The following is a 56112-nucleotide window of genomic DNA, read 5'->3' as shown; positions in this document are numbered from 1 at the left end:
GTAAAAGCGAGTTTTGTCCTCTCAAACATCCTTATGAGTGTGCTTATTGTGCTGATCGTCGTCTCTGTGCTCGTTGCCGGCACCTTCCTCACTTTTTTCGTGCTGAGCGTGAAGAAAGGGCAGTTCGATGATGACTATACACCCTCGGTGCGTATGCTGTTCGACGACCTCCCCGAGCCTGCCAAAACCACCCAAAGCCTTTCAAAACCTAACTAATCCTCATTCCGGGCCACCGTCCCGGGACCTTCCTCACTAAACTTTCTAAACCCCGATTAATGGAAACGATCCGACAGGAACAAGCGGTGCATATCGAGACCGCGTCGCAAGCGGTGAAGCGGGAGCAGTTTTTCTACGACAACAAGATCGTGCGCAATTTTGCCTACGCCACGGCCCTCTGGGGCGTGGTGGGTATGCTGGCCGGTCTCTTCGTGGCGCTGCAGCTCGTATTCCCCAAAGCCCTCACCTTCGGGCCCTGGTTCAGCTTCGGCCGCCTGCGCCCCCTGCACACCAACGCCGTCATCTTCGCCTTCGTAGGCAACGGCATCTTCATGGGCTACTACTACTCCCTCCAGCGCCTGCTCAAGACGCGGATGTGGAGCGACAAGCTCTCCAAAATTCACTTCTGGGGCTGGCAGGCCATCATCGTGATGGCGGCCATCACGCTGCCCCTCGGCTATACCACCGGTAAGGAGTATGCCGAGCTCGAATGGCCCATCGACATCGCCATCACCGTCATCTGGGTTGTGTTCGGCCTCAACATGTTCATCACGATCCTGAAGCGCCGCGAGCGCCACCTCTATGTAGCGATCTGGTTCTACATCGCCACCTTCATCACGGTGGCCGTGCTCCACATCGTCAACTCCGTAGAACTACCGGTATCGATCCTCAAAAGCTACCCGGTGTATGCCGGTGTGCAGGACGCGCTGGTGCAGTGGTGGTACGGGCACAACGCCGTGGCCTTCTTCCTCACCACGCCCTACCTGGGCCTCATGTACTACTTCCTTCCGAAGGCGGCCAACCGCCCGGTGTTCTCCTACAAGCTTTCGATCATCCACTTCTGGGCGCTCATCTTCCTCTATATCTGGGCCGGACCGCACCACCTGCTCTACTCGGCGCTGCCCAACTGGGCACAGTCGCTTGGCGTGGTGTTCTCCTTCACGCTCCTCTTCCCGAGCTGGGGCGGCATGATCAATGGCCTCCTCACGCTCCGCGGCGCCTGGGACAAGGTGCGTGAAGACGTGGTGCTGAAGTTCATGGTCGTTGCGATCACGGCTTACGGCATGGCCACCTTCGAAGGACCGATGCTGTCGCTGAAGTCGGTGAATGCCATCTCGCACTTCACCGATTGGACGGTAGCCCACGTGCACGTCGGCGGCCTTGGCTGGAACGGCATGCTCACCTTCGGTGTCCTGTACTGGCTGCTGCCGCGGATCTTCCGCACCGAGCTGTACTCGAAGAAGCTCGCCAACGCCCACTTCTGGCTCGGCACGCTCGGCATCCTTTTCTGGGCGGTACCGATGTACTGGGCCGGCTTCATGCAGGCCTCGATGTGGAAGCAGTTCACGCCAAGTGGCCAGCTCAAATACACCTTCCTCGAAACCGTAACCTACATGCGGCCCTTCTACGCCGTGCGCGGTCTCGGTGGCGCCCTCTTTATCTCCGGCGCGCTGCTGATGGTGTACAACCTCATTAAGACGGTGAAGCAGGGTTCGCTGCTGGCCAACGAAGCCGCCGAAGCACCTGCGCTCGAGAAGACCTACCACAAGCACGAAGGCGAGCACTGGCACCGCTGGATCGAGCGCCGCCCCACGCCGCTGCTCGTGTTCACGCTCATCACCATTCTCATTGGTGGCGCCGTGGAGATGATCCCGACCTTCCTCATCAAAAGCAACATCCCCACCATCGCCTCGGTGAAGCCCTACACGCCGCTCGAGCTCCAGGGCCGTGATATCTACATCCGCGAAGGCTGCTACGTATGCCACTCGCAGATGGTGCGCCCCTTCCGCTCCGAAACCGAGCGCTACGGCGAATACTCGAAGGCCGGTGAGTTCGTGTACGACCACCCCTTCCAGTGGGGCTCCAAGCGCATCGGTCCCGACCTTGCCCGCGAAGGCTCCGGCAACAACAAGAAGAGCGACACCTGGCACTTCAACCACCTCGACGATCCGCAGTCGATCTCGACCGGCTCGGTGATGCCCTCGTACTCGTTCCTCGTAGACCATACGCTCGACATCACGACCACGCCGACGAAGATCAGGGCGATGCGCAAGCTGGGCGTGCCCTATGCTGAAGGCTACGAGCGGCAGGCCAACGCCGACCTCGCGAAGCAGGCCGAAGGCATCGCCGCCAACCTGCGCAAGGACAGCATCAACGTTCCCGCCGGCCGCGAGATCATTGCCGTCATCGCCTACCTGCAACGCCTCGGCACCGATATCAGCAAAGAACCCAAGGCTGCCAGCAGCGGCACCGTAGCCCAAAACAAATAAGCCATGTTCAAATTCATCAAGCAATACGCGGAGACGATGTCGAACGTCGACATCTACCCGATCATCTCGCTGGTCATCTTCGTCCTGTTCTTCTGCGGCGTGCTCTGGTTTGTAAAACGCATGCGCAGCGAAAGCGTCGCCGCCATCAACAACCTCCCGCTGGAAGACGCCACGGAAAACGTTTCGCATCACTCCTAAATCCCGAACTGACAATGAAACGCAACTCTCTCTTTCGATACGGGGCACTGTCGCTGCTGGCGCTGACGGCGCAGGGAGCCGCCTTTGCCCAGGACGCAGCCACCGATGCCGCAGCCGCCGCCAAGCCGGCCGGTACCGATTGGTTCTCCTCCGACAAGATCCTGGTTTATATCTTTCTCCTGTTCTTCCTCCTCGTTGGCATCATGGTGGTGCACATCCTGTGGCGCGTCAACCAGATGGTGCTGGAGCGATTGGGCAAGTCGAAGCCCGCAAAGGCGCCGAAGCCAGCTACAACCTCCAGCTTCCGGGCCTGGTGGGCCCGCGTCGACGCGAAGTACCTCACGCGCGCCATCCCCGTGGAGCAGGAGGAAGACCGCATCCTCGATCACGAGTACGACGGCATCCGCGAGCTCGACAACGCGCTGCCGCCCTGGTGGAAATGGGGCTTCTACATCAGCGTCGTTCTCAGCTTCGTGTACCTGTGGCACTATCAGTTTGGTGATGGCCCCAACCCCGAGCAGGAGTATACCGCCGAAATGAAGCAGGCCTCCGCCGACATCGAAGCGTACCGCCTCGCCGCGAAAGACAAGGTCGATGAGAAATCCGTTACGATGGCCGACGCCGCCGGTGTTGAAGCCGGGAAGGCCATCTTCCAGAAGAACTGCTTCATGTGCCACGGCGCGGCCGGTGAAGGCGGCGTAGGCCCCAACCTCACCGACGACTACTGGCTCCACGGAGGCACGATCAACGACGTGTTCCATACCATCAAGTACGGCTACCCCGACAAGGGCATGCAGTCCTGGGAGAAGATGTTCTCGCCCGTCCAGATCCGCGAGCTGGCCTCCTTCGTGAAGTCGCTCCACGGCAGCAAGCCCGCCAACGCCAAGGCTCCGCAGGGCGACCTGTTCGTGGATAATGCCGCGCCGAAGAAAGATTCCTCCGCGCCCATGGCGGTGAAGTAGGCACACCCGAAACGTCATTGCGAGGAGGACGGCGTGGAGCGCCGGCTGACGAAGCAATCTCTCGGGGCGCACTCCGAGGCTCTGGCAGCAGCAGCGCCAGCCTGCAAGCGATTGCTTCGCTTCGCTCGCAATGACGTTTTTGCTTGGATCTGCGTTAATCGTAACAATCATAACCAATCTGCGTTCTTTCGCTCGCGGCCGCAGGCCGCCTGACGAATGTTAGTTTTTGTTGGACCAAAGGTCAGGGCCTCCCGCAACGAGGTTCCTGACCTTTGTCTTTCTAACGAACCGCCCACTGTTACCCTGAGCTTGCCGAAGGGTGCCGCGGGCCGACTTCTTAACTTATGGAAACTGTAGCCCCCAAGAAATCATCCGCCGCTCCCGACCAGTCGTTCCGCGACTCGATCGCCACCGTCGACAAGCAGGGGCACCGCCGGTTTATCTTTCCGAAAAAGCCGAAGGGCCGCCTGTACAACAAGCGCACGCTGGCCACGATCATCTTCCTGGTCGTGTTCTTCACGCTCCCGCTGCTCAAAGTGGGCGGCGAGCCGCTCTTCCTCTTCAACGTGGTGGAGCGGAAGTTCATCTTCTTCGGGCAGATCTTCTGGCCGCAGGACTTCTTCATCTTCGCCGTCGGCTTCCTCACCTTCATGGTGTTCGTGATCCTGTTTACGGTGGTGTTCGGCCGCGTGTTCTGCGGATGGGCCTGCCCGCAAACGGTGTTCATGGAAATGGTCTTCCGCAAGATCGAGTACTGGCTTGATGGCGATGCCCCCGCGCAGAAGCGCCTCGCGGAGATGCCCTGGAACGGATACAAGATCCGCAAGCGCGCCGTCAAGATCGCGATCTTCTACGGCCTCTCCTTTATCATCGGCAACTTCGCGCTGGCGTATGTGATAGGGATGGACAATGTGCTGCTAATGATCCGCGAGGGCGTGGGCGCGCACCCCGTCACCTTTGCCGCGCTGATCGGGTTTACCACCACCTTCTTCTTTGTATTCTACTGGTTTCGCGAGCAGGCCTGCCTCGTGGTTTGCCCGTACGGCCGCCTGCAGGGCGTGCTGCTCGACCGCAAGAGCATGGTGGTGGCCTACGACTACGTGCGTGGCGAGCCGCGTGGCAAGGTGAATAAAACGCATGCCTCCGAAGACCTCGGCGACTGTATCGACTGCGCGGCCTGCGTGCGCGTTTGTCCCACCGGCATCGACATCCGCAACGGCACGCAGCTCGAGTGCGTCAACTGCACCGCCTGCATCGACGCCTGCGACGCCATCATGCGCTCGCTGCAGCGGATGGAAGGCCTTATCCGCATCGACTCCGAAGAGAACATCGCCCGCGGCCAGAAGAAGCTCTGGAACGCCCGCACGAAAGCCTACTCCGGACTACTGCTCGTGCTGGTCGGCGTGCTCGTGGCCCTGCTCGTAACCCGCACCGACGTCGACGCCACGGTGCTCCGCACGCCGGGACAGATCTTCCAGACCCTCCCCGACGGCCGGCTGAGCAACATCTACACGATCAAGTTCGCCAACAAAACCCGCCACGACCTGCCGATGCAGCTGAAGCTCGAGAACATGAGCGGTGAGATCCAGGTGGTGGGCAACAGCCTCGTGGCCCCGGGCGAGTCGTACGCGCAGGCTCCCTTCTTCGTGAAGCTGCAGCGCAAGCAGATCGAACGCCGCAAAACGAAGATCGTCATCGGTGTCTACGAAGGCCCGAAGCGGATCAAGACCGTGGAGACGACGTTCTTCGGACCGGGGTATTGAATATCGAATATCGAATAACGAATATAGAAATGGGTATAACGGGTGCTGCTCCCCTCAGGGCCGTCATTGCGAGGAGGACGGCGTGAAGCGCCGGCTGACGAGGCAATCCCTTGGGGCAGACGCTGCAGCCGCCTCCGGCATCGGGCTCCGCGCAATGACGGATCGAATGCTGTCGGAGTCGCGTCACTCGAACAACTACCAACAACAAACTACAAACCACAAACTTTTCCCTATGCGTATCTCCTGGGGCCACAAGATCGCCGCCGTTTACATCCTCTTCGTCGCGGGCATACTGACGCTCGTGGCCAAGGCCAGCAGCCAGCACTTCGATTTGGTCACCGAAGACTACTACGAGCAGGAGCTCAGGTTCCAGAACGTGATCAACGAGCAGAAGGCCGTGTCGGCCCTGTCGGAGGCGCCGCGCTACGTGGCCACGCAGGGCACCGTGCAGCTGCTGCTCCCCGCCGAATTCGAAGGCAAGGCCTGGAAGGGCGACCTGTATTTATACCGTCCCTCCGACGCAAAGCTCGACATCCGCAAGGAAGTTGATGGCAACGGCCGTGCCTATGTGTTCGTGCTTCCCAAAGCCCTCCAGGGCAACTATACCCTCAAGTTTTCCTGGGAGCTGGATGGGAAGAAGTACTATGACGAGAAAACGATCACGTTTTGAGTTCGATGTTTTACGTTTTATGTTCAGAGTCTTATCATCGGAAATGCATGCACACATCGGCCTCAACGTAAAACCGAAAACGTAAAACCGAGAACGTCAACGTAAAACCCAAAACGTAAAACGTAAAATTTTCAACCGACAACGTCAACGTAAAACCCAAAACGTAAAACGTACATGTCCTTCGTAGAACTGATATCGACTTCGTTCCTCATGGGCCTCGCCGGCTCCCTCCATTGCCTCGGCATGTGCGGGCCCCTCGCCCTGTCGCTGCCGGCGCCGGGGGCTTCGGTGCAAGGACGGGTAACGACGGGACTGCTGTACAACTTCGGCCGTATTACTACGTATGCAACGCTGGGGCTTGTGCTGGGTTTCGCGGGGGAGGTGCTCCTGCGGCCCGAGTGGCAACAGGGCCTGTCGATCGGGCTGGGGGCGTTGCTGTTGCTGCTGATCATCGGCGGGCAAAAGCGCCTCGAGGGCCTGGGCGCCGCCACGAAGCCCTTTCTCTTTTTGCGCGCGCAGCTCGGGCGCCTGCTGCAGCGGCATAGCTATTCGTCGGCCTATGGCATCGGCCTGCTCAATGGCCTGCTGCCCTGCGGCACGGTGTACCTCGCGCTGCTAACTTCTTTCCTTACGGGCTCGGTGCTGAAGGGCGCGCTCTTCCTGGCCGTCTTCGGCGCGGGCACGGTGCCGGTGATGCTCCTCGTCATCCTCTGGGGCGGCGCGCTCCGCCCGGCCTTCCGCCAGCGCTTCCGCAAGGCGGCACCGGTGCTGATGGGCGTCATGGGACTGCTCCTGATCCTCCGCGGGATGAACCTCGGGATCCCCTTCGTAAGCCCCCATTATGCACAGGGAGGAGAGGGGGCGCTGGGCTGTCATTGATCGGAAACCTATGTCGCGCGCGGGTCATTGAACTTGATCGCACACGTTCGCTTGGACCCCAAACCGGCCGGCTTTTGTTGAACGGGATTTTTAATGGTCGGATCCGGTGCCCGCTTCCGTGATCATTTTCCTCATGTTGGTTATTTCTTCCGTCCACTGCTTTTCATAAGTGGCCTTGTTCTCGCGCACGTCCTGGATGGCGTCCCGAAGAGATTTTGCCTGGGCATCATACTTTTCCCTGTTGCGGCTTCTTGAGAAAAAGTAATAGTCATTGGCCGCGTACCAGCTTAAGCTTCGTTGCAGCACCAACAGGAAATTGTCAACATTGCTCCTGACGTAAATAGCCACCGGCTCGCCGAGTACCGACCGCAGGGAGGCGGACAATGCGCCATCGTTACTGGCCTGGTACCTGGGATTCGCCGCGTTATAATATCCATAGCGCAGGGAGCCGATGTAATACAAGAACGCAGTTTTCCGGAGATCGCCCGTTGACAGGTATTGAGCTGCGGCCTGAAAGTACCCGGCCGGATGCTTCCTGTCCAACTGCCGGAGCTGGCTCGCTAACTCCTGGTCGAAAACCGTATCGATAAGCCGGGTCTTCAGAGAGTCGGACATGACAAACAACCTCTGGTAAAAAGCCAGTTGCTTACGGTCGCTCTCGGAGAGGCCGCTGTTTTGACACGCGGCTGCTGAATAAATAAACAAGGAGATCGCAAGAAGTTTAAGAGTCATGGTCTGTTCGCTTTCGGCCGTGGTTTGGGCGATGGCCGCCTATGAAAGTAAATATTATAGTTGCTGAGCGTCAATATAGGTTGTCCGGAACAAGCTGCGATGCCTTCTTTCAGTTGCAAGGAATGCCAAATAGGTCCAAATCATCTGCCCACATTTCGGTGATTTTTCCCTCCAAATGCAAAGAGCGTCAATAAGAATATCAATGTAATATGGCTCTTCATCATAAGAAACCAGTCCAGGTAGGCGCACAAACCGCCGGGTGTATAGAAGCAACACTTGTTAAGCCGCCTGCATCGACGTACTACTTGGGTTGAAGCTTTGTATCAAACAATGGTTTGATAAAAGAAGCCAGGATACCAATTCCAACAATTGCGGAAACCAGGTAGGTCTTTACGGGGTGTCGGAATTTGCCTTTGATTTCCGCGTAGTTCGGAATTACGCTTTGATCGAAGGCGATCCCGTAGCGCTTATTGCCGCATTCGTCGCAGATTAAATTAGCAACCTTGTCTACCGGGAGGATCGGAACGAAGAAAAAATGCATGTACACGCTTTCAACCATCAGGTCGCTCCATGTATCTCTTTCACATACACGACAGGGACAAAGTGTCCTGTCGACTCCAATTGGCGTTTTCGATTGGCCGTATATTAGAAATGTCATATCATTTTCAGGTTTCGGGTGAATGCCAATGGCGCTTAACGACAAAAGCTTTGCGTTCTGGCCGCGAATGAGCCGTCAAAGCTTTATTGCATAGAAAGTCTTTTTGAAGAGGTCGGTATACTTTCCATTGTTCAGGTCACCGCTGGTAAATATCGTCGCCACGTTCTTCGTAACAAGAATTCCGTTAAAGACGAAATTGAAATATCCCTCTTCCTTAATAGACTCTTTGTAGCTGATGATAAACGCTTTTACCCCATTGATCAGCGTATCGCGTTTTATAAGGTCAGTTATGGCATAGCCATTTTGCCGCGACAGGTTTAGCAACATTTCCAATTGGTCTTTGGCGTCCTGGATGCTGGCATTCGGCATCCGGGTTATTGAAAACGCGGTAGGGTTTTGCTTGTTGATGTCGGCCGGGCCGTTTAATGTGTAAACAAGTGTGCCCTGGAAGTCTGCTGCCAGGTGAAACTTTGTGATTGTCGTATCGACCCGGATCGGCTGCGCAGCGCTCTGCGCAGCGACATTTCCACTGAAGGTCAGTCCGAGTAGCGACAGTATGATCGCTGCTTTCATGTTGAGTTTTTCGAGGGTTGTCCGCCGTGTTCCTTCGGTGGACAGATTATGTGCTGGCGATCTTTTTCCGGGCGGACAACAGGTACACTATTCCGGCAATTCCCGAGAAAAACACAAAGGCCAGGCTCCACAAGGTTTTCTCCGCCCGTGTTGCTTTTTTCGAAGTCTGAACTTCATAAATAGTTGAAATTATAAAAACACCTGTCAGCACAGCGGAAAGGATCATCCACACATCGGCGTTGGCGTGATGGAGAATTTTTTGCATGGCGCCGATGATGGTGAATACAAGGCCAAGAATAAAACTTGCGGGTACGATGCGGGACTTTGTCATGCGTTGGTTATCAGGTACCAAAAATAACGAATCTGGAGGAAGCCGATGAACGGCCAAGTGACCGCCATCCCATTTTCAAATAACGCTGGTTGTGGGCACCGTAGGCCGGGTGCGCTAATAGGGCAAGCAGGCGGGAGGAGCCTATCGGTAGGTCGGCTTTGCCCCCGACGCTTTCTTTACCCTTCGGATAACAAACAGGAGGGCCATCGCCTGTACCGCCAGAACGATACCACCGGTCAGGTTCGACGATCTTCTGACCAAATGACTGTTAGTCAGATTCACGTTGTTCTGGTAGAACTGCTCGAAGATGAACGGAAACAGCGCCAGCGAAGCGATGGACAGCACGGCAAACAGCCCGCAGCTCCAGAGCGGCAACGCCTTTTTATAGCGTTGCCAAAGGATGCCCATCCCTATGAAATACAAACAAGCGCCGACCCTGCAGGCCATCTCGCGGTTGCTGTCCTGGATGAAATAGTAATAGGGGAAGGGTGGTGACAGGAAGGCGTATGCCGCTGTAATAAGATAGATGATCAGTCTCATGGTTTGGTAGGAATGGGTTTGGGCCGTTGCCCCGCTATGTTGTCAAAATGCCGGTTGTGCGCCTCATTCGTCAGTACGCAACTTCTTCTTTTGTAGCGATCAGCCGGTTCACCTTCGGCTGCAGGAACCAAACGCCAACGAAGAAGAAAAACACAAGGAGCAGGTTGTTGAAGTAGTCACCAAACGTTACTTCCCGTTTGTATTCAAGTTTTGCCAGCGTCTTGCAGGCGAAGAGGGTTGCCTGCAGCATGGCAAATACCACGTAAAATCCGCCGGCTATATAAATGATGTCTGCCAGGTCGATAGTGTCCGTTGTTGCCGGGTCAACCTCTCCCTGGATTATTGAAAATGCCAGTCCCAACAGGAAGAATGAACCTGTAACAACCACATTTGTTTTAAACAGCCTCAGGTTCATGGGTTTCAGTCCCAATGCCGCGATGCGCTCCTGCCCGTACACCCCGATCGCATAGATCCAAAGGGTAAACGTTATTACAGCAACACTGTTCACGATTTCTTTCAGCGGGCTGGGCGATGTCCAGGCGCCACAAACAGCGACCAGGAGAAACAGTTGCCAATGTTTGTAGGAAAGCAGCTTTTTCATGTTTGTTTTCAGGGTTTAGGTTGTCTTCGCTTGCGCCTAACTACACGTGAATTGCGCACGCCGCTCTAAATTAGGTTACTTTCTACTTTGGGACAGTAGGCGAGCGAAATGCCTGTCCTTCGCTGTCAAGGGGTTTTCCGCCATTTATAAAGCTTCGAAAGATCAAATTCATAAGCTACCTCGACTCGGCCTGGTACTCCTATGATTAGTTCACTACTATCCACAGGGAAGAACTCGATTGTAAAAAAGCCATTATCTCTCTTCGTTATTTCCTTCGTGAGATTCGTCAAATTAGAAATCGCCTTCCTCTTCAAAGGACTATAGATGACAAACAGAGGCTCTACGCCCAATGTATCGTTGCTTGAGCCAATTAATCCAAAGCATCCTTGAATGGTAACAAGTCTAGTCTTTCGATCCATGCTCGCTGAAAAAACGTGGACTTCAAAAGGTGCGGTACAAGTCCAGGCACGCCCCCAAAACTCCACCGAATCTATTTGGTATCGAAAAGCGGTCGCCTTCGGAATGAAAAATTGCTTCACACTGACTTGCTGCCCGCTTGTGCAATTAGCAATGAGGACAATGATACATACGAAAAATACCCGCATAGAAAGTTGATTGTCGAGAATGCACAGCGGACAGGCTTTCCGGTTAGCCTGACAAACGAAGTTAGGTAACCGCTTTGAGAAACGCTGGCTGGCGCACTATGCCCTTAACTGAGTATCCTGCGCTCAGCGCAGCGACCTATCGCCTGCATTCGTCGGCTCGCTCTTCCTGTTGAAAAAAATGACAATCCACCAGATCGTACCCGCCAGCATAAACAATAGTCCCATCCGGCCTCCGAATACATACAGAACAAGCCCACAGAGGAACAGCAGTAAGGCTGCGGTGCTCATTAAATTCTTTTCTTTATCCGCCACCTTCTCATTGATTCTCGAGCCCAGCGCCTGCATGAACTCCTCCGCCTCTTCCCGTGTGTAGCCCAGCTCCAGCAAGTCTTGCTTCACCTCACCCAACGGGTAGCCCCGACGCGTCTTTTCGTCAAATTTGTTGAGAAGATTTTCGTGCATTGGACTCATTGCTGATTCAATTGTTGATTGGAAACAATAGCGCGACTTCAGAAATAAGTTACGCTCGCCCGCGAAGTAAATCCAGGACATTTATCTGTTCTTCGGTCGGTAGCATAACGGACAGTGCCTATCGCTGGCCTGACGGGACGTTAATCTAAGATATAAGTGAGCCTGACCGTAATTCTTGCCGTCTTGTTTTTGCTGTAGGTATCGTTGTTCCCGCCATAACTGTCTTCTTCAATAGAACCTTTGCCGGTAATTTGAAATACACCCATCGAAGCATCTTTTAATTTGCCAAGGCTGCCATTCGCCGTATGTACAATTTTCTGCGCCCGCTCCCTGGCATCCTGCGATGCATTTTCGATCAGGTTATGTTTGAGGCTCGCGAGATCCGAATAGGTATATTGAATTGGATTACCATCGAATTCGATACCGGAGTTGATCAACTCTGATGTTTGATCGACGACATGTTCAATCTTCTTCATCAACACAGGATTTTTCCGGCTGCTGAATGAAACGCTTTGGGTAGCAATGTACCCGTCAAATATTTGTTCAGTCTTTTTAACCTCACCGTTTGATTCAAGGGTAAGTGCGGTAGGATTTCTCGAAGCTAACGCCCCCAAATGCAAATTCATTTGGTTTAATAAAGCCCTTGGCGATAAAAAAATCCTTTACTTTTTCCTTGTCACTATTGATCATCGTGTAAGCATCCTTTGCCACTACTGCTTTTGCCGAAAATTTGCCCGACCAATAAAGTTCATCGGATTCAAAATCGCGGGTTCCGAGACCGACAACAGAAATAGAGTCTTGTGTGGCATTTCTGTTTTTAAACGCAGTGCCTAAAATAAAGGCCGTTATTATAATGGCAATACCCGTTATCACAGGCTTGAGTAATGAGTCCGTATTCATCTTTCTAAAATAAGTCTAAACTACTCTTTTTGTGAAGTGTTCGAAAAGTAAAGAATTTGATTGAAGGCTTGCCGCAGCCGCTGCAAGAAGAAAATGTTGCACCAACGCCTTTTGGGTTATTGAAAAGGCAATTCTCTTTTTCTACGGATAAGTTGAGTCTGGTCTTAATAGGAATAATAGATTCAATCAAAGAGGGTATTTCTGAACGTATTTGTTTGCATATTTATAAAAAAGCTGATTGCTTGTAGCTTGCATGTTAAGCGTAATCTTATTCTTTGGAACAACGAAAGATATTGTCTTACTTGAAATCACGACAGAATCGCCTTCCTTGATATAGTTGGGGTCAACCGGCTGAAAGATGTAAGCCCAGTTGCCCTTTATCAGTCCATAGCAATAATTGTTGGTACAGTAGATGTCCGACCGGTTTGAATGTGCAATTTTAATCTTCAAAATCGTAACTCCATTGTAGTATAGTGGATCATTTATTTTTGAAATAACGCCATTCATTTCCAGGTTGAGTCCTATTACGTAGTCTTTGCGTTCATCATTTAGTTTTTGAAAACGGATGTCAGAAAAGTAAAAAACTCCTATTGCAATTAGCGCAAGTGAACCCCATTTTAATATTTTCTGAAAGCGTTTCATTCTTTGATGTTGTTGTATGCCGGCCGGGGGAAACGTCAACGTCCGGAATTCGGGAAAAGTGGTTTCGAATAATTGCAACCCACTCTTTCATTCTGCGACTAAATCATCTGTGGTTGAACAATCGTTGCTTGCGGCCACGGGCCAGTGCTATGCAGTGGCCAAGAATGAAATTACGAATTACCGGAGTGTTCGGGAGCCATAGCGAAACAGCCCCTGTTAGCGGCAGTCCTTCAAGGCTTGGAGCATATCGTCGAGGGAATTTGCTTTGATTGAGGCTTTTGGGATTGTAGGCAGCCCCAGCTCATTGCAAGTTGTATTTAGGACTTTGATAATTGAAACAACAAACTCATTGATTTCTTTCATATCGATTACGGAAGACTGCCGCGTTAAAAGATCGTTATGGGCGATGTACTTATTTCGAACTTTCGTCAAGCGCTTTGCAAACTCAGAGCTTACGATTGTAGTGAGTTCGTTGTTCTGAGCTTTGATAGCCTCGATTTGGTTAGCAGTAAGAGTTCGGTTCAGAACAGGGTCCGATAGCAGTTTTAAATAGGGTTTCTGGATATGAAAACGGTCGTCTATGTCAATAAGTACCGCAACCTTTAGAATAGCATACTCATCAAGAAGTCTATAAATAAACGCCAACGGCTTAAACCGCTTGGCAAGTTGTTTCTCTGCTAGAATAGAAAACCGATAGTCAATGGCAATTAGCGTTTCAGTAAGCGATGTCTGGAGGTTCGATATTTGCTCTTCGATTTGAGTCATGGTCCTGGATTGCCGTTAACGACTAGGGCTTTGCGCTGTGGCCGAGCTGGAAGATAAAAATTATAACAACTGCTTGCAGGCCTTAGCGCAACAGCCCATGTTAAGCGCAGTGCGGTCAGTTTCTAAGATGACCCCCTGCTTTGGTATATTCCCTAAGCTCCTAACTGTCTAGAATGTGTCCACATAACCTTCCTATAGTTTCTGTCAATGAACTTTCAAACGCTCTTGTTACATCGTCCTGTCCTGTCTTTGCATGAATTAGCTCATGAATTAACGTGCCGGAGTAATCAGCTATATTCTTCAGTGTGGTCCGCGATAGTACTATGGAACTCGTTTTTTCATCCCAACAACCAAGCGTTTCGACGTCCGCAAATAAGTCTTTACGCATTGTCGAAGAAATTCTAATAGATTTTACATTTCTCGGTTGCCCACCAAATAATTCGACAATCCTCGGCGTCAATTTATAGATATCTAACTCTCTCTTGCTCAAATTTTCTACGTCTATAAAATTGAAATCGAAACTGTCATTGTAGTTTGACACGAATTGCCCTATGTCTACAATAGGGTTACCTGATAGATCACTAGAACCTTCAATTTTATACTTCAAGTTTTCAGGAATCGTAATTATTTCATGCCCACTGTTTCTTGCCTGTTCAACCATATCTGGGTGCTGCATTGCTTCCATCGCAGTGACGAACAAGTACTTCCCTTGTTGGTTTAATATTTTTACTGAGTGTTCCTGAACATCAATCCAACTAAGTTCATCATGGGCAGTTCCGCGATTTATGTTAGTCAAATCCTTTGCAAGGACTTCAGCCACCTCTCGAGAAGCCGAAGCCAACAGAACTTTTTTAACGGAGTCGGTATAAGCACTTCTGCCAACATTAGTTCGCTCTCTGTTCAAAGCCTTTTTTATCGCCGCATTCATCACTGTAATGTTGTAGCTAAATAAAAAGTTCTCCTCTTCTGCGACTTTGACGCCGTTGATGTATATGTTCCCATTCTTTCCCTTTTTCTCGACTACTTGCCCCTGTTTTGTTGACTCAATTATGCGCTCGCCCGAAAATTGTAAAAAAAGGTTTTTTGCATCTTCAATATCCTTGTCTGTAGCACCAATTAGTTCGAATTCAGTTCCAATAAATCTGGCATCAGTAGGATCTTCTATGATCGCATGAAGAGTAATTATGTCTTTAAATCCTTCCTTTTCAGACTTCGAAATCGTAATCTGGCTATGTTTTGATTTGGCGATAACTCTGATTTTCTTTCTGTCGAAAGTTGCAAACGCGTCTTTTAATCCAATTCCGAACTTGCCGATTACGCTTGTGCTTTTAAGCTTTTCTTGATTTTCGTTTTGTGTCAAATGGGTGTATTGTATTCCACGTCCGAAGTCACGAATCAGCCAAGAATTTCCATTTTTGAAAATTTCGACACTTTTTGTATTTGTCAGAAGTTGTTCATCGAGTGCGTTTGCGATGATTTCTCTTACAGCATGTGAAGTATCCCAGTTTTCGAGAATCTTCTCAATGTTAAGGTCAAATTTCTTCATTTGGCATGTTTTGGTAATGGTATGTTCGAACATTGTGTTTAGACTCTTCGGCCTACAGACTGTAGCATTGCGCTTAACACATAAATATCCGCAACCAGCTGCACCTACATAACGCAATGAAGCCGCTTTGCGCAAAGCAAAGTACTTGTAAATGTTTAAAACCGTTTACCTACCAGCGCTGAATTTTATCCCCTCCCCAAAAAACTCCGTATTTCTACTATTGTTTTTCTGCACCCTCCATTTTTATCTTCAGGTCGACATTCATTTCTAACCCCTAAATCTTGTCGACTATGCCTTCCCGTTCCGAAACCGGACATGACGTGAACCGCGCCAATTTTGACGGACTTTATGAATTGACCGGCGTCCTGGGCGCCCACTACCAGCCTTCCAACGAACAACTGAAACGCACGGCCCTCGCGCAGAAGGCCGTTGAGGCCCGCGATGCCCTCGACCGCGCCGAGGCGGCACGCCGCGCGTACACCGAAGCGGTCGACCGCCGCGCCGAAGCCTTCAAGGGTTATGGCCCCCTGTGTACGCGCCTGATGAAAAGCCTGCGCAGCTCCGGCGCCCCCGCCGGCACCGTTGCCAAGGCCGAAAGCCTGAACAAAAAGATGCAGGGCACCCGCGCCACGCCGGCACCCAAGGCAGTGGATGGGCAGGAAGCCGCGCAGGCCCGCTCGGTGTCGCAACAGAGCTACGACATGCTGCAGGAGACCTTCGGCAAGCTCGTGGCCTTCCTGGCCGAAACGCCGGCCTATGCGCCCGCCGAAACCGAGCTCTCCGTAGCCACCCTCCGCGCCCGCCACCACGCGATGAAAGCGGCCAACACCGGCATCGTACCCCTGGAGGCAGCGCTCACCGAAGCCATCCTGCGCCGCGATATGATCCTGTACGGTCCCGGCACCGGGATTGTCGATACGGCCAGGGCCGTGAAGGCCTATATCGGCTCCCTCGACAAGGCCAAGGTGCCCGCTGCCGCGGAGGCCGCGAAATTCATTTTCCGCAGCGAAATGCGACGCCTCGAAAAGGCCGGCCTCGCCTGAGTACCTGCTTCAGCCTGACCGCCCCGCCAGCCGCGGGGCTTTTTTGTGCAATCAACGTTCGGAGGGATACAGGAAGGCATCGGGCTGTTACAGGAAGCTATCGGAGCGTTACAGGAAGGGATCGGAGTGTTGCAGGAAGCCATCGGAGCGTTACAGGAAGCCATCGGACCATTACAGGAAGCCATCGGAGTGTTACAGGAAGCCATCGGAGTGTTACAGGAATGCATCGGAGCAGTACAGGAAGCCATCGGAGTGTTCAGCCGAGGCATCGGAGTGTTGGGGGAAGCCAGCGCATCGATACAACAGGCCGTCGGAGTGTTCCGGGATGCCGGCGCGCGGGTAAAGCGGGTCGTCGGAGGGGTACAGCAGGGCTGCGCACGGGTAACATGCGCCATCGGGGCGCCCGGGCAAGCCGGCGAAGCGGTAGCCTCCGGTGCCGTGCAGCCCTGGGTCAGAGCAGCAGCGTCAGCAAAAAGATCACCGCCAGCACCAGCAGGATGCCCGTGATGAACAGCCGCCGCATCCGCGCGGCCTTGCTCTCCGGCACAATGGCGGGGTCGATGAGGGGGATCTTTTCTTCTTCGGCCGGCACTTCGTGCGCCACGTAGCCGGCCGCTACCGACCGGTACTCGCTTTCGGTCTTGTAGGGCGCCACACGCCCGTACTCATTCACCATCCGCGCGGGGATCTCCACGTTGCCGTTGTCCAGTTGCACCGCGTAGCTTCCGTCGGGGTTGACGGTGCTGCTTACGTAGTTGCCGATCTGCGGGTTGTGCGACCGTAATTGGGCCAGGATGGAGACAAGGGTGTCTGTGTTGACCTCGGTTAGCTGATTCATATCCGTGGTTTTTGGGTCATTGGATTCGCTGCGCTTCCGCCGGGAAAACGCCTTTCTAAAGGTACCGAATCCGGCCCGCAAAACGGCTCATGCATACGGTCCTTCACCCGCATCGCAACGACCCATTCGGGATGCCTTTCGATCGCTAGCGCTAATTGATGATCTTCCCCTTGTTACCCGCGAGCCTATCGCGCCATTGCTGCAGCTCCGCCGGCGAGATGCGGTGCCAGTCGGCCAGCTCGCCCGTGATCCGCAGCGGCGCATCGCTTCGGTACGAGCGCGTGGGGTTGCCGGGAAACTTGTTGTCGGTCACGTTGGGGTCGTTTTCGAAGGGCCCGGTCGGCTCCACGAGGTACACCCGCTCGCGGCCGTCACCCCGGGCCAGCGCGGCGGCCAGGCCGGCGCCATTGGGCAGCGCCGTGAAGTAGATATGGTTCATCTGCAGGTCGTCCTGGTAGTTCGAGCGGTTGCCGGCCGTCAGCAGGTCGCCGGGTTGCAGGTCGGCCCGCGTGCCGTGGTAAAAAGGGCCGTGGTCCCGCATCTCTGTGCGTAAGGAAGCCGACAGGGCAGCCGCCTCCGCAGCCTTCGCGTCTTCGCCGAGCGCCCTGTAGCAGTCCGCGAGCTCGGCATGGAGCCGCGCCTCTGCGCCCACCACGGTTTCGGGCGCTGCCTTCCGGGCGGCCTCCAGCGCGGTTTGCAGCCACGCAAGCCGCTCGGCGGGTGCCTCCTGCCGGCGCGCTACATAAAAGGCCGCCAGGTATTTTTCGAGCTCGCTGCTGGCTTCGCGCCAGGCCTGGAGAAAAAGGGCCAATGCGTCGTCGGGCTGTCCGTTCGCCTCGCGGTCCATACCCTGGATACAGAGGCGCACGATCGGGTTGCTGGGGCTGAATTCCATGACGGTTCCGGTTGATGATGGTTGGATGCGAAGTTGCGGCGGCAACGTCATTTCGCAAAGCCCTATGAAAGCTCTATCGTCACGGCCGTTTCCAGGTTCCCGGTATGGCGTCGAGCTGTCGCTCTTCGAAACCGATATCGCTGATGATCTTCTCCGACCAGTTCCTCAGGCTGCTCACCGGGTACAGTACTTTGTCAGCGTTCTGCTAGCGGCGAACAAACAGCGGCTGCTGTTCCTGTTGGTTGAGCCACTGCAGGTAGGCCACCGCGCTTTCGGGCGCCGCTACAACCTGGCCCTTCGCATCCAGCACGATATACAGCGGGAGTTGATTCGTTTGAAAACGCTCCTTGATCAGCGCCAGGTTATCCATCGGTATATCATTTCGCAGGCGCGGGTCTTCTGCCGATTTCAAAACGACCTGCGTCCATCTCGGGTTCGCTGTGCCGAGGAAGGAATACAGGTTGTTCCGTGCATGAAACAAGGCCTTCCAGGTGTTGAAGCTGTTGATCGAAACACTGACAAGGGAAACACTGGCTTTCGTCTTCCGTAAGAGTGTGTCAAACTGCTTCATTTCCCGCATGCAGCCCGGGCATTGGTCCATCCAGAAGTCCAGGATCGTGAGGCTGTCCTGCTCCGGGGAAAGCTCCGTTGCTACGTTGTTGCTGTCCAGCAGATCGATCGCGTCGAACCGCTTCCCGATCATCGGGGCCAGCCGTTTGTCTTGTTGAAAGGCCGGCGCCGCGGGCTCATAATAAACGAACCCTACGGAGATCAGGCTGAGAATAAGGCAGATGATGAAAATGGTTTTCTTACTCATGCAGTGGGTAGTTGGTTAGGTTGTGCGCGGCTCGCCTAAGTTAGCGGAATATTCAGACCGCGAAGTAGGCTCGCCCTTCGCATTGTTCATGCGCAAGCGGTCAGCAGGTAAGAAAATACCGGATCATCAGTTTGCCTTTGTCTCTCCATTTGATTCAGCCCGATTTGAGGGGCTTGCCGCTTTCGTCGCAATCGAGTTGCTGGTTGCTGCGGATGCGCATCCAGTCGCCCCTGATCTCCCGGGCTTCGAAGCAATCCTTCGGACCGGCCTTCCGGATCGTTTTGGCGGCAGCGTCGGGGCCCGCTTTGATCTCCACGTTGCCCGGATCGATCGCCGTCGTTTCGGTGAGCAGGAAGGGCACCCACCGGCTGAATTGCTTTTCCCGCCCCGCTTTTGTCCACAGGTACGTGCCTTTATCCGTATTGACAAGCACGCGGTACCAGCGCCCGAGTACCGTATCTACACGGATGATAAAGATGTCGTAGTCGAGCGCCAGCTGCTAGGGTTGAAACCAGCCCGCCAGCCGCTTGTTCTTAATGATGAATTCGCCCTGCTTGTCCTTGCCGATGGCGATGACCTTCGCGGGCGTTGCGGCATTCGTATCGGTATAGAAATGCAATGTCGGCTCCCGCCCGATATCGATCTTCAGCACACCGGCGCCCAGGGCGGGCTGTGGTTGGCAGAAGGCAGGGAGCGGTGCCAGCAGGAGAAGGCAGCAAAGTAGTCGGATCATAATGAATGAGGAAGGCTTGCGGCCGGCCGATCGAAATTAGAGGTTTAGCCGGATGCATGCCGGCTGATGCGGCACACCAGGCTCCGCAGTCTACTGGGTACCCCGCCGGTCAGAACGCCGAAACGCTGATCCTTTCATCCGCCTTCGCAAAGGCCTTTGCCCACCGGGTCCGCGCCTCTGCGGCGGCTTTTTGTTTTCCCTGCCGGCTGCAGGCGCTGGTCAGCCCCGCGAGGGCCCAGCCGTTGGCGGGGTTAATCCGGAGATCTTCCCGGTATACGGTTTCCGCCTCGGCCGGCTTGCCGGCTTTCAGCAGCACGGCGCCCAGGTAGTGCCGGGCAGGGTGCACCCAGTCTTTCGGCTCGTTGTATTGCATGCTGTCTTCGCGGGCCACTGCCTCCCGGAGCAACGCGATCGATTGGTCGTACGCGCCTTGTTCTTCGGCCAGAATGCCCTGCAGTATCTGCCGGGCCACCGTGCCGCCCACGACGCCCGCGTTGGAGAACGACGGCGCCGGCGCCCGCATCTGTGGGGCCTGCAGGGTAGCTTCCAGTGCGGCGAGCTCCTGCCGCGCGCGAACGAAGTCGTGCTTCCGCGCAAAGGCCAGCCCGCGCCCATAATGCCACAGCAGGTTCGCATACAGGTGCGCGGCGGGCGGCTCCTGCGTGCGCAGCACGTCCGCCCACTTGCCGAAGCGGAGCAGCGTCAGGTAGGGCGTCATGTACAGGTATTGGGCGTAGATCCCCATGAAGTCGGGAAGGTCCTGCCAGCTGCTGTCGAAGGCCCGGCGGCAGTCGAGCGATGCGGCGAGGGCTTCGCGGTAGCGGCCGCCCATGTTGGCGCAGGTTGCCTGCATATGCAGGTTGTGCACGAGGTACAGCGGCGCGTTGTTCTGCACCGGCGGAAACAGGCTGGCATAAGCGGCATAGCTTTTCACCGCCTGCTCGTTTACCGCCACGCCCTCGTTGTAATACCCCGCCCGGATGTAGATATGCGAAGGCATATGCACCACGTGCGCCACACCCGGCATGAGCAGCGGAAGCTTCCGTGCGCCTGCCAGCGCGCGCTCCGGTCGCGCCGAGGCTTCCACGGCGTGCACGTAATAGTGCACGGCGCCGGGATGATCCGGAACCCGTTGCAGCACACGTTCCAGCGTTGCCACGATCTCCGCTGTCCAGGGTTTCGGCGCGAAGCTGTGTGTATACAGGTCCCAGGGATGCTGCAGCATCAGGGCATCGGCATAGAGCGCAGCGGCATCGGCGCTCGCCGGGAAGCGGCGCTGCACGGCCTTCATGGCGTCGGCATACTGCTGGTTCAGCTGCTCCCGCGACTGCGTCGTGTCTTGCGAGTAGCGCTGCTCCATTGCGCCGATAAGGGCAGCTTCCACCGGCGTCAGGCCGGCGCTCAGCGCGCGGGCGCGGCGCACGGCAGTCAGTGCGTCGGGCGAGGCGCTGTAGCCGAAGTCGTTGATGTTGGGCCCATAGGCGAGGGCTTTACCCCAGTAGCCCATGGCGAAGCTGCTGTCGAAAGAGATCGATCGTTCGAAGGAAGCGAGGGCTTCGATAATGTGGAAGCCGTAATACATATTGATCCCCTGCTCGAAGTAGATCCGTGCGCTGTCGTTCATCGCCGTCACGGGCATCCGGTAGGATCCCCAGCCGTCGAGGAGGGGAATGACGTTGGCGCTGTCGGAGAAATCGATCCCCGCGGCACCCGGGCCGCAGCCGATGGCAAAGCGTTTCTTGTAGGCGGTCAGGGCGGATTCCTGTTCGCCGGGATTCGGCGCGGAGCGATGCCGGGTAAAGGTAAAAGCGGCCGTAAGCGAAAAGGCCAGCAGCAGGAGAAGGAGCATTTTCATATCGAAACGTGGTTGGTGAAAGCCTGTTTGTTCCGCTACAGTTTCCTGTTCCCCGGGCTTGTGCGAAAGCCCTGGGTAAGGTAGCTCAATTCCGGCGATCAACCACAGACGTGCTTAGGCCGTCAGGTCCGACAGCAGGCGGTCGTGCTCCTCCTGCCAGGCGGCGTCGCGCTCGCCCTCGGGGGTATCGTACAGATGAAACACCTGCTCCATTCCCCAGGCCGAGCCCTTCATATACGCCAGGCCTTCGTCCTGCTCCTTGCAGAAATGCGTATGAACCATCAGCCCGTAGATACCGAATGTAACGGCAAAGGGCGACGACTCGCCCAACCGCTCCAGCGTGATGCGGGCTCCACTGGCATTTTCTAGGTCGCAGAGGATCGTTCCGCCCTCGGAGCCGGCCCTGCCGATCGTTTGACCATTATCGTAAGGCTGCCAGCCGGGAAGCTCGAGGAGCGCTACCGCCGGCGCTTCGCGGCGGGTCGCTGCCGCGCCGGTCGATGTGGATGCCCTGGGGTCTCTCGGGGCCGCAAAGAGCCGGAGTATTCGTTGGATAGGATTCATTCGCGGGTAAAGCTACAGCACTTTCACGGGAGGAAGGCGTCGACCTCCCTTGTCCACGGAGCGGCATAGAGCCGCAGGTAATTTTCGTGTCCGGCTTCGGGGAAGGTCACGAGCTTTTTCGGGCCCTGCAGGGCGCCGTAGATCGCCTCGGTCTCGGAGCGGAGCACTTTCACGTCGCGCCCGCCCCACAGTAGTAATACGGGGCAGCGTACCGAGCGGGCATAGGTTTCGGGGTTGTGGGCAAATGCGTTGAAGCCGTTCTCCACGCCGCCCCAGAACAGCAGCAGGTTGGCGAGCGGGAAGGCTGGAACGCCCTGCATCGCGAAGCGGTTGCGAACAGTCTGCTGCATGCTGCCGAAGGGACATTCCAGGATGGCGCCGCGCACGGGGAGTGAATCGACCGCCAGCGCGCGCAGGGCTGCCGCCGCGCCCATCGAGGTGCCGAAAAGATAGATGTTGGGATCGCGCTGCCGCAGGAACCGGTATGCGGCCACTACATCGTCGGCTTCCTTGTAGCCGATCGTGCACTGGTTGCCACCCGAGCCGCCGGCGCCGCGGAAGTCGAGCAGCAGCGTGCTGTACCCAAGCCGCCGGAAGATGCGGGCCTTGTCGAGCATCCCCGCCCGCGATCCGCCATAGCCGTGCAGCAGGAGCACGGCTCCTTTCGGTGCCGCCACCGGTATCCACCAGGCCTCGAGCCGCTGGTCATCCTGTAGTTCTACGGTCTGGCAGGCTGTATCCGGCACAGCCGCATTCTGTGGCCGCGGCATCCGCACGCCCGTCAGCGCCAGCGACAGCTTCTGCCCGGCCGACAGGCGCTCGCCGGTCTTCGTGGTCGCATCGGGGTCGAAGTGCGTGAAATGCCAGGCATGCATTGCCGCTATGCCGTTGAGGACAACGAACAGGATAAGCAGGAACCAGAGAAGCTTGCGGTAGGAGCGGCGCATGGCCTAATGTACGGAAGTAACGGCGGCTGCGCACGCCGGGGTGAACGAACAGCACGGCTGGTTTGCATCTGCAGGCAGCAGGAAGCCGCGCTGCAGCGGTCGCCCTATTGGTCGCTACCTCGAATAGGCAAAGTGCAGCGTCGCTTTGGGCAGCCCGCTTTGCTCTTCCTCCACGCGGCGCAGCGTGTTGTCGTCGTTGTAGAAATACCGGATGTCGGTGACGAAGTCCTCCATCTGGCCGGTACGGAAGTTCTTGCGGTACGTGCTGTAGCGCACGCGTGTGCAGTGGCCATCCGTGTAGGTCCACGTATAGGTATACCCGCCTGAGAGAAGCCGCAGCTCCAGGGCGCCTCGCTTCTTTTTCCGCTGAAACACCTGCACGGGGAAGTTTGGGTTGTCGTAAACGATGCTGTCGGGGAGGCCGTCGGCAGCCCAGTACACGGAGTATGCTTCCTCCTTCCAGCCGGCAGCGCTGTGCTGAGACCGGGTCAGGCGCCCCGCGCTGTTGTGGCGAAGCAGTACTGTATCGCGCCCGATCCGGCCGGAGTCGCCGGAGCCCGTCCAGGAGTAGAAGTGCCAGGCGGAATCCCCTGCATAGCGGCAAAGCAGCTGCATAAAGCCGCTTCCCCGCGCACTACCGTTCCTCCATTGCAGCAGGCGGCCTTCTTGATCGTAGGAGCAGGTATCCAGTAGCGAAAAGACGTTGCCGCTATTGTCCGTACGGTTGCTGTATGCCCTGCGGGAAAGCACGGCGCCGCTGCTGTCGAGCAGGCTGGTTACGGGTGAGAAGAAGGCGGGCCGGCTGCTGCTTTGTGTTTGCACGACCCGTCGGATCCCGAGCTGTCGCATCAGCGCGCGCGTGTTTTGCGCCGTATCGCCGAAGCTGATGCCGCTCACGCCCATAGGCAGGCCAAGGTCATAGGGTACCTGCGCGAAGGCCGCTGCCGGCAGGAGCAGGAACAGTAGAAGTACAGTACGCATGTCAGTTGGTTGGGGCGGCTCGTTAATCGACGTAGGTGGCCCACCATTTCTCGTCGAAGCTGGTATTGCCGTCGTCATTCGAATAGGGAAAGGTGTATTGCAGCTGCTTCTCGGCCAGCGTATGAAAGCTGTTGACCACGATGGCATCCGTGCCTTCCGGGAATTCCTCGCTGGTTACCACCGCATCGAAGGCCACGGCCCAGGCCATCGCATTCCCGGATTGCACGCGGTTGTAGAATTCCTGTTGCAGCTGCCCGATCACGAGCTCGCTGTCGGGCCGCTCCTCGCCGTCGTATACCGTCAGCGGCACCACTTCGCCACTGACGTCGATATAGGCGCCGAGCGGGAAGAACTCCCCGTATTTCTCCAGCAGGTCGGCGCCGAAGCCCACGAGGTATTGCAGCAGTGTATTGAGGTCCTCTTCCACCCGGGCAGCGTTGTTGGTCGTCATGCGCTAAAGGTAGGGCGCGCCGGTATGCGGCGCACTACTCGTCCTCGATCATCATCTTCGACACGAGCCCGTCGCGGAAGCTGTAGATATGACGCACATATCCCTGCCGGAGCGTATTGCCCGCATGGTCTTTCACATGATGGTGCACATGCACGATGAGCCGTCCGTCGGGGAGCTGCTCGGTGTCGCCGGCGGTCAGCACCGGGTCGCGCTCGTTCCATTGCCGGATCCAGTAATCACGTACCGCATCCCGCCCGTGCAGCCGGCCTCCGTCCCAGGAGTTCGGCCAGTCCACATCGGGTGCCAGCAGCGGCAGCAGCTTGTCGATGGCGCGGCTGTTGAAGTACTGGTAGGCCGCGTGCAGGATTTGTTCGTTGATCATAGCAGTAAGTTACGAAGCGGCCGGAAGCGGCTCTCCGGCAGGGTTATGATTTCGCTGCCTGTTCGATCTTCGCCGGCAGCGCGCCCGGTCCCAGCGTCAGCGGGCTGTTCCTCGGATGCTTCGCCGGCAACGCCGGCAGCTCGGGCTTATAGCTGCTGAGGAGGGCCTGCGAAAAGGAGGGGAGCACGCTGCCAGGTGTTGGCACACAGTATTGCCCGGGTTTCATTGGCCGTGGTTTTGCTGATTGGGAATGTGCGAAATCGGGCCCGTGGCGCGGGCGGCACCGCCGGTCCAGGCAGCCGGGCAAGGAAAAGAAAACGAGTCATATGGGATAAGATATGCGCTCAGAGGCGGTATCCGATCCCTGCCTGCGTGGTGCTGAAGGTGCCCTTGAAGGTGTACTCATGGGCAAAAACAGCCGCCGGCTGAAAGGAGGCCCAGACGATAAGGCGCTTCCACTCTACATCACCCAATACGCGTACACGCTGTGTGAACCGAAGAAGCGACTTATTCTCGAGCTCTCGTATTTCAGTGCCCAAGGGTGGATTGGGCCGGACATAGTAAGAACGGTACTTGTTATTGAACAGGAAAAGCAGGTCGCCTCCTCCCGACAGGTTGACTTTGATTTGTGACGTCGAAAGGACCCGGAAGCCGGCATACAGACCTACGGTCATAATGGAACGCGCCTGGAAGCTGTCGAGACGGCTGGAATTGGTAGTGTCGAAACGGCCCGCAGCCTGAAACGACAGAAGCGAGACTTGGGGAAAAAGGAAAACGCGTTTCAGTTTCGGGCTCAGGCGAAATCGGTAGCCGGCACTGGCGGTGAACGATGACTGGATATTGAGCGGAATTTCGAGGGTTTTATCAGGCGAGCTGATCTGCACGTCGTTATGACTTAGCCCCAGCAGCACGATAAAACCATCATCGGGATTTTTGCGTCGGCGGTACAGTGCGTCTCCACCCTCCTGATGTTCGATCCAGGAAGCGATTGCCGTTTCTTCGTACAGCAGGTGACCCGGGTCTTTTCCAAAAAGGAGCCACAGCTGGCGGCGGAAGATCCCGCTTTCATTCACCGTGCTCGTTTCGGGGTCGATCCGCAGCGATTGTTTCAGTTCGATCAGCTCACCTTCGCCGTCCGCATAATAGAAATTAGGGCGCAGGGCATCGCGGTATACATAAAAGGTGATCTTTCCGGCGTGTGCAAAGGCCCGGACAAAGGCGCTTACGGGTTCCTTTGTTTCGGCATGGCTTTGCGCTTCGCTTTCCCGCACCACCTGGAGGGGGTTGGTCATCCGGGTGCCCTCGAACGAGCGGTACACTTCCGCACTGTCGATCGCAAAGCCCCGGATCGACGATGAACGCAGTTTTTGTTCCGTTCCATTGCTGACAAAGTGGATCTCCGCCGGGCTGTACTGTTGCAAACGGTAGTTGGGGAAGGTGCCGTGCACCGTGTCGCCTGTAAGCCTGATGACATAGCCTGTCGGTTGCGCGGATGCGGAAAGGCCAAGGAAGATTGCCCCCAGGGCAATGAGGAGTGGTTTCATGGTTACGCAGTTGATTTGGACGGCGAAAGTAGGAAAGCCCTTCCTTATTACGCACCGGGTTCCGTTGCCGCGGTTCCGCCAGTCTTCCCGGCCCCTTTGTTTCCCGTACCCGGCGTACATTCGGGGCGGCCGGGCTCCGGTCCCCACCTTTCCATGACGCACGAACCCGGACACGACCAGCAGCACAGCATAGCCCTCGGCAGGGGCAGGATCGGCCTTGTTCTTTCCGATTTCAACTGGGCGGATTCCCCACTCGGGCCGCCCGCTCAGTGGCCCGCGGCCTTCCGGGTATCGCTCTCCAACATGATGCTCAGTGCCTTCCCCATGGTGCTGCTCTGGGGCCCGGGGCTGCTCGTTTTTTACAACGACGCCTATGCCCCGACGCTGGGCGACGATACGCCGCACGGCGCACGCATTGGCCGCCCCGGCCCGGAAGTGTACGGCGACGCCTGGGAGCTGGTAGCGGAAATGGTACAGCAGGTCCTCCAAAAGGGCGAGACCATCTATCATGAAGACCTGCCTTCGCCAACGCTGCGCCATGGCCGCATCGAGGAGATATTCTGGACATCGAGCCTGAGCCCGGTGTATGGCGACGCGGGCACCATTGAAGGCGTCCTGGTGGTTTGCAAAGAAACCACCGAAAAAATCGCCCGCAGCCGCAACCTGCTCTACCAGGTCAACGCGGCACTGGCCATTTTAAGTGGCCCCGACCTGCTGGTCGAGGAAGCCAACCCCGCCATGCTCCGTCTCTGGGGGCTGGGCCCCGGCGTGCTCGGCCGCCCGCTGGCCGAAGTGCGTACCGGCACCTCCGACCAATACATGGAGGAGCTGCGCGAGGTGTTCCGAAGCGGCAACACCGTGCGTGGCTTCGAGGTGCCGATCTCGTTTCACCGTCCGGGCGGGGCGATCGAGAGCTTCTACTGCAACTACGAATACGCGCCCTATAAAGATGCCGGCGGTAATGTCACCGGTGTCATGGCGCTTGCCTACGACGTTACCGAACAGGTGAAGGCGAAGCGCGCGCAGGCCATCGCCGAAGACGAAGTGCAATCGGCCATCACCGCCGCCGACCTCGGCTACTGGCACGTCGACCCGCGCAACAATTCGCTGCGCTCCAACCGCCGCACCCGCGAGCTGTTTGGTCTTCCTCCCGAAGAGGAGCACGTGCAGCTCGACCTGGCCATCGCCGCCATCCACCCCGACGACCGGCAGCGCGTGGTCGATACCATCCAGCGCACCCTCAGCGACCCGAAGTGCGCCAACTACGATATTGAATACCGGGTGCTTCACCCCAGCGGCATCCGCTACGTCCGCGCCCTCGGCAAGTGCTATTATGATGAGGAAGGAGCGGCCGACCGCTTCAGTGGAACCATCCAGGATATTACCGCCAGCATGGAGGCCGAGCAGTCGCTGCGCGCCTCCGAGCAGCGCTTCGGCGCGGCCATCGAGGCCGTGCAGGGCATCGTCTGGACCAACAGCCCCGACGGGCGGATGACAGGCGAGCAGCCCGGCTGGGCCGCGCTCACCGGGCAAAGCCGCGCCGAGTACGAAGGCTTCGGCTGGGCCAACGCCGTTCACCCCGACGACGTGCAGCCGACGATCGATGCCTGGAACGAAGCCGTGCGGCAGAAGAGCAAGTTCGTGTTCGAGCACCGCCTTCGCCGCGCCGATGGCGAATACCGCACCTTCCATATCCAGGCCATTCCCGTGCTCGCCGCCGACGGCTCGATCGCCGAATGGGTGGGCGTGCACACCGACATCACCGAGCAGCGCCGCACCGAGGCGGCCCTGCGTCATAGCGAGGAGCAGCTCCGCCAGCTGGCCGACTTCCTCCCGCAGATTGTATGGGCCACCGATGCCAACGGCTACCACGATTTTTACAACAAGCGCTGGTACGAATTCACGGGCCTCACCTACGAGCAGACAAAGGGCGAGGGCTGGGCCCACCTGCTGCACCCCGATGATGTGGCGCGCACCCAGCAGGTGTGGCATCACTGTCTCTCCAGCGGCGAGCCCTACGAGATCGAGTACCGCATGCGCCGCGCCGATGGCGAATACCGCTGGCTCCTGGCCCGCGCCACGCCCATCCAGAACGAGGACGGACATATCGTGCGCTGGTTCGGCACCTGCACCGATATCCACGACCAGAAGACATCGACAGAAACCCTCGAGCGACTTGTTGCCGAGCGCACGCGCGAGCTGCAGCGCTCCAACGAAGACCTCCTGCAGTTTGCGCACGTAGCCTCGCACGACCTCAAGGAGCCGGTGCGCAAGATCGCCACCTTCGAAAGCCGCCTCAGCCACGACTTCGCCGAGGTGCTGCCGGAGCGCGCGCGGAACTACCTCGAAAAGATCCGCCTCTCCGCGCGCCGCATGTATACGATGATCGAAGGCGTGCTGCGCTACTCCTCGCTCAATGAAGGAGAGAACCGCCAGTTCGAGCCTGTCGACCTCAACGAGGTGCTCGCGCAGATCCGCTCCGACCTCGAGGTGCTGATCGACCAGCAGGGCGCCCGGATCGAGGCAGGGCCGCTACCCGTGGTGTCCGGGCTTCCGACGCTGCTCTACCAGCTGTTTTACAACATCCTCAACAACGCCCTCAAGTTTGCCGACAAGAACCGTCCGCTCCTGATCCGTATTTCTGCGGAAGACTGCGGCCCCGGACTCGCTTGCATTCGCGTGCAGGACAACGGCATCGGCTTCGAGCCCGAGCAGGCCGACCGCATCTTCAAAACCTTTACCCGCCTCAACTCCAAGGACAGCTACGAAGGCACGGGCCTCGGTCTCGCGCTCTGCCAGAAGATCGTCGACCGCCACGGCGGCTCCATCCGCGCCGAAGGAAAAAAAGGCGAGGGCGCCACGTTTTTCATTACGCTGCCGAAAGGGAAAGGTTCTCAGGGTTAGTTTAGTTTTTGGTTCGAAAGGTTAGGTTTGAATGCTTCGGTCAGTTGCGATTCAATGGTCGCTCCAACCTTCAGAACCTCCAGAACCTCCAGAACCTCCAAAACCTTCAGAATATTCCTCGGAAAAATCCCATGATTTCCTGTTGATTTTCCCATGGCGGCGGCCTCCGCGCTTTCTAGCTTGCAGCAAATGAGTTGCTGTGGCTGACAACATTCCCTACATCCATAATTATTGCGACCGCTGCTGCGAGCGCTGCCCGCTTACGGCCCGCTGCGCCGTTTTTGAAATGAACCAGGACCTTCCGCCCGAGGCCGAAGACCCCGAAAACGAAGCCTTCTGGCAAACGATCGCCAGCCGCCTCGCCGGGTCGCTCCGGATGCTGCAGGAGGGCGCCGCCGGGCATGGCATCGTGCTCTCCGAGCCGGACAGCGACGAATATGCCGCTTATGCGCAGCAACAGGAGGAGCTGCGGGCCCGCATCGATGCCTGCCCGCTGGTGCAGGCAGCGCGGCGCTACGGCGATACCGTAGAACTACTGTTTACCCACAGCGGCCTCTGGGAGCGAAAGGGTAGGGAGCTGGCGCAGGAGACAACGCTTGGTATCAAAAGCGTGGGAACGAGTATGAGCGAAGTGGAGCTGCTTGCCGATTGCCGGCATGTGCTGGGCTGGTACCAGCATTTCATCGAGATCAAGTTCCGCCGCGCGCTCCACGGGCTTTGGGACGATGATGAAGAAGCACTCGAGCCGCAAAGCGATGCCAACGGCTCGGCAAAGATCGCCCTCATTGCCGTGGACCGCTCCCGCCTCGCGCTGACCTCCCTGCTCCGCCTCGCCGGTGAGGACGATACCGTGCTCGACCTGCTGGCGCTGCTTGAAGTGATTGGCCGGGAGGGGCGCGCGCTGTTTCCCGGCGCCGACGGCTTCCGGCGCCCCGGCTTCGACGATATTCCTGATCACCAAAACTGATACCATGACCGATTACATTCCGTCCGTTTACTGCTATTGCGATCAATGCTGTGAGCGCTGCCCGCTGACGGCCCGCTGCGCCGTCTTTGCCGGCTCCGCCGCGCTCGACGGGGCGTCCCTGGAACCCGGGAGCGAAGGCTTCTGGACCGTGCTGATTGATCAATTCTACGCGGCGCATCCCGACTTTCCCCGCGACGCGGTGGAAGGGATCGAGCTGCGGTCGCCTACCGAAGAAGAGCTCGCCGAAGCAGGCCGCGCGCAGGAGGCAATGGAGGAGCAACTTCGCAGCGACCCCGCCTGGTGCGCCTTCGGCAGCTACCGCGCCGCCCTGTATGCCCTGCTCGAAGACGTTTCTTACTGGCGCGCACAGGCGCGGACGCGGGCGACGCAGGCAGCACTCGGGCTCTGCGACCCGAACGAGCTGATGCGCGAGGCTACCCGGGTGACTGAATGGCTTCACGTGCTGCGCCGCCATGCCGACGGCGGCGAGGAGCGCCTGCGGTCGGCACTGGCCCTTCTCTACGGCCCGCGCGCGGAGTGGGCCCTTGCGCCCGAAGGCCTCGCCAAGGTGATCCTCCTCGGGCTCGCCGAATCACGCGCCTCCCTGACCGCGCTTTACGGGCTCTTTCCCGACGAGGACCGCCTGCTGCCGCTCTTTGCGCGGCTGGCCGAGGCCGAGCGGGCGATCGACCTGCGCATCCCCGGGGCAATGGCGTTTGTGCGTCCCGGTTTCGATGAGCCGGTGACCGAGTCGATCTGAAATGGCGGGCAATGAGGTTTGCAGGTTCTGTCCAACCATGCTACCTTTCACGTATGCGGTTTTTTACATTCGTCAGCGCCTGCTGCCTCCAGCTCCTGTCGCTGGCTGCGGGCGCACAAAATAGCGACAGTCTTTACTCCAGCTACGAAGGCAAGTACAAGAAGATGGCTGCTGTGCGGGGCTATTCGGCCGAAGAGACCGAGACCATCCTGAAGCGCTATCGCAACAACCGGATCCAGTCGGACGCCGATTTCGCGCAGCTGCTCGGTCACATGTTCGAGGGGGGACAGCCACTTGCCGTATTGCTCTATTTCTATGAACGCGATACGCTGATCGAAAAGTTCTTCACGCCCGGCCAGCTACTCGTCAGGGAGCGCCGCATCGCAATTTCATCCGACTCGCTGCTTCAGCTCGGTGCCCAGCTCCGGCTGGCGCTGCAACTGGACCGGGCCGCTGCGGGCATCGTACCGGAGCAGCGCGGCATCCATCCGAAAGAGCTCAGCGCGAGGTAGACAGCGCCCTTCGTTATGCCAGCTCGTATAAGCTGCTGAAAGGAACGGCCGCCAGCAAGCAGGCAGTACTTGAGGAGATGCGCAAAAGCGACGTCGTTTATTTCGCCACGCACGGCGTCGCCGACGAGCAGCAGCCGATGGACAAAAGCTTTCTCGTGTTGAGCGGCGACGACCCGTTCCTGACAACACGTGAGATCCAGAACCAGCGGCTGGATCCTTCGAATCGGGCACCCGAGTTGGTCATCCTCTCCGCTTGCCAAACCGGCCTCGGCCGCTCGATGGAAGGCGGCATCGCCGGCTCGCTCGCACGTTCGTTTCTGTTAAGCGGCAGCTTCTTCGTAGTGCAAAGCCTTTGGAGCGTAGACGATGCGGCGACGGCGTACCTGATGAGCCGCTTCCTGTTTTACCTGCAGCAGGGAACGGCCTACCTGCCGGCCGGCGCCGTCCGCCTCGCCGCGCTGGATACGCGCCGGAAATATCCAGCACCCCTGCACTGGGCCAGCTTTACCGTGATGGGTGCGGATTTCTAATCCATTCGAGGCCATCGCGCCCCCAACCGAACTACGAAAACGTTCGTCATGTTATAACGTCAATTCATCCCCGAATCGCCCCAATCATACACAATTGGGATGGCGGCGCAGCGGGTTTTCGCCAGGTTTACGACAGATTTCGTAATACCACACCGAAAACCCCTGTTATGACGAATTATACGATCCTTCGCCGCCTCTCCTTCCTGCTCCTCGCCCTGCTGGCCACACTGGCTTCGATGAGCCAGGGCAGCATCACGGGAACGATCCAGGACAGTGCCGCCCGCAAGGCGCTGCAGTACGCAACGGCCGAACTCTTTGCCGTGGCCAGCCCGGCGCAGCCCCTCCGAAGCGCCTATACGAACGACAAGGGCCGCTTTACGATCAGCGGTCTCGACAGCGGCCGCTACCTGCTGATCGTATCGCATACCGGCTTCGTGGAGCGGCAGGTGGAAGTGACGCTGGGCAAGGGAGAGAAGCGCGAGGTGGAGCCGTTTGTGCTCGCTGCCGCCCCGAAGGAAATGGCCGGCGTGGTCATCAAATCGCGCAAGCCCCTGATCGAAACAAGCGACGACAAGATCGCCTATAACGTCGCCAACGACCCGGTGGCAAAAACCGAGACCGCCATCGACATCCTCCGCCGCACGCCCTTCGTAAGCGTCGACGGCGACGGCAACATCACCGTCAACGGGCAGAGCAACTTCAAGGTGCTGCTCAACGGCCGCGAGACCGCCATGTTTGCCCAGAACGTGAAGGAAGCCCTCAAGGGTTTTCCCGGTGCGCTGATCGTGAAGATCGAAGTGATCACCTCGCCCTCGGCCAAGTACGACGCCGAGGGAGTGGGCGGGATCATCAACATCATCACCCAGAAAAAAGTAGTCGGCTACAACGGCTCGGTGAACACCTACTATACGAGCACCGGCTGGTGGAATGCGAACAGCAACTTCTCCGCCAAGTACGGCAAGATCGGCTTCACTGTGTACTACGGCTCGGGCGGCGGCATCAACGTGCCGGGCGTCAACCGCACCGTGACCGTACCGCTTGTGGCCGACGCGGCCTACGCCTCCCGCGAGCTGTATGGCAAGCGCCGGATGAACAACTTCTGGAACTTCGGCAACGGCGAGCTCAATTACGAGATCGACTCGCTCAATACCGTATCGGTGTACGGCAACGTAAGCGGTGGCCACGGGCGCAACGAGCTGAACCAGGCCGGCACGATCAGCTACGCCAACGGCACGCCCGACTTCCGCTACCAGTACAGCGTCGTGGCCCGCAACGAATACCCCACTACATCCGTCGGTGCCGACTACGCCCGGAAGTTCCGCAACAACAAGGAGCGCGAGTTCAGCCTCCGGTTCAACGGGGAGTTCGGCAACAGCAACTCCTTCAACGACGCGGTAACCGATTACCCCGATCCCGCCACCGACCGTTACGTGATCAACAACAGCGTGGCGAAGAACAAGCAGTACACCGTCCAGAGCGACTACGTCCACCCGATGAAAAATAACCAGCGCGTTGAGCTGGGTGTTAAAACGATCCTGCGCCGCGCCTCCTCCGAGTTCGAGAGCCTGGCCCGCAGCTCCTCGGCCGACGAATACAAGGTGAATCCGCTCAACACCAACGAGTTCAGCTACGACCAGCAGGTGTACAGCGGCTACGGCACCTACAGCTTCAAGTGGAAGAGCACGACCTTCCGCCTCGGGGCTCGCTACGAGCATACGGAGGTCGACGGCCGCTTCACCTCGGGCAATACGCGCATCCGCCAGTCGTACGACAACCTGCTGCCCAATATCCAGGTAAGCCGCAAGCTGGGCGCCGTGAACCTGAACCTGAACTTCAGCCAGCGCCTGCAGCGTCCCTACATCTGGAACCTGAATCCCTTCCGCAACAACAGCGACTCGCTTTTCGTGAGCTACGGCAACCCCGACCTGCAGCCGCAGCTTATTCACAGCCTCGCCCTCGGCGGCCGCATGAGCAAGGGCGGCACCTTCTTCGGCCTCACCCTCACCGGTACTTACAGCGACAACATGATCGTGCAGTACTCCACCTTCGACAAGACCAGCGGCGTGACCTATACGACCTCCGGAAATGTGGGTAAGGAAATCGGCATTAACCTGAGCGGCAACGTCAACGCCAAGATCTCCGAGAAGTGGAACCTGTCGGTAAACGGCAATGTGCGCTATTCCCGCGTGGTAAACCGCGCCAACCCGGCGGAGCGCAGCAGCGGCTACGGGGGCAACGCCAACCTCAATACCAACTATAACTGGAGCAAGCGCTTCTACACGTACGGCTACTGGGGTTATTTCCGCAACGCTGTAACCTACCAGACCTCCTACCCGTTTAATGTGTGGTATGGGATTGGTACTGGAGTCAAATTGTTGAAGGATAAGTTCAACATCTCCCTCGGCCTGTCGAACTTTCTGGAAAAGGAGCGCGACTTTGCCACGGTTACCAGGACGCCGGAATTCCGGTATGAGAGCACTTCGCGGATGCCGATGCGCGGCTTCTCGATCGGCCTCACCTGGAACTTCGGCAAGATGACCGAGAACGTGTCGAAGAAGAAAGGCGTCAGCAATGACGACCTCGTGGGCAACGGCGGCAGCCGGTAGGAAAATGTCAGATGTCAGATGTGATGATCTCGGATCTGACATCTGGAATCCGAGATCCGAAATCCAAGATTCAAGATCCTAGATCCTAGATCCTAGATCCGAGATCTTAGATCCCCTCCCTTGCGTGTTTTTTAAGTGTTATAAAGCCTTATCTACAAAGCCCTTTTCCTGGGGCTTTTCTTTTTTAGCAATACCGGGTGGGCCCGGGCAACCCGTCAGAACCCCAAAACCTTCAAAACCTTCAAAACCTCCAGAACCCCCAGAACCCCCAAAACCTCCAAAACCCCCAAAACATCCAGAACCCTTCCTGCCTCCTTCCGGCCACCTCCCACTTCCGACTTTCTGGTATTACCGTCTTACCTTTGCCCACATTTTCAGGAGAATTCATGGAAAATCGCTATAAAGAGTTCCGGCAACTCAACCTGCCGGCCATCGAGAAAGAGGTGCTGGCGCGCTGGGAAGCCGAAGAGGCCTTCCGCCAGAGCGTTGCGCTGCGCGAGGGCGCCGAGCCATTCGTGTTTTACGAGGGCCCGCCGAGCGCCAACGGCATGCCCGGCATCCACCACGTGATGTCGCGGACGCTGAAAGACCTCGTATGCCGGTACAAGACCATGCAGGGCTTCCAGGTGCAGCGCAAGGGCGGCTGGGACACCCACGGCCTCCCCGTGGAGCTCGGCGTCGAAAAAGAGCTGGGCATCACTAAGGAAGATATCGGCAAGAAGATCTCCGTGGCCGAATACAACCGGAAGTGCCGCGAGGCCGTGCTCCGCTACAAGGACAAGTGGGACGACCTCACTACCAAAATGGGCTACTGGGTCGACCTCGACCATCCCTACGTGACCTTTACCAACGATTATATCGAGACGCTATGGTGGTGCCTCAAGGAACTGTATAACAAGGGATTCCTGTACAAGAGCGTATCCATCCAGCCCTATTCGCCGGCAGCCGGTACGGGCCTCTCCTCGCACGAGCTCAACCAGCCGGGCACCTACCGCGATGTGAAAGACACATCGGCCACCGTGCTGTTCAAGGCGAAGGACGACCGCTTCGGCGGCGGCCACGGCACCTATTACTACCTCGCCTGGACCACCACGCCCTGGACCCTCCCGTCGAACCTCGGCCTAACCGTTGGCCCGAACATCGACTACGTGCTTGTTGAAACCTTCAACCCCTATACCCACGAGCCCCAGAAGGTGGTGCTGGCGAAGTCGCTGCTGCACAAGTACTTCAAGCCCGAGGGCGAAGGCGCCGACCTCACCACGGTGGGAATGGACCAGAAGATCATGCCCTGGGCGATCCGCGGCGAGGTGAAAGGCTCCGCTCTCGAGGGCGCCGAATACGAGCCGCTGCTTCCCTTCGAGGCCAACTCGCTCGAGGCCGTCCGGGCCATCACCCCCGGCGCGCAGCCCTGGCGCATCCTCCTCGGCGACTTCGTGACCACCGAAGACGGTACCGGCATCGTGCATACCGCCCCCGCCTTCGGCGCGGATGACTATAAAGTAGGCAAGAAATACGGCATCGGCATCCTCACCCTCGTTGACCGCGAAGGCAAGTTCGTGAACGGTCTTGGTGAGTTTTCGGGCCGCTACATCAAGGATTACAAGGACGCTCCCGACTACGCGGACGTCAACGTCGATATCTCCGTACTCCTCAAAAAGGAAGGCCGCGCCTTCAAGGTGGAGAAGTACGAGCACAGCTATCCTCATTGCTGGCGCACCGACAAGCCGGTGATCTATTACCCGCTCGACGCCTGGTTCATCCGCACCACCGCCGTGCGCGAACGCATGGTGGAGCTTAATAAAACGATCCGCTGGAAGCCCGAGTCGACCGGCACGGGCCGCTTTGGCGCCTGGCTGGAGAACATGGTGGACTGGAACCTGAGCCGCTCGCGCTACTGGGGTACGCCGCTCCCGATCTGGCGCACGGAAGACGGCTCCGAGGAAAAGTGCATCGGGTCGATCGAAGAGCTGAAGGCCGAATGTGACAAAGCCCTTCAGGCGGGCGTAATGACCGCGCTTCCCTTCGGGGAGGGTTGGGCCGGCGCCGACCTGCACAAGCCTTTCGTAGACGAGGTGATCCTCGTTTCGGAAAGCGGCAAGCCGATGCGCCGCGAGCCCGACCTCATCGACGTGTGGTTCGATTCGGGCGCCATGCCTTATGCCCAGTGGCACTATCCTTTTGAAAATAAGGAGCAGTTTCAGCGCAACTTCCCCGCCGACTTTATCGCGGAAGGGGTGGATCAGACCCGTGGCTGGTTCTATACCCTGCACGCGCTCGGCGTGATGCTGTTTGACTCGGTAGCTTATAAGAGCGTGGTTTCCAACGGCCTTGTGCTGGATAAGAAAGGTCAGAAGATGTCGAAGCGCCTTGGCAACGTGGTAGACCCCTTCAAGACGATCGAAGAGCTCGGCGCCGATGCCACCCGCTGGTACCTCATCACCAATGCCTCGCCCTGGGACAACCTCAAGTTCGACCTCGACGGCATCAAGGAAGTGCAGCGCAAGTTTTTCGGCACCTTATATAATACGTATGGCTTTTTCGCGCTGTACGCCAACGTGGACGGCTTCTCCTACAAAGAGGCCCCGGTTCCCGTGTCCGAGCGGCCCGAGATCGACCGCTGGATCCTCTCCAGCCTGCAGAGCCTCGTGAAGAACGTAACGGCCGCCTTCGACGACTACGAGCCAACGCAGGCAGGACGCCTGATCGAGGATTTTGTGGACGAGCACCTCAGCAACTGGTATGTGCGCCTTTGCCGCCGCCGGTTCTGGAAAGGCGAGTACGAGCAGGACAAAGTGGCGGCCTACCAGACCCTCTACGAGTGCCTGGAAACGGTGGTGCGCCTGATGGCGCCCATTTCGCCGTTCTTCTCGGATGAGCTTTTCCGCGACCTCAACGCCGTAACCGGCCGCTTTACCGAGACCTCGGTGCACCATGCCCGTTTCCCGGTGGCCAACGAGGCCCTGATCGATACGCTGCTCGAGGAGCGGATGAAGGCAGCGCAGGAGGCTTCCTCGCTGATCCTGTCGATCCGGAAAAAGGTTAACATCAAGGTCCGCCAGCCCCTGCAAAAAGCCCTCATCCCGGTTTTCAACCCGCTGATGCAGCAGCAGTTACAAAAAGTGGAGGATCTCATCAAGAATGAGGTCAATATCAAGGAAATGGTATACCTTACCGACACGGAAGGGTTTATCAAGAAAAAGATCAAGCCCAACTATATCGCCTTAGGCAAAAAGCTCGGCCCTAAGATGAAAGCGGTTGCGAATGCCCTGGCGGCGCTGGACCAGCACGCCATCTCCCTGTTTGAAAAGGAAGGACGCTACCTGCTGCCGCTTGAAGGGGAGGGAGGAGCTGTGGACAGCGACCCGGTCGAATTATTGCTGAGTGAGGTGGAGATCGCTTCGGAAGACATCCCCGGCTGGTCGGTGGCCAGCAAGGGAGCACTCACCGTGGCGCTCGACATCAACGTGACACCGGAGCTGGAGCAGGAAGGCGATGCCCGTGAATTTGTAAACAGGATCCAGAAGATCCGCAAGGACAGTGGCTTTGAGGTGACGGACCGCATCGAGGTGCAGGCCGCCGCAACGGGTCGCCTGGCGGAGTCGCTGACCCGGTATAATGATTATATTTGCGCCGAAACGGGGGCCGATAAGCTGGAGCTTCGGCCCGAGATCACCGGCGGAACGGAGATTGAAGTGCATGATATGCCGCTCTCCGTCAACGTTTTAAAAAAGGGGTAAACCAACATGGCAACAAAAAAAGCAGCACCGAAGAAAGCCGCACCAAAGGCGGCAAAGTCCCCCGTCAAGTCGGGGGCGGCCCGTACGGCCGTGAAAGCACCCGCCAAGCCATCCGCCAAGACCAGCAAAGCTGCGCCCAAAGCAGCCCCCAAGAAAGCCGTAGCCGCCAAGGCCGCCCCGAAGAAGGCAGCGCCTGCGGCCAAGAAAGCCGCCCCGGTAAAGGCCGCCGCCAAAAAGGCAGCCCCGGTAAAGGCCGCGCCGAAAGCCCAGGTGCCCGTTCGCGGTACGAAGGCCGCGCCGCCCAAAGCCGCCCCGAAGGCTGCTCCCCAAAAGCCCGCCGCGCCCGCGAAAGCAGCGCCGAAGGCTGCACCCAAAGCCGCACCGAAGGCTCCCAGCCCCGCGCCCGCCGCTCCCAAAAAAGCAGCCGAGCCGGTAAAGAAGCCCGCCGTATCGGCGCCTTCCACCCACGAGGTAAAGCCCGCCATCAAGCCGCTCACCCCCGCGAAGAAGAAGGAAGAACCCAGGAAACCCTTTGTCATACCTAAAACCTCAACCACGAAATCTGTGAAGTACGATCCCGAGTTTACCAAGTCCGTGCTGGACAGCAAGGGCCAGCCCCAGGAAACACCCCGACCGGCCCAGCGCTATTCGGATGCCGACCTGACCGAGTTCCGCGAGCTGATCAACCGCAAGCTGGAAACGGCCAAGAAGGAGCTGCTTTACCTGCAGGGTCTCATCACCCGCAAAGACGAGGGCGGCGACCTGGACGAAGGCCGCTACATGACCCTCGAAGACGGGTCGATGTCGATGGAGCGCGAGCAGCTGAGCCAGATGGCCTCCCGCCAGATCCAGTTCATCGATCACCTCGAAAAGGCGATCATGCGGATCGAGAACAAGACCTACGGCATCTGCCGCGTCACCGGGAAGCTCATCGACAAGGCGCGCCTCCGGGCCGTGCCCCACGCGACGCTTTCGATCGAAGCGAAAACGATGATGAACAAGTAATTCAAAACCCCGCGAAAGCGGGGTTTTTTGTTTGTAGTTTGAGGGTTGTGGTTTGAAGTTGCGCGAAGCGCAGTGAAGCCCGACGGTGATGGGTTTGGACGTCATTGCGACGCGGCCCGGTCCAAACTCGGGCAACGAAGCAATCGGCTGCTCTATGTGGTACGACAAAGCCGTTTAATGACATTTGTTGCGGATTATCTTTGGCGCTCAACCCTTCCTCATGAAGCGCATCCTTTTCCTCCTGCTTGCCTGCCTTTCGCTCGTCTCCCGCGCCCAGCTCGTTTCCGGCCCCATGCTCGGCCCGGTGGAACTCCGCGACGCCGCCATCTGGGTACAGGCCCGCGCCAAATCGGTTCGGATCGATTACTTCGCGTTGTCGGCGCCCGGTGCCCGCGCATTCCATAGTGCCCACGCGGCGGATTCCAACGCCACCGAAGGCATCTACCGCTTCCGCCTCGCCGACCTCGAGCCCGGCACCACCTATAAGTATTCCTTTGCCATCGACGGCAAGCGGGTGGACGGCGGCACCTTCAGCACAAAAACGCTCTGGCAGTGGCGCCAGCCCGCACCCGACTTTACCTTCCTGACCGGATCCTGCGCCTACTTCAACGAGCCGGTGTACGACCGCCCGGGCAAGCCCTATGGCGGCGACTCGAGCATCTTTGCCACTATGGCGAAGGACAAAGCGGCCTTCATGCTCTGGCTCGGCGACAACTGGTACTACCGCGAGGTGGATTACTTCTCCGCCTCGGGCCTCCGCTACCGCGCCCGCCGCGACCGCGCACAACCGATCCTGCAGCCGCTGCTCAAGGCGATGCCGCACTACGCTATCTGGGACGATCATGACTTTGGCCCCAACGACGCCGATAAAAGCTATGTGTTGAAAGACGTGAGCCGGAAGATATTTCTCGATTACTGGCCGAACCCGTCTGCAGGGGAGAACGGGCAGGGCATTTACACGAAAGTCTCGTACGGCGACGTCGACATTTTTATGATGGACGACCGCTGGTTTCGCAGCGCCAACGATATGGATGCGACCGTGAACGGAGCACCCAACGGGGCCAAGCGAATGTGGGGCGCCCAGCAGATGGAGTGGCTGAAGAACGCACTTCTTTCGAGCGGCGCGACCTTCAGGATCATCGCTACGGGCAACCAGACACTCAACCCGAAATCGCGCTTCGAATGCCTGCAGGATTACCCGGCCGAATTCAATGAGCTGATGGATTTTCTTGCAGCGGAAAAGATCCAGGGACTGCTCTTTCTCACCGGCGACCGGCACCACAGCGAGGTGATCCGCTACAGCCGCGCGGGTGCGTACCCGATCTACGACATCACCAACTCGCCGCTGACGTCCGGGATTTCGAAAGTAACCGGCACCGACGAGGCGGTGAACGATGCCCGCGTGCCCGGCACACTCGTGGAGGCACAGAACTACACCCGCATCTCGGTAAGCGGCGCCCGGGGCGCGCGCCGGCTGCAGGCGCAGTTTCTCGGCATCGACGGCAAGGTGCTCGCATCGTGGAGTGTGCTCGAAACCGAACTGAAGCAGCCATGAAAATCCCGATCGAATACGAGCGCAAGGACGTGATCCAGGCGCTGCGCTACCACTTCCTGAGCCGCCGCGAGATCCGGCTCATGATCATCCTGGTGAACGTGTTCGCCCTGACGTCGGCCGTGCTTTTTTACATGGGCAAGGTGCTGCCACTCGCGTTCCTGCTCGGATCCTTCCTGTGGTTTACGCTGATGCTGGTGTTCTGGATCGTGATGCCCTGGTGGGTATACCGCCGCAACGAAACGTTCCGCGATTCCTTTACGATGGAATTCTTCGACGACGGCTTTCGCCTCGCCAACGAGCGCGGGCAGCGCTTCTTCGCGTGGTCGCGCCTGAGCCGGTTTACCGAAACACCGGGCTTCCTGTATTTCTACTTCGATCCGCGCTCCTTCTTTCTTGTGCCGAAAAGCGGCTTCGCCAACAGCGACGACATCCACGAGATCCGCGTGCTGCTTCGCGACAGGGTGGGGAAGAAGTAGTCTGCTGGTCTGCTAATGTGCTAGTCTGCTAATAAGCAAAGGCCCCGACGGAGTCGGGGCCTTTGCGTTTATGGCTGGTAGCTTATACGTATTAGCAGACTAGCAGACTATCTAATTAGCAGACTATAACGCTTTCTCCATCACATAGTGCGGGATGGTGATCTCTTCGAACTCCTCGCCGCGCTTGCGGTAGCCCATTTTCTCGTAGAAGCCCTGGGCATTCTTGCGGGCGTGCATCGTGATCTTTTTGTAGCCGCGGTCGCGGGCGATGTTTTCGGCGAAATTCATGAGGGCCTTACCGATGCCCTTGCCCTGTAGGTCGTTCATAACGGCCATCTGGCGAAGGCGCACCGTATCAGGTGCTTCCTCGACAAGCATGCAGCAACCGAGCATTTGGTCCTCCTCGTAGGCGGCCATGAGGATGTTGTTTTTTTCCTGGTCGAGCTCCTGCGGCTCGAACTGCATCCCCAGCGGCTGGCGAAGGATTTGCTCGCGCAGCTGCACCATCTGCTTATATTCCGGGGTACCGTGGTCAATAATTTTCAAAGCCATAGCTGCGCTTGTAGGTGCCTCAAGATACAACGATCTGATTTTCCGCGCAAATGGAGTTTGTTTGGTTACTGTGTTTCCGCCCTATATTTGAGCCCGCATAGCGGTAGCCGAAAGAAATGCACAGCAGGTGTATTTATTTCAAAAACTTCTATTTTTGCACCTCTATAACCAAATCTTTACAAAATGTCAGACATCGCAGCAAGAGTAAAAAAGATCATCGTTGATAAGCTAGGCGTTGACGAAGCAGAAGTGACCAATGAGGCTTCTTTTACCAACGACCTCGGTGCCGATTCGCTGGACACCGTAGAGCTGATCATGGAGTTCGAGAAAGAATTCAACATCTCGATCCCCGATGAGCAGGCTGAAACGATCACCACGGTAGGCCAGGCTGTTTCCTACCTGGAGGAGCACGCTAAATAACAACCCCCGTACGTGTACGGTCAATTTACATCCGCCTTCATGCTTCGGCAGTGAAGGCGGTTTTATCTTACAACGATCTCAATCCACAACAGGCATTATGAAGGGATTTAAACGTGTAGTCGTTACCGGGATGGGCGCGCTGACTCCGCTGGGAAATAGCATCACCGAATACTGGAACAACCTCCGCAACGGCGTTTCCGGCTGTGACTTCATCACGCTGTTTGATGCCTCCAAGTTTAAAACCCGCTTTGCCTGCGAGCTGAAGGGCTTCGACGCGACCAACTACCTCGACCGCAAGGAAGCGCGCAAGCTCGACCGCTTTACCCAGACGGCACTCGTTGCCTCCGACCAGGCCGTGCTCGACGCCGGCATCGACAAGGCAACGATGAACCCCGACCGGATCGGCGTGGTTTACGCCTCGGGTATCGGTGGCCTCATCACCTTCCAGGAAGAAGTGATGAACTTCGCCAAAGGCGACGGCACACCCCGCTTCAACCCCTTCTTTATCCCCAAGATGATCTCGGACATCGCTGCCGGCCATATCTCGATGCGCCACGGCTTCCGCGGTCCCAACTTCTCCGTTACCTCGGCCTGTGCCTCGAGCACCAACGCCATGATGGAGGCGCTTAACCTCATCCGCCTCGGCAAGAGCGACATTATCATCACCGGTGGCGCCGAAACGGTCATCTCCGAAGCCGGCATTGGCGGCTTCAACGCCATGAAGGCCCTTTCGGAGCGGAACGACGACCCCAAAACGGCATCGCGCCCCTACGACAAGGACCGCGACGGCTTCGTGATGGGCGAAGGTGCCGGTGTGCTGGTGTTTGAAGAGCTCGAGCATGCCCTCGCCCGCGGCGCCAAGATCTATTGTGAGGTAGCCGGCGCCGGTGCCACCGCCGACGCCCACCACATGACGGCCCCGCACCCCGAAGGCCTCGGCGCCCGCAATGTAATGCTGCAGGCACTCGAAGACGCGGACATGGTTGCCTCCGATATCGACTATATCAACACCCATGGCACTTCCACGCCGCTCGGCGACGTAGCCGAGGTGAAGGCCATCGAGGCGGTATTCGGCGAGCACGCCTATAAGCTCAACATCTCGTCTACAAAGTCGATGACGGGCCACCTGCTCGGCGCGGCCGGCGTGATCGAGGCGATCGCCTGTATCATGGCCGTGCAGCACGACATCTGCCCGCCCACGATCAACCACGTTACCGATGACCCCGAGCTCGATACGCGGCTCAACTTCACCTTCGGGGAAGCCCAGAAGCGCGAGGTACGCGCGGCCCTGAGCAATACCTTCGGTTTCGGTGGACACAACGCCTGTGTCATCGTTAAAAAATATTCGGCGTAACTTATGCCCCGAACCGGCGCCAAATCGTCGCATTCAGCTTGTGAGTTTCTGGAAATCCTTTTATAAGAAAAAAGACGGCGATCCTTCCTTCAAAAAGCAGCTGAAAGGCTTGCTGGGCTACAGCCCCGGCAACGTGAGCCTGTACAAGACGGCGCTTACCCACCGCTCCGTAAAGGAAACCAGCGACGAGAACAACGAGCGGCTTGAATACCTCGGCGATGCCATTCTCAGCGCCCTCGTGGCCGAGTACCTCTTCAAGCGCTACCCCTACAAAGGCGAAGGCTTCCTGACCGAAATGCGCAGCAAGATGGTCAACCGGGCGCAGCTCAACGACATTGCGATCCGCATGGGCCTCAAAAAGGTCACCCTTTTCAATAAGTCGGACGCCTCCCTCAAAACAAGCCAGATCTTCGGCAATACGCTCGAGGCGCTTGTAGGCGCCGTGTACCTGGACCTCGGCTACAAGAAAACCGTTCGTTGGGTGCTGGAGCGGATCGTACAGCCGCATATGTTCATGGACGAGCTCGAAACCCGCGACATCAACCAGAAGAACAAGCTCTACGGCTGGGCCAACAAGCACGGCAAGAGCCTGGAGTTTGAAACGATCGGGGAGAAGCTCGAAAACGGCCGCCGCCTTTTTACCGTAGCCGCCGTCCTCAATGGCAAGGTGATCGCCGAAGGGAAGGCCTTCAATAAGAAGGACGCGTCCCAGATCGCCGCGCGGAACGCCGTCGAGAAGCTGGGAATCGAAAACTCGGACTCCTCCGGGAACGGCTACTAGCAAAGCCCTGCCATCTTTGACGTTACCGCATAAGCCCGTTCCGGGCTTTTTTTATGCCCTTGCCTGCCGGTAAGTGCCTTCTTAAGGCTGCACCTACCCGTTATAAGGGTTTTTACAAGAGCTCAAGCGAATGTTGAGCTGGTGCCCGGGGAAGAGAACTGCTCCAAGGCGCCCCTGAATCAAGAAATCTTTTGCTCCATCACGGTATTTCTTCAGCGTATTTCTACGATGAAAATCAGGCTCTTGCGTTTTAGCTAAGGGTTATTTGCTACCATGTCGCAGTAATTTCACTATAAAAATTTTAGGGAAAGCTTGCATACATCAAAAGCGGAGTTTAACTTTGCTCTCGCTAAACGGTCCTTCCTACCCCCAAACCCCTAGAAAACATTACCGGATTCGTTTAGCAGCACTAAGACAGTCGATTAATCCGTACCAACAATCTGCTTATGAAACCTTTTTTCGTTACACTCCTGATGATCGCCGGACTGGCAACTGCCGTTCACGCACGAACGCTCACTGCCGTAGCTAATGGCAATTGGCAGACCGCCAGTACCTGGAGCCCGGCCGCGGTGCCCACCAACAACGATGTGGTACTCATTCCCAGCGACAAGATCGTTTCCATCACCAACAACATCAACGAGAAAACGAGCTTTATGGAGCTCCGGATCGCGGGAATTCTTGATTTTGTCGGTGGCGGCTCAAAGCTGTGGCTCAACGGCCAGAGCATGGTATTCGTTTACCCGACCGGTTCGATTACCGCCAACCAGAACTCCCAGGTGATCATCCTCGGAAACACGACCGTGCTTGCAGGTCCCAATACGGGAACTGCGACTGTATCGGGCCCCGCGGTGGCCACTTCCAGCAGCCCCAGCGCCAGCAGCTCTTCGGCCACCAGCACCACGGCAGGCTTTCTCCCCTACAGCCCGAGCGCGCTCCCTGTAGTCTTTATCGCATTTACCGCTACCCGCCAGGGATCTGACGTGCTCGTACAATGGTCGACCGCTTCCGAGGAAGCTGCCAGCCGCTTCGAAGTAGAGGTCAGCACCGACGGCCGCACCTGGACGAGCTATGGCACGGTTGCCGCCGCCGGCAACAGCAATACGGTTCGTACTTACAGCTACAACGTTCGTAACCTCCCGGGAAGCCTGCAGGTGCGCGTGAAGCAGGTCGATATCAGCGGCAGCTACACGTATACCGCTACCCGCACCCTCAAAGGCGGAGCCGAAGGCTCGATCAAGATGACCGCCGCTTCGGGCCGGCTGGTACTGACCTTCGGTACCGAGCTGAAAGGCGCGACGATCCGTGTCATCAACCTTGCCGGCCAGGTGCTCCAGGAGCAGAAGGTGGCCTCCGCCATCGGCCAGGTGCTCGTGCCGGTAAGCCAGAAAGGCCTTTGCATCGTGGCCGTTCTCAGCGAAAACGAAATCGCCGCCAGCCAGAAGCTGGTACTCTAAACATACTTTCAAGTCGGAATCAATGAACTGCCCCGGTTTTCCAGCCGGGGCTTTTCGTGCGCCTAGGCCTCGGGCGCAGGCTGGCAGAGCTCTACCAGCACACCGTTGGTTCCCTTCGGGTGCAGGAAGCACACGAGCTTGTTGTCGGCGCCCCGTTTCGGCTCGGGGTTGAGGAGGGTAAATCCTTCGTCCTGAAGGCGTTGCATCTCGGAGCGGATGTCGTCTACGTGGAAAGCGATGTGGTGAATGCCCTCGCCCTTGCGCTCAATGAACTTCCGGATGACCCCATCGTCGGTGACCGACTCGAGGAGCTCGATCTTATTGGGGCCGGACTGGAAAAACGCGGTGCGGACCGCCTCGGAGGCGACTTCCTCCGTTTTATAGCAGGGGCTGTTGAGCAGTTTCTCGAAAAGGGGTACCGAATCGGCCAGGGATTTCACGGCAATGCCGATATGCTCAATTTTTTGCATGGATGGGTCGCTTTTGCGAAATAGGTAAAATTAGCTTTCCTTATCCTGATTTTCCTCAGCCGGCCACGGTTTTTGAAGTAAATTTGTGTGCTGAAATGGAACCTACGCATATGTTGAAACTACCCGTATATCTCGACCATAATGCCACCACCCCCTGCGACCCGCGGGTAGTGGAGGCCATGATACCTTACTTCACCGAATCCTTCGGCAACGCCGCAAGCCGCAACCACCCCTTTGGCTGGCAGGCCGAGGAAGCCGTGGACTATGCCCGTGAGCAGGTGGCCCAACTGATCGGCGCCGACCCGAAGGAAGTCATCTTCACTTCCGGTGCCACCGAGGCCGACAACCTGGCCATCAAGGGTGTATTTGAAATGTACGCCTCCAAGGGCAACCACATCATCACCTGCAACATCGAGCACAAAGCCGTTCTCGATACCTGCAAGCACGTTGAAAAGCTTGGCGCCGAGGTAACCTACCTGCAGGTCGACAACGAGGGCCTCGTGTCGGTTGAGCAGGTGGAAGCCGCCATCCGTCCCAACACGGTGCTGATCGCACTGATGTACGGCAACAACGAGATCGGCACGGTAATGCCCATCCGCGAAATCGGCGCCATGGCCCGCAAGCATGGTGTACTGCTCTTCACGGATGCGACGCAGGCCGTAGGCAAGATCCCGGTGGATGTTAACAAGGACAATATCGACCTCCTGGCCATGACGGCTCATAAGATGTACGGTCCGAAGGGCATTGGCGCCCTGTACGTACGCCGCAAGAATCCCCGCGTTAAAGTTACCGCCCAGATCGACGGTGGCGGCCACGAGCGCGGCATGCGCAGCGGTACGCTCAACGTGCCCGGTATCGTCGGATTCGGCAAGGCCTGTGAGCTCGCCCGCCTCGAGATGGCGCAGGACGCCGAGCGTCTTTCCAAGCTGCGCGACAAGCTCGAAAACGCACTCCTGAAACTCGAAGAAGCATACGTGAACGGCAGCAAGGAACACCGCCTGCCCCACGTGACCAATATCTCGTTCAAGTACGTCGAAGGCGAAGGCCTCATGATGGGCTTCAACAAGAACATCGCGCTGTCGTCGGGCTCTGCCTGTACGTCGGCTTCCCTGGAGCCTTCCTACGTGTTAAAGGCCCTCGGTCTCGGCGACGATCTGGCACATAGTTCGCTCCGTTTCGGGTTGGGTCGCTATACCACCGAGGAGCAGATCGACTATACGATCGAGCAGGTGACCAACACGGTCAACAAGCTCCGCGAGATGAGCCCGCTGTGGGAGATGTACAAGGATGGTATCGACATGAATTCGATTGAGTGGGCGCACCACTAACGCTTCGACTGCGCTCAGCGTGACAACAGCCTTGTCATCCTGAGCCTGGCGAAGGACAACAAACAACAAACTTTAAACGACAAACTTTTCCAAATGGCATATTCAGATAAATTGCTCGACCACTACAACAACCCCAAGAATGTGGGTACGCTGGACAAGGGCAACAAGAACGTAGGTACCGGCCTGGTCGGTGCTCCCGAATGCGGCGACGTAATGCGCCTGCAGATCGAGGTAGACGACGCTACCGGCCTCATCAAGGACGCTAAATTCAAGACCTTCGGCTGCGGCTCGGCCATTGCTTCCTCTTCCGTTGCTACGGAGTGGCTCAAAGGCAAGAGCATCGACGAAGCCATGAAGATCGACAACATGGACATCGTCGAGGAGCTCAACCTTCCCCCGGTAAAGATTCACTGCTCGGTACTCGCCGAAGACGCGATCAAGGCAGCGATCAACGACTACCGCGTGAAGAATGGTCTCGAAGAACTCAAGTTCGACGAATCGATCGTTCACTAACCCTTCGGCAGGCTCAGGGTGACAAGGACTCTATTGTTATGCTGAGCGCAGACTAACTCATTATTGCTATGGTTGCAACAGACAACGGAATATATGTAAGCGACAAGGCGCGCGACAAGGTGCGCCAGTTGATGCAGGAAGCCGGCGTGGCCGACGATCCTTCGTACTTTGTGCGGGTAGGGGTTGTAGGCGGCGGCTGCTCGGGACTGAGCTACAAGCTCGATTTCGACAACGAGCAAAAGCCGATGGACCAGGTATTTGAAGACAACGGGGTGAAGGTGGTGACCGACCTCAAAAGCTTCCTCTACCTCGTGAACACCATGCTCGATTTTTCCGATGGCCTCAACGGCAAAGGATTCTATTTCAACAACCCGAACGCTTCGCGCACCTGTGGCTGCGGGGAGAGCTTCGCGGTGTAGCACGGCTGACGGAATACACAGCACGCACGGAAAAATACAAGGTCTCTTTACAGGGGCCTTTTTCTTTTGCCTGAAACAAACCTTAAAACTCGGGACGACGAGCGCAGGTCCGGGAACTCTCAAAAACAACAAAACCCTCAAAACCTTAGTTTTACAACCTATGTGGTCCATCTGTAAAAAGGAGCTCGGCCAGTTCTTCAGCAGTCTCACGGGCATTATTGCCATCGTGGTGTTCCTCCTCGTGAACGGGCTCGTGCTTTTTGTCTTTCCCAACAATATCCTCGACAGCGGCTATGCCACGCTGGATGCTTATTTCGAGCTGGCGCCCTGGATCCTGGTCTTCCTGATCCCGGCTATCACGATGCGCTCGTTTGCGGATGAATACCGCGGCGGCACGTTCGAGATCCTCCGCACAAGGCCGCTGACAGCGGGGCAGATCGTGGCGGGCAAGTTCTGGGGTGCGCTGCTTATCGTGGTCATCGCGCTGCTGCCGACGCTGGTCTATTTCTACACGGTCAACCACCTCGCCGCCACAACGGGTATCGACGCGGGTGCCGCCGCCGGCTCGTACCTGGGGCTTTTCTTCCTGGCGGCGGTGTTTACGGCGATCAGCATCTTCATCAGCAGCCGCACCAACAATGCCGTCATTGCCTTCATCCTCAGCCTCCTTGCCTGCCTGCTGCTCTATTACGGCTTCCACGCGCTGAGCGGCCTCGCACCCTTCCGCGGCGGCGCCGACTACTACCTCGACCTCTTTGGTATTGACGCGCACTACCGCAGCATCAGCCGCGGCGTGGTCGATACGCGCGACCTTGTATACTTCGCCTCGCTCGCCGTTTTCTTTCTCTTCATGACCCGTCAAACCCTGGTCCACCGCGCATGAACAAACGAACTTTCAACGGCGCCTGGATCGTGGCCCTGCTGGCACTCGTGGCCGTCAACGTGCTGGCCGCACTCGCCCACGCCCGCTTCGACCTGACCGCCGAGCACCGCTACTCGCTGAGCAAGCCCACGCAGCGCCTGCTTCGCGGACTCGACAGCACTGTAACCATCGACGTTTACCTCACGGGCAAGGACCTGCCTTCCTTCGTGCGCAAGTTTCGCGGCTCGCTGCAGGACTTCCTGTCGGAAACGCGCGAGTACGGCGGCAGCAAGCTGCAGTTCAACTTCGTTGACCCCTTCGCCGGCGACACCGCGCAGTCGCGGGTGCTCCTCGACTCGCTGCGCGACAACTATGGCCTCAGCCCCGTGGCCGTACAGGCTCCCGAAAAGGTGGGCGACAAGCTGGAGGTGACGAGCCTGGTACACGGCGCCGTGGTGCGCCAGGGCGGCCGCGCGGTTGGTGTAGACCTGCTCAAGGGGCAGCGCGCCTTCGGCACCAGCGCCGAGGAGCTGGCAGCCCTGTACAACAACGTCGAAGCATCCGTCGAATACAAGTTTGCCTCCGCCATCGAGAAAGTAACCACGAAGCAGAAGCCGCTTGTTGCCTACCTGCTCGGCAACGGCGAAGCCTGGGGCTACAACATCAACGATGCCTTCATGACCCTGCGTGAAAATTACTTCGCCGATACGCTCAACCTGAAGGAGGTGCCGTTCATCCCCACCGAGATCAACGCCGTTGTGGTGATGAAGCCCACGCGGCCCTTCAGCACCGGCGACAAGCTGAAGCTCGATCAGTATGTAACGCATGGCGGCAAGATCTTCTGGATGGTGGACAACATGTACGCCGAGTTCGACAGCCTGTATAAGTCGGGTGGCTTTATCGCCTTCGACCGCGGGTTGCAGCTCGAAGACCTGTACTTCAACTGGGGCTTCCGCCTCAACCCGGATCTGGTGCAGGATATGCAGAGCGACCAGCTCCCGCAGGTGAGCAACAGCAACGGCCAGCAGCGCATCGTCAACTGGCCTTTCTTCCCGGTGCTCGACGGAACGCAGCATCCCATCAGCAAGAACCTCGATGGTGTCCGCGCGTTCTTTCCCACGTCTATCGATACCGTCGAAGCGGAAGGAATCCGGAAAACGGTTCTGCTGCAGTCCTCGGCCAATGCGCGGCTGCTCGGGTCGCCGGCCAAGATCGACTTCGAGTTCCTGCAGATCGCGCCCGACGAAAAGCTGTTCAAGCGAAAGAACATTCCCGTCGCTTACCTGCTCGAGGGCCGTTTCCGCTCGCTGTACAGCGGCCGGCTACCGAAGTCGGTTGCCGACTCGCTGAAGGCGCAGGGCTACGAGTTCTTCCCCGAAGCCGTGGCGCCGGGCAAGATAATCGTGGTGGCCGACGGTGACATCGCGCTCAACCAGTTCAGCGCATCCTCGGGCCCGCTGCCGATGGGCGTCAACCCGTTTACCCGCTACACGTACGCCAACAAGGAGTTTTTCCTCAACAGCCTCGAGTACCTCGTAAATCCTTCCGACATCCTGCAAACGCGCAGCAAGGAATATACCCTCCGCCTGCTCGACCCGCGGCGCGTGAAGGAGCAGAAAACGATGTGGCAGGGGATCAATATCGTGCTGCCGGTACTGTTACTGGTGGCGTTCGGAACCCTTTACCAGCAGGCGCGCCGCCGCCGCTATGCATCGTCCGTATCTTAGCGCCTCAAATCCCTTACGTACTGATGAACCTGGATCAGCTTAGTTACCTGGTGTTTGGATTGGTGATTGTGGTTGCGCTTGTGCTCGATCTTGGGTTGCTCAGTAAACGCTCCACGGAGATCAGTATCCGGAAAGCACTGTACCAGACCCTGTTCTGGGTAGCGCTGGCCTTTGCCTTTTTCGCGTTCCTGTGGATCGAATACGGCCGGGCCCCGGCGCTCGAATACATCAGCGCCTACCTGATGGAATGGAGCCTCAGCATCGACAACATCTTCGTCTTCATCCTGATCTTCTCCTTCTTCCGCATCGCCTCCGACCATATCGCGCGGGCACTCCTTTGGGGTATCCTGATGGCGATCGTGTTCCGCGTCATTTTTATCACGGTCGGGGTGGCGCTGGTGGCGCGGTTTGAGTGGCTGCTGTATGTTTTCGGGGCCTTCCTTATGTACACCGGGATCAAAATCTTTACAGTAAAAGAGGACGATGACGGCTTCGACCCGGCGACTAATCCGGTGTATAAATTCCTCAACCGCTTTTTACCCATCGTACACGAAGATGTCGGCGGTAAGCTTGTGATCCGCCGCAACGGGAAGCGCTTTTTCACCAACCTGTTCGTGGTGATCGTGATGCTGGCGACCACCGATATCGTGTTTGCGCTCGACAGCATCCCGGCCGTCTTTGCCATTGTGAATACGCGCGACCCGGGCCTGCGGCACCTGGTCATCTATACCAGCAACATCTTCGCGGTGCTGGGGCTGCGCTCGCTCTTCTTCCTGCTGAAGGGCGCGGTGAACCGCTTTGCGTACCTGCAGCAGGGCATTGCCATCGTGCTCGTCTTTATCGGGCTGAAGATGCTCGTGCCGCTTGTGATCCACGACTTCCATATCCCGGTTACGATCTCGCTCCTGGTCATCGTGATCTGCCTCGCGGGCTCCATACTTTATTCGATCAACGTCACCCGCCGCAAGGGCCGGGAGAACGATCAAATCTGACTTACCTTCATTACGTGTACTCCATTGCCACCATTGCCGAAGTGCTTGAGGCGCAGCTGCTGCAGCCCGGCGACCCGGAGCGCCCGATTGCGCACCTGCTGCACGACAGCCGCGCCGTGACCTTCCCGGACAGCTCGCTGTTCTTCGCACTCGTAACCGCGCGTAGCGACGGCCACCGCTTCGTGGAAGATGCCTGGCGCAAAGGGGTGCGGGCCTTCGTGGTCAGCCAGGAAATGGATACGACTCCCTTCGAAGGCGCTTCCTTCCTGCTGGTACCCGATACGCTCCGCGCCTTGCAGGCGCTGGCCGCCTGGCACCGCGGACATTTCGAGATACCGGTTATCGGCATCACGGGCTCCAACGGAAAGACCATTGTAAAAGAATGGCTGCAGCAATTGCTCGAGCCCGAGCATACGATCGTGCGCAGCCCCCGGAGCTACAACTCGCAGATCGGGGTGGCGCTGAGCGTATGGCAGCTGCGTCCGCAGCATACCCTGGCGCTGTTTGAGGCGGGGATCTCACAGCCCGGGGAGATGGAGCGGCTCGCGGCCATGATCCGCCCGACCATCGGGGTGCTTACCAATATCGGGTCGGCGCACGACGAGGGATTCGTAGACAGCGAGCAGAAGCGGACGGAAAAAGGGCGGCTGTTTGAAGGCGTCAAAGCCGTTATCGGCCCCGAGCCCTGGACGGGCCTTCTGCCGGGCGCGCTCAGCTGGGGCACCGAGGCGGGCGCCTCCCTGCACGTGGAAAGTACCGAGCGCGGCAGCACGACGCTGGTAAAAGCCCGCTACCGCGGCGTACCCGTAGAAATACGGATACCGTTTTCCGATGAGGCTTCTATCGCCAACGCGCTGACCTGCACCTGCGTGCTCATTTACCTCGGTTATTCGATCGATACGATCAACGAGCGGCTCGCGGCGTTGCAGCCGGTCGACATGCGCCTGCAGCTCAAGCACGGTGCCGGCGGCTGCACCCTCATCAACGACTCGTACAGCGCAGACTTTACCTCGCTGCAGCTGGCGCTCAATTTCCTGGCGCAGCAGCAAACGGGGCAACCACGAACGGTGATCCTTTCGGACTTTGCCGAGTCGGGCGCGGCACCCGGGCGCTTTTACCCACAGGTGGCGCGTGCGCTCACGGGCGCCGGCATCAGCAAGGCCGTACTTATCGGTCACGACGTGACGCGTCACCTTCAGCTGCCCGATACGGTTCCGGTGCAGCGCTACGCAAGCACGGAGGCCTTTTTGGAACAATATCACCCGGCGCAATTCCACGAGGAAACGATCCTTGTAAAAGGCGCGCGTCCCTTCCGCTTCGAGCGGATCGTGGCAGCGCTCGAAACGAAAGTGCACCAGACCGTGCTCGAGATCAACCTCAATGCGCTGGCCCACAACCTGCGGCAGTACCGGGCTATCCTGCAGCCAGGCACCAAGGTGATGGCGATGGTAAAAGCTTTTTCCTACGGCAGCGGGTCCTCGGAAGTGGCGTCGATCCTTCAGTTTCACCATGTGGACTACCTCGGCGTGGCCTATGCCGATGAAGGCGTGGCACTCCGGCAGGCGGGCATCTCGCTGCCCATCATGGTGATGAACGCAGATGCCTCCTCTTTTGATGCGCTGGTGGAGTGGCAGCTGCAGCCGGTGTTATATTCCTTCTCCATCCTCCAGGCGTTTGAGCGCTACCTCCAGCGCGAAGGTCTCCGCGCCTGGCCGGTGCACGTGGAACTGGAGACGGGGATGAACCGGCTTGGCTTTTCATCCGTAGAAATACAATCGCTCGCACGGCACCTGCAGCAGACCGACTGGCTGCGGGTGCAGTCGGTTTTCAGCCACCTGGCGGCCAGCGAAGACCCGGCGCAGGACGACTTCACGCGCGAGCAGGCGCAGCGTTACGAAGCTATGGCTGCCCAACTCCAGGCGGCGCTGCCCTACCGCTTCCTTCGTCATCTGTCCAACTCGGCCGCCATCATCCGGCATCCTTCGCTGCAATACGATATGGTGCGCCTTGGCATCGGCTTGTATGGCGTGGAGATCGAAACGAAGCAGCTGGAGCTCGAGGCCGTTGCCACCCTGCGCAGCACCATCGCGCAATTGAAGCAGCTGGAGGCCGGCGACACCGTCAGCTACAACCGCCGTGGCGTGGTGAAGGAGCCTTCGCTGATCGCCACGGTGCGGATTGGCTATGCCGACGGCTACAGCCGGCGCCTTGGCTATGGTGTGGGCAAGATGTCGGTCAACGGTCACCTGGCGCCCGTTATCGGTACGGTGTGCATGGATATGACAATGATCGATGTAACGCATATCGGCGGCGTTCAGGAAGGCGACGAGGTGATCCTGTTCGGGAAAGCCCTTCCCGTGCAGCAGCTAGCCGAGTGGATGGGCACCATTCCGTACGAGGTGATGACCGGCGTGAGCCAGCGGGTGAAGCGCGTCTATTTCCAGGAATAGGAATTCGTATCTTGAATCCTCCAGACCACTGCTTATGCAATTCGATTTTTACACCGAGTACCAGACATGGACGGATGCCCAGCTGCGCGCCGTCGTACTGAACCCGCATAATTACCAGCCGGATGCCGTGAGCGTCGCCGAAACGATCCTCATGGAGCGCAACGTGCCCCTGGTGGAAGAAGCACCCGCTCCCCGCCCCGTGCCGGAATGGATCGTGCCCGGGCCTGCCGACGGCGAAGAAACGGACCTGCTCGGGTCCCTGCTCGAGCAGCCGAAGCGGGCCCTTGCCTGGCCGCAGCCCACCTGGATGCGCGTGCTCTTTATCGTCACGGCCCTGACCTATGCGTGGGGCGTTTATTCGGGCGGCCGAAACCTCTATTCCTATTTCGGTTCGGGCGGGTCGCTTGTAACGGTGGCCTGTGTTATCGCCTGCTCTTTTTTCCTGCTCGACGTACTGACGGTATACCTCGCCGCCCGCGGCGACAGCTGGGGCTGGTACCTCGTATGTGGGAGTAACTCCTTCGTGCTGCTGGCGCAGGTGATCTCGCTGGGTTATTACCTGTTGCGATCGCCCTACGGGCTTGCGACCGGACTCTGGAGCAGCGCGCTGTTGCTGTTGTTGCGCGCCGCGTTGCTTGCCGGCTTCTTCCAGGGCCCGGTGCGAAGCTGGTTCGGCATTCCGCCCTCCGGTCGCTGGATGGTGCTGCTGGCAGCGGCGCTGTTGTGGGCGGGCTACATGGGCGTCATGTTCAGCCAGTCATTATTCTGATTGATACGTATGATCACGGGTATCCGGATACAAAGCATTGAACGGAAGCTGCTCGCCGGCCGCCGGCTCGAGATGTCGTTTGCCCGCAACCGCACGTTTGAGCTGTGGACCGGGTTCATGCCCAGGCGGCGGCATTTCCGGAATGCCGTAAGCGAGCACCTGTACAGCCTGCAGGTGTATCCCGATGTACATTTTTTCAGTCCCTTCGATCCGAACCGCCCCTTCGAAAAATGGGCCCTGCTCGAGGTACAAAGCTTCGCGGAGCTGCCCGAAGGGATGGAGCCTTTTGTGCTGCCCGCCGGTGTTTATGCCGTGTTCGATTTCCGGGGTGGCGCTGCGGAGGCGCAGGCCGCCTTCCGGTATATCTACGGGGAGTGGCTGCCGGCTTCAGGCTATGTGCTGGACGACCGCCCGCACTTTGAGGTTCTAGGACAGAAATACCGGCGCGATGACCCCGATTCGGAGGAGGAGATCTGGGTTCCTGTGCGCAAGCCGGGCGAGGCGTAGCAGTTGTGGGCCGGTGGATTTTTTATGAGATTACTTCCTGCGAAGCCGCTCCCACACCCATTCGTGCGGAATGATCTTCGGCTCAACGAC

General features: G+C 57.9%; 57 protein-coding genes and 1 pseudogene (1 of these 58 only partly in view). 31 read left to right on the top strand and 27 right to left on the bottom strand.

Annotation, left to right across the window (positions count from 1 at the left end; all coding sequences use genetic code 11):
* Positions 1-33: 33 nt before the first annotated feature.
* From ccoS to ACYU7Z_RS08960, 7 genes are all read left to right on the top strand, one after another.
* Positions 34-216 (top strand): cbb3-type cytochrome oxidase assembly protein, encoded by a 183-nt coding sequence (ccoS, locus tag ACYU7Z_RS08990; protein WP_460569568.1) that lies wholly within the window; start codon positions 34-36, stop codon positions 214-216.
* A gap of 59 nt (positions 217-275) precedes the next feature.
* Positions 276-2486 carry a bifunctional cbb3-type cytochrome c oxidase subunit I/II gene (gene ccoN, locus ACYU7Z_RS08985; protein ID WP_460569566.1) on the top strand — a complete coding sequence of 737 codons (2211 nt, stop codon included), beginning with the start codon at positions 276-278 and terminating at the stop codon, positions 2484-2486.
* A 3-nt stretch (positions 2487-2489) separates the two neighbouring features.
* Complete coding sequence (locus tag ACYU7Z_RS08980; RefSeq protein ID WP_460569564.1) at positions 2490-2684, top strand: CcoQ/FixQ family Cbb3-type cytochrome c oxidase assembly chaperone; 195 nt, start codon at positions 2490-2492, stop codon at positions 2682-2684.
* 14 nt (positions 2685-2698) lie between these two features.
* Positions 2699-3646 carry a cytochrome c family protein gene (locus ACYU7Z_RS08975; protein ID WP_460569562.1) on the top strand — a complete coding sequence of 316 codons (948 nt, stop codon included), beginning with the start codon at positions 2699-2701 and terminating at the stop codon, positions 3644-3646.
* 344 nt (positions 3647-3990) lie between these two features.
* Positions 3991-5409 carry a CcoG/RdxA/FixG family protein gene (ccoG, locus tag ACYU7Z_RS08970; protein ID WP_460569560.1) on the top strand — a complete coding sequence of 473 codons (1419 nt, stop codon included), beginning with the start codon at positions 3991-3993 and terminating at the stop codon, positions 5407-5409.
* Between the two features lie 232 nt (positions 5410-5641).
* Positions 5642-6079, top strand: a complete 438-nt coding sequence (locus tag ACYU7Z_RS08965; RefSeq protein WP_460569558.1) for a FixH family protein — start codon at positions 5642-5644, stop codon at positions 6077-6079.
* Between the two features lie 174 nt (positions 6080-6253).
* Positions 6254-6958, top strand: coding sequence for a sulfite exporter TauE/SafE family protein (locus ACYU7Z_RS08960; RefSeq protein ID WP_460569556.1), 705 nt, complete (start codon positions 6254-6256; stop codon positions 6956-6958).
* Positions 6959-7048: 90 nt separating this feature from the next.
* On the opposite strand, the gene ACYU7Z_RS08955 is transcribed toward ACYU7Z_RS08960, so the two are convergent.
* From ACYU7Z_RS08955 to ACYU7Z_RS08905, 11 genes are all read right to left on the bottom strand, one after another.
* Positions 7049-7690, bottom strand: a complete 642-nt coding sequence (locus tag ACYU7Z_RS08955) for a hypothetical protein (RefSeq protein ID WP_460569554.1) — start codon at positions 7688-7690, stop codon at positions 7049-7051.
* Between the two features lie 733 nt (positions 7691-8423).
* Positions 8424-8921 (bottom strand): hypothetical protein, encoded by a 498-nt coding sequence (locus ACYU7Z_RS08950; RefSeq protein WP_460569552.1) that lies wholly within the window; start codon positions 8919-8921, stop codon positions 8424-8426.
* Between the two features lie 46 nt (positions 8922-8967).
* A complete protein-coding gene (locus ACYU7Z_RS08945; RefSeq protein ID WP_460569550.1) occupies positions 8968-9252 on the bottom strand; it encodes a hypothetical protein in 285 nt (94 codons plus the stop codon).
* A gap of 141 nt (positions 9253-9393) precedes the next feature.
* Positions 9394-9792: a hypothetical protein gene (locus ACYU7Z_RS08940; protein ID WP_460569548.1), complete on the bottom strand. Its 399-nt coding sequence runs from the start codon at positions 9790-9792 to the stop codon at positions 9394-9396.
* Positions 9793-9862: 70 nt separating this feature from the next.
* Entirely contained in the window at positions 9863-10393 is a 531-nt protein-coding gene (locus tag ACYU7Z_RS08935) for a hypothetical protein (protein WP_460569546.1), read from the bottom strand.
* Positions 10394-11121: 728 nt separating this feature from the next.
* Complete coding sequence (locus ACYU7Z_RS08930) at positions 11122-11550, bottom strand: hypothetical protein (protein ID WP_460569544.1); 429 nt, start codon at positions 11548-11550, stop codon at positions 11122-11124.
* 59 nt (positions 11551-11609) lie between these two features.
* A complete protein-coding gene (locus tag ACYU7Z_RS08925; RefSeq protein ID WP_460569543.1) occupies positions 11610-12095 on the bottom strand; it encodes an SIMPL domain-containing protein in 486 nt (161 codons plus the stop codon).
* Positions 12040-12369, bottom strand: coding sequence for a hypothetical protein (locus ACYU7Z_RS08920; protein ID WP_460569541.1), 330 nt, complete (start codon positions 12367-12369; stop codon positions 12040-12042). The genes ACYU7Z_RS08925 and ACYU7Z_RS08920 overlap by 56 nt, the downstream gene beginning before the upstream one ends.
* Before the next feature lie 186 nt (positions 12370-12555).
* Entirely contained in the window at positions 12556-13011 is a 456-nt protein-coding gene (locus ACYU7Z_RS08915) for a hypothetical protein (protein ID WP_460569539.1), read from the bottom strand.
* A 216-nt stretch (positions 13012-13227) separates the two neighbouring features.
* On the bottom strand, positions 13228-13776 hold the full coding sequence (locus ACYU7Z_RS08910; protein ID WP_460569537.1) for an AbiU2 domain-containing protein: 549 nt from the start codon (positions 13774-13776) through the stop codon (positions 13228-13230).
* A gap of 160 nt (positions 13777-13936) precedes the next feature.
* Positions 13937-15322 carry an ATP-binding protein gene (locus ACYU7Z_RS08905; RefSeq protein WP_460569535.1) on the bottom strand — a complete coding sequence of 462 codons (1386 nt, stop codon included), beginning with the start codon at positions 15320-15322 and terminating at the stop codon, positions 13937-13939.
* Positions 15323-15612: 290 nt separating this feature from the next.
* On the opposite strand from ACYU7Z_RS08905, the gene ACYU7Z_RS08900 reads away from it, so the two are divergent.
* The gene (locus tag ACYU7Z_RS08900) at positions 15613-16365 is read left to right on the top strand and encodes a hypothetical protein (protein WP_460569533.1); all 753 of its coding nucleotides are present in this window, start codon (positions 15613-15615) and stop codon (positions 16363-16365) included.
* A gap of 451 nt (positions 16366-16816) precedes the next feature.
* Here ACYU7Z_RS08900 and ACYU7Z_RS08895 read toward each other — a convergent pair whose 3' ends face one another.
* The 13 genes from ACYU7Z_RS08895 to ACYU7Z_RS08835 form a co-directional block, all read right to left on the bottom strand.
* On the bottom strand, positions 16817-17203 hold the full coding sequence (locus ACYU7Z_RS08895; RefSeq protein WP_460569531.1) for a hypothetical protein: 387 nt from the start codon (positions 17201-17203) through the stop codon (positions 16817-16819).
* A gap of 151 nt (positions 17204-17354) precedes the next feature.
* On the bottom strand, positions 17355-17744 hold the full coding sequence (arr, locus tag ACYU7Z_RS08890; RefSeq protein WP_460572404.1) for an NAD(+)--rifampin ADP-ribosyltransferase: 390 nt from the start codon (positions 17742-17744) through the stop codon (positions 17355-17357).
* Positions 17745-18303: 559 nt separating this feature from the next.
* Complete coding sequence (locus ACYU7Z_RS08885; RefSeq protein WP_460569529.1) at positions 18304-18915, bottom strand: TlpA family protein disulfide reductase; 612 nt, start codon at positions 18913-18915, stop codon at positions 18304-18306.
* Between the two features lie 154 nt (positions 18916-19069).
* Entirely contained in the window at positions 19070-19348 is a 279-nt protein-coding gene (locus ACYU7Z_RS08880) for a hypothetical protein (protein ID WP_460569527.1), read from the bottom strand.
* A 66-nt stretch (positions 19349-19414) separates the two neighbouring features.
* Positions 19415-19648: a hypothetical protein gene (locus ACYU7Z_RS08875; RefSeq protein WP_460569525.1), complete on the bottom strand. Its 234-nt coding sequence runs from the start codon at positions 19646-19648 to the stop codon at positions 19415-19417.
* A 109-nt stretch (positions 19649-19757) separates the two neighbouring features.
* Positions 19758-21503 (bottom strand): tetratricopeptide repeat protein, encoded by a 1746-nt coding sequence (locus ACYU7Z_RS08870; RefSeq protein ID WP_460569523.1) that lies wholly within the window; start codon positions 21501-21503, stop codon positions 19758-19760.
* 114 nt (positions 21504-21617) lie between these two features.
* A complete protein-coding gene (locus tag ACYU7Z_RS08865) occupies positions 21618-22067 on the bottom strand; it encodes a hypothetical protein (RefSeq protein WP_460569521.1) in 450 nt (149 codons plus the stop codon).
* A gap of 23 nt (positions 22068-22090) precedes the next feature.
* Complete coding sequence (locus ACYU7Z_RS08860; protein WP_460569519.1) at positions 22091-23014, bottom strand: alpha/beta hydrolase; 924 nt, start codon at positions 23012-23014, stop codon at positions 22091-22093.
* A gap of 114 nt (positions 23015-23128) precedes the next feature.
* Positions 23129-23995 (bottom strand): hypothetical protein, encoded by an 867-nt coding sequence (locus tag ACYU7Z_RS08855; protein ID WP_460569517.1) that lies wholly within the window; start codon positions 23993-23995, stop codon positions 23129-23131.
* 22 nt (positions 23996-24017) lie between these two features.
* The gene (locus ACYU7Z_RS08850) at positions 24018-24446 is read right to left on the bottom strand and encodes a hypothetical protein (RefSeq protein WP_460569515.1); all 429 of its coding nucleotides are present in this window, start codon (positions 24444-24446) and stop codon (positions 24018-24020) included.
* Between the two features lie 34 nt (positions 24447-24480).
* Positions 24481-24828, bottom strand: a complete 348-nt coding sequence (locus ACYU7Z_RS08845) for a nuclear transport factor 2 family protein (protein ID WP_460569513.1) — start codon at positions 24826-24828, stop codon at positions 24481-24483.
* Between the two features lie 43 nt (positions 24829-24871).
* Positions 24872-25054, bottom strand: a complete 183-nt coding sequence (locus ACYU7Z_RS08840) for a hypothetical protein (protein ID WP_460569511.1) — start codon at positions 25052-25054, stop codon at positions 24872-24874.
* A gap of 118 nt (positions 25055-25172) precedes the next feature.
* Positions 25173-26492, bottom strand: a complete 1320-nt coding sequence (locus ACYU7Z_RS08835; RefSeq protein WP_460569509.1) for a hypothetical protein — start codon at positions 26490-26492, stop codon at positions 25173-25175.
* Between the two features lie 33 nt (positions 26493-26525).
* Here ACYU7Z_RS08835 and ACYU7Z_RS08830 point away from each other — a divergent pair, with 33 nt between their 5' ends.
* The 10 genes and pseudogenes from ACYU7Z_RS08830 (at position 26526) to ACYU7Z_RS08785 (ending at position 41424) form a co-directional block, all read left to right on the top strand.
* Entirely contained in the window at positions 26526-29276 is a 2751-nt protein-coding gene (locus ACYU7Z_RS08830) for a PAS domain-containing protein (protein WP_460569507.1), read from the top strand.
* 199 nt (positions 29277-29475) lie between these two features.
* Positions 29476-30243: a hypothetical protein gene (locus ACYU7Z_RS08825; RefSeq protein ID WP_460569505.1), complete on the top strand. Its 768-nt coding sequence runs from the start codon at positions 29476-29478 to the stop codon at positions 30241-30243.
* A 148-nt stretch (positions 30244-30391) separates the two neighbouring features.
* Positions 30392-31003: a hypothetical protein gene (locus ACYU7Z_RS08820; RefSeq protein ID WP_460569504.1), complete on the top strand. Its 612-nt coding sequence runs from the start codon at positions 30392-30394 to the stop codon at positions 31001-31003.
* 53 nt (positions 31004-31056) lie between these two features.
* Positions 31057-31515, top strand: coding sequence for a hypothetical protein (locus ACYU7Z_RS08815; protein ID WP_460569502.1), 459 nt, complete (start codon positions 31057-31059; stop codon positions 31513-31515).
* A gap of 17 nt (positions 31516-31532) precedes the next feature.
* A pseudogene (locus tag ACYU7Z_RS08810) lies at positions 31533-32045 on the top strand (CHAT domain-containing protein); the annotation flags it as partial.
* A 167-nt stretch (positions 32046-32212) separates the two neighbouring features.
* A complete protein-coding gene (locus ACYU7Z_RS08805; protein ID WP_460569500.1) occupies positions 32213-34651 on the top strand; it encodes a TonB-dependent receptor in 2439 nt (812 codons plus the stop codon).
* 386 nt (positions 34652-35037) lie between these two features.
* Entirely contained in the window at positions 35038-38388 is a 3351-nt protein-coding gene (ileS, locus tag ACYU7Z_RS08800; protein WP_460569498.1) for an isoleucine--tRNA ligase, read from the top strand.
* Positions 38389-38394: 6 nt separating this feature from the next.
* Positions 38395-39393: a TraR/DksA family transcriptional regulator gene (locus ACYU7Z_RS08795; RefSeq protein WP_460569496.1), complete on the top strand. Its 999-nt coding sequence runs from the start codon at positions 38395-38397 to the stop codon at positions 39391-39393.
* A gap of 220 nt (positions 39394-39613) precedes the next feature.
* A complete protein-coding gene (locus ACYU7Z_RS08790; protein ID WP_460569494.1) occupies positions 39614-40948 on the top strand; it encodes an alkaline phosphatase D family protein in 1335 nt (444 codons plus the stop codon).
* A complete protein-coding gene (locus ACYU7Z_RS08785) occupies positions 40945-41424 on the top strand; it encodes a YcxB family protein (protein WP_460569492.1) in 480 nt (159 codons plus the stop codon). Before ACYU7Z_RS08790 ends, ACYU7Z_RS08785 begins: the two co-directional genes overlap by 4 nt.
* Positions 41425-41547: 123 nt before the next feature.
* Here the strand turns inward: ACYU7Z_RS08785 and ACYU7Z_RS08780 are convergent, their stop codons facing one another.
* Entirely contained in the window at positions 41548-41976 is a 429-nt protein-coding gene (locus ACYU7Z_RS08780; RefSeq protein WP_460569490.1) for a GNAT family N-acetyltransferase, read from the bottom strand.
* A gap of 183 nt (positions 41977-42159) precedes the next feature.
* Here ACYU7Z_RS08780 and ACYU7Z_RS08775 point away from each other — a divergent pair, with 183 nt between their 5' ends.
* From ACYU7Z_RS08775 to ACYU7Z_RS08760, 4 genes are all read left to right on the top strand, one after another.
* Positions 42160-42396: an acyl carrier protein gene (locus tag ACYU7Z_RS08775; protein ID WP_072835589.1), complete on the top strand. Its 237-nt coding sequence runs from the start codon at positions 42160-42162 to the stop codon at positions 42394-42396.
* A 97-nt stretch (positions 42397-42493) separates the two neighbouring features.
* Positions 42494-43750, top strand: coding sequence for a beta-ketoacyl-[acyl-carrier-protein] synthase family protein (gene fabF, locus ACYU7Z_RS08770; protein WP_460569487.1), 1257 nt, complete (start codon positions 42494-42496; stop codon positions 43748-43750).
* Positions 43751-43790: 40 nt separating this feature from the next.
* Entirely contained in the window at positions 43791-44531 is a 741-nt protein-coding gene (rnc, locus tag ACYU7Z_RS08765) for a ribonuclease III family protein (protein ID WP_460569485.1), read from the top strand.
* 446 nt (positions 44532-44977) lie between these two features.
* Positions 44978-45985: a discoidin domain-containing protein gene (locus ACYU7Z_RS08760; protein WP_460569483.1), complete on the top strand. Its 1008-nt coding sequence runs from the start codon at positions 44978-44980 to the stop codon at positions 45983-45985.
* A gap of 62 nt (positions 45986-46047) precedes the next feature.
* Here ACYU7Z_RS08760 and mce read toward each other — a convergent pair whose 3' ends face one another.
* Positions 46048-46455 carry a VOC family protein gene (gene mce, locus ACYU7Z_RS08755; RefSeq protein ID WP_460569481.1) on the bottom strand — a complete coding sequence of 136 codons (408 nt, stop codon included), beginning with the start codon at positions 46453-46455 and terminating at the stop codon, positions 46048-46050.
* 110 nt (positions 46456-46565) lie between these two features.
* Here mce and ACYU7Z_RS08750 point away from each other — a divergent pair, with 110 nt between their 5' ends.
* From ACYU7Z_RS08750 to ACYU7Z_RS08710, 9 genes are all read left to right on the top strand, one after another.
* Positions 46566-47783, top strand: coding sequence for a PLP-dependent aminotransferase family protein (locus ACYU7Z_RS08750; RefSeq protein WP_460569479.1), 1218 nt, complete (start codon positions 46566-46568; stop codon positions 47781-47783).
* A gap of 93 nt (positions 47784-47876) precedes the next feature.
* On the top strand, positions 47877-48296 hold the full coding sequence (iscU, locus tag ACYU7Z_RS08745) for an iron-sulfur cluster assembly scaffold protein (RefSeq protein WP_460569477.1): 420 nt from the start codon (positions 47877-47879) through the stop codon (positions 48294-48296).
* 68 nt (positions 48297-48364) lie between these two features.
* Positions 48365-48715, top strand: a complete 351-nt coding sequence (locus ACYU7Z_RS08740) for a HesB/IscA family protein (RefSeq protein ID WP_460569475.1) — start codon at positions 48365-48367, stop codon at positions 48713-48715.
* Between the two features lie 160 nt (positions 48716-48875).
* Positions 48876-49598 carry an ABC-2 transporter permease gene (gene gldF, locus ACYU7Z_RS08735; protein WP_460569473.1) on the top strand — a complete coding sequence of 241 codons (723 nt, stop codon included), beginning with the start codon at positions 48876-48878 and terminating at the stop codon, positions 49596-49598.
* Complete coding sequence (gene gldG, locus ACYU7Z_RS08730; protein ID WP_460569471.1) at positions 49595-51304, top strand: motility-associated ABC transporter substrate-binding family protein; 1710 nt, start codon at positions 49595-49597, stop codon at positions 51302-51304. Before gldF ends, gldG begins: the two co-directional genes overlap by 4 nt.
* Before the next feature lie 23 nt (positions 51305-51327).
* Positions 51328-52296 (top strand): TerC family protein, encoded by a 969-nt coding sequence (locus tag ACYU7Z_RS08725; RefSeq protein ID WP_460569469.1) that lies wholly within the window; start codon positions 51328-51330, stop codon positions 52294-52296.
* Positions 52297-52310: 14 nt separating this feature from the next.
* Positions 52311-54746: a type III PLP-dependent enzyme domain-containing protein gene (locus ACYU7Z_RS08720; RefSeq protein WP_460569467.1), complete on the top strand. Its 2436-nt coding sequence runs from the start codon at positions 52311-52313 to the stop codon at positions 54744-54746.
* Positions 54747-54780: 34 nt separating this feature from the next.
* Positions 54781-55515, top strand: a complete 735-nt coding sequence (locus ACYU7Z_RS08715; protein WP_460569465.1) for a hypothetical protein — start codon at positions 54781-54783, stop codon at positions 55513-55515.
* 9 nt (positions 55516-55524) lie between these two features.
* Positions 55525-56022 carry a GyrI-like domain-containing protein gene (locus ACYU7Z_RS08710; protein WP_460569463.1) on the top strand — a complete coding sequence of 166 codons (498 nt, stop codon included), beginning with the start codon at positions 55525-55527 and terminating at the stop codon, positions 56020-56022.
* Between the two features lie 30 nt (positions 56023-56052).
* On the opposite strand, the gene ACYU7Z_RS08705 is transcribed toward ACYU7Z_RS08710, so the two are convergent.
* A protein-coding gene (locus ACYU7Z_RS08705; RefSeq protein ID WP_460569461.1) for a DUF6531 domain-containing protein crosses the window boundary here: on the bottom strand, positions 56053-56112 show its 3' end. It continues 1590 nt past the right edge of the window; the window shows 60 of its 1650 coding nt (coding positions 1591-1650); its start codon lies off the right edge, out of view; it ends in the stop codon at positions 56053-56055.

The organism is Flaviaestuariibacter terrae, assembly GCF_054777635.1.
The sequence above is the reverse complement of the archived record's forward strand: the minus strand, read 5'-3'. Positions and strand labels throughout refer to the sequence as shown.

Coding starts and splice junctions, on each gene's coding strand:
- ccoS (WP_460569568.1), top strand. CDS start 34: ATGAGTGTGCTTATTGTGCTGATCGTCGTCTCTGTGCTCGTTGCCGGC.
- ccoN (WP_460569566.1), top strand. CDS start 276: ATGGAAACGATCCGACAGGAACAAGCGGTGCATATCGAGACCGCGTCG.
- ACYU7Z_RS08980 (WP_460569564.1), top strand. CDS start 2,490: ATGTTCAAATTCATCAAGCAATACGCGGAGACGATGTCGAACGTCGAC.
- ACYU7Z_RS08975 (WP_460569562.1), top strand. CDS start 2,699: ATGAAACGCAACTCTCTCTTTCGATACGGGGCACTGTCGCTGCTGGCG.
- ccoG (WP_460569560.1), top strand. CDS start 3,991: ATGGAAACTGTAGCCCCCAAGAAATCATCCGCCGCTCCCGACCAGTCG.
- ACYU7Z_RS08965 (WP_460569558.1), top strand. CDS start 5,642: ATGCGTATCTCCTGGGGCCACAAGATCGCCGCCGTTTACATCCTCTTC.
- ACYU7Z_RS08960 (WP_460569556.1), top strand. CDS start 6,254: ATGTCCTTCGTAGAACTGATATCGACTTCGTTCCTCATGGGCCTCGCC.
- ACYU7Z_RS08955 (WP_460569554.1), bottom strand. CDS start 7,690: ATGACTCTTAAACTTCTTGCGATCTCCTTGTTTATTTATTCAGCAGCC.
- ACYU7Z_RS08950 (WP_460569552.1), bottom strand. CDS start 8,921: ATGAAAGCAGCGATCATACTGTCGCTACTCGGACTGACCTTCAGTGGA.
- ACYU7Z_RS08945 (WP_460569550.1), bottom strand. CDS start 9,252: ATGACAAAGTCCCGCATCGTACCCGCAAGTTTTATTCTTGGCCTTGTA.
- ACYU7Z_RS08940 (WP_460569548.1), bottom strand. CDS start 9,792: ATGAGACTGATCATCTATCTTATTACAGCGGCATACGCCTTCCTGTCA.
- ACYU7Z_RS08935 (WP_460569546.1), bottom strand. CDS start 10,393: ATGAAAAAGCTGCTTTCCTACAAACATTGGCAACTGTTTCTCCTGGTC.
- ACYU7Z_RS08930 (WP_460569544.1), bottom strand. CDS start 11,550: ATGTCCTGGATTTACTTCGCGGGCGAGCGTAACTTATTTCTGAAGTCG.
- ACYU7Z_RS08925 (WP_460569543.1), bottom strand. CDS start 12,095: ATGAATTTGCATTTGGGGGCGTTAGCTTCGAGAAATCCTACCGCACTT.
- ACYU7Z_RS08920 (WP_460569541.1), bottom strand. CDS start 12,369: ATGAATACGGACTCATTACTCAAGCCTGTGATAACGGGTATTGCCATT.
- ACYU7Z_RS08915 (WP_460569539.1), bottom strand. CDS start 13,011: ATGAAACGCTTTCAGAAAATATTAAAATGGGGTTCACTTGCGCTAATT.
- ACYU7Z_RS08910 (WP_460569537.1), bottom strand. CDS start 13,776: ATGACTCAAATCGAAGAGCAAATATCGAACCTCCAGACATCGCTTACT.
- ACYU7Z_RS08905 (WP_460569535.1), bottom strand. CDS start 15,322: ATGAAGAAATTTGACCTTAACATTGAGAAGATTCTCGAAAACTGGGAT.
- ACYU7Z_RS08900 (WP_460569533.1), top strand. CDS start 15,613: ATGCCTTCCCGTTCCGAAACCGGACATGACGTGAACCGCGCCAATTTT.
- ACYU7Z_RS08895 (WP_460569531.1), bottom strand. CDS start 17,203: ATGAATCAGCTAACCGAGGTCAACACAGACACCCTTGTCTCCATCCTG.
- arr (WP_460572404.1), bottom strand. CDS start 17,744: ATGCGGGACCACGGCCCTTTTTACCACGGCACGCGGGCCGACCTGCAA.
- ACYU7Z_RS08885 (WP_460569529.1), bottom strand. CDS start 18,915: ATGAGTAAGAAAACCATTTTCATCATCTGCCTTATTCTCAGCCTGATC.
- ACYU7Z_RS08875 (WP_460569525.1), bottom strand. CDS start 19,648: ATGATCCGACTACTTTGCTGCCTTCTCCTGCTGGCACCGCTCCCTGCC.
- ACYU7Z_RS08870 (WP_460569523.1), bottom strand. CDS start 21,503: ATGAAAATGCTCCTTCTCCTGCTGCTGGCCTTTTCGCTTACGGCCGCT.
- ACYU7Z_RS08865 (WP_460569521.1), bottom strand. CDS start 22,067: ATGAATCCTATCCAACGAATACTCCGGCTCTTTGCGGCCCCGAGAGAC.
- ACYU7Z_RS08860 (WP_460569519.1), bottom strand. CDS start 23,014: ATGCGCCGCTCCTACCGCAAGCTTCTCTGGTTCCTGCTTATCCTGTTC.
- ACYU7Z_RS08855 (WP_460569517.1), bottom strand. CDS start 23,995: ATGCGTACTGTACTTCTACTGTTCCTGCTCCTGCCGGCAGCGGCCTTC.
- ACYU7Z_RS08850 (WP_460569515.1), bottom strand. CDS start 24,446: ATGACGACCAACAACGCTGCCCGGGTGGAAGAGGACCTCAATACACTG.
- ACYU7Z_RS08845 (WP_460569513.1), bottom strand. CDS start 24,828: ATGATCAACGAACAAATCCTGCACGCGGCCTACCAGTACTTCAACAGC.
- ACYU7Z_RS08840 (WP_460569511.1), bottom strand. CDS start 25,054: ATGAAACCCGGGCAATACTGTGTGCCAACACCTGGCAGCGTGCTCCCC.
- ACYU7Z_RS08835 (WP_460569509.1), bottom strand. CDS start 26,492: ATGTACGCCGGGTACGGGAAACAAAGGGGCCGGGAAGACTGGCGGAAC.
- ACYU7Z_RS08830 (WP_460569507.1), top strand. CDS start 26,526: ATGACGCACGAACCCGGACACGACCAGCAGCACAGCATAGCCCTCGGC.
- ACYU7Z_RS08815 (WP_460569502.1), top strand. CDS start 31,057: ATGCGGTTTTTTACATTCGTCAGCGCCTGCTGCCTCCAGCTCCTGTCG.
- ACYU7Z_RS08805 (WP_460569500.1), top strand. CDS start 32,213: ATGACGAATTATACGATCCTTCGCCGCCTCTCCTTCCTGCTCCTCGCC.
- ileS (WP_460569498.1), top strand. CDS start 35,038: ATGGAAAATCGCTATAAAGAGTTCCGGCAACTCAACCTGCCGGCCATC.
- ACYU7Z_RS08795 (WP_460569496.1), top strand. CDS start 38,395: ATGGCAACAAAAAAAGCAGCACCGAAGAAAGCCGCACCAAAGGCGGCA.
- ACYU7Z_RS08790 (WP_460569494.1), top strand. CDS start 39,614: ATGAAGCGCATCCTTTTCCTCCTGCTTGCCTGCCTTTCGCTCGTCTCC.
- ACYU7Z_RS08785 (WP_460569492.1), top strand. CDS start 40,945: ATGAAAATCCCGATCGAATACGAGCGCAAGGACGTGATCCAGGCGCTG.
- ACYU7Z_RS08780 (WP_460569490.1), bottom strand. CDS start 41,976: ATGGCTTTGAAAATTATTGACCACGGTACCCCGGAATATAAGCAGATG.
- ACYU7Z_RS08775 (WP_072835589.1), top strand. CDS start 42,160: ATGTCAGACATCGCAGCAAGAGTAAAAAAGATCATCGTTGATAAGCTA.
- fabF (WP_460569487.1), top strand. CDS start 42,494: ATGAAGGGATTTAAACGTGTAGTCGTTACCGGGATGGGCGCGCTGACT.
- ACYU7Z_RS08760 (WP_460569483.1), top strand. CDS start 44,978: ATGAAACCTTTTTTCGTTACACTCCTGATGATCGCCGGACTGGCAACT.
- mce (WP_460569481.1), bottom strand. CDS start 46,455: ATGCAAAAAATTGAGCATATCGGCATTGCCGTGAAATCCCTGGCCGAT.
- ACYU7Z_RS08750 (WP_460569479.1), top strand. CDS start 46,566: ATGTTGAAACTACCCGTATATCTCGACCATAATGCCACCACCCCCTGC.
- iscU (WP_460569477.1), top strand. CDS start 47,877: ATGGCATATTCAGATAAATTGCTCGACCACTACAACAACCCCAAGAAT.
- ACYU7Z_RS08740 (WP_460569475.1), top strand. CDS start 48,365: ATGGTTGCAACAGACAACGGAATATATGTAAGCGACAAGGCGCGCGAC.
- gldF (WP_460569473.1), top strand. CDS start 48,876: ATGTGGTCCATCTGTAAAAAGGAGCTCGGCCAGTTCTTCAGCAGTCTC.
- gldG (WP_460569471.1), top strand. CDS start 49,595: ATGAACAAACGAACTTTCAACGGCGCCTGGATCGTGGCCCTGCTGGCA.
- ACYU7Z_RS08725 (WP_460569469.1), top strand. CDS start 51,328: ATGAACCTGGATCAGCTTAGTTACCTGGTGTTTGGATTGGTGATTGTG.
- ACYU7Z_RS08715 (WP_460569465.1), top strand. CDS start 54,781: ATGCAATTCGATTTTTACACCGAGTACCAGACATGGACGGATGCCCAG.
- ACYU7Z_RS08710 (WP_460569463.1), top strand. CDS start 55,525: ATGATCACGGGTATCCGGATACAAAGCATTGAACGGAAGCTGCTCGCC.